Origin of the sequence: Pedobacter sp. PF22-3 (genome assembly GCF_026239555.1) — a bacterium.
Classification (GTDB): Bacteria; Bacteroidota; Bacteroidia; order Sphingobacteriales; family Sphingobacteriaceae; genus Pedobacter.
The window spans coordinates 173,015-230,685 of the sequence record NZ_JAPIVP010000002.1 but is presented as its reverse complement, the minus strand read 5'-3'; the positions used below and the strand labels follow the sequence as shown (position 1 = coordinate 230,685).

Sequence of the window (57,671 nt, the reverse complement as noted above, 5' to 3'; positions counted from 1 at the left end):
TTAAAAAGATATTTCTCTTAATCGGCATTTGTACCAGTTATTTTATAACAAGTGCGCAAACATTATTGGATACTACTGCACTTAATAATTTGAGAGATCAAGATAAACCGGCATTGCTAAGCCAGCTTGCAGAGCGAAGTAGAATTAATGGCGATTATAAAGCGGCAATTCTAAAGACTCAACAGAGCGTAGCTTTAGCTTTAAAATTTAAAAATTTAACAGAGGTTACAAAAGCCTATACCATACAGGCGAGCATACATGCCACAACGAAAGCATTTGTACTATCAAAAAAAGCCAGTGATAGTGCAATGTTTATTGCCCAACAATTACGGAAGCCTATTGCAATGGCCTATGCTTATTATGCGCAAGCTTTATTCTATAATGCGATTGATAATTCGGAGCAGATTACCAAATATTGTGGACTTGCACTGAAGTTGTTGGAAAAAATACCTGACCCTTACCTTAGCGCCAAAATATATTACCTGCTCTACACGCTCAACACCCATTGGGATGATGTTAAAAATGTAAATAAATATGCCAGGGCGGCTACCGAAAATGCGTTAAAAACCAACGATTATAACCTGTTAAGTAATTGTTATATCGCTTTATCTGTTGCTGCAGATTATAATTACGCCAGGACTAAAAACGAAGTGTTGCGCGATAGTATAATTTACTATTTAAATAAAGCCCAAAATCTTTATCAGCAATATCCTAAATACGTTGCCAGAAAAACTTATGGTATTGCCTGCATCAATAGTGCAGATTATTACTTGCGTTATTTTTCAGATACCGATCAAGCTGCAAAAGCCAGTGCCATTCGCTATGCCGATATGGCCAACGAAGTAATGAAGGGGGCTATCAACGGTGAGGAAATTAGGGCGAGCAGTTTGGGGATTTTAAGCGAATATGCCAAGAGAGATAAAAATTTTGTTATGGCTGAAGCCTATCTCCAAGAAGCCTATAGCATATTAAAGACTCAAAAAGTACCTTACTATTACACTTTAATTAATGTTACAACCGCTCTGACTAATTTTTATGAGCAACAGGGTAACTATGAAAAAGCATTGGGATTTCAGAAACGAGTAACCGAATACAACAGTAAATATTTTGATGAAAAACGGACTTTAAATGCTCAAAAATTAGAGGTGCAGTACGAAGCTGAAAAAAGAAACAATGAGGTTAAGTTATTAAAGCAACGCGAAAAATATGCGCGGCAACAAAAGTACCTTTACATTGGTATTGCCATTGCCTCCATTTTGGGCCTTATATTTATGTTCCGCTCTTACCACTTCAGGTTGAGGTACTCTTTACAACGCGAAAAGCAATTGCATTTAGAAAAACAAGATGCCGAACTACAGATGAAGTTCGAAAAAGAGGAGCAGGCCAGGTTAAAAGCAGAGCAACTTTTGCTGGAAAGTCAGCAGCAACAATTGCAGAAGGAAGTAATGGCCAGTCAGTTACAGCTTGAGCACAAAAAGGAAATTTTGTTTCAGCTTAAGGAACAACTTAATGATAACCAGCGGCTTAATATCAATAAAATCTGGAATGAAGAACTCCTGTTGGATAATGATTTCGAAGAAGCCAAATTCCAGATTCAGCAGGTGCATCCTGAGTTTTTTTCTTTGTTAAATCAGCGCGCGCAGCAGAAGCTTACTCCACTCGATTTAAAACTCTGTGCCTATCTTCATTTAAAAATGGATACCAAAAAAATTGCTCAGTTGATGCATATTGAAGCAAAAAGTGTACGCATGAGTCGTTACCGGATAAAGCAAAAATTGGGTTTGGGTAAGGATGAAGACCTGAAACTGTTTTTACAGGATATGGGGTAGGACGCTACAGGCATTAATTAAGGTGATTGACTGAGTTAAACTGTTTTTGTATTTCGGCCAACTTGCTTTCCTTTTTATTAATGAGCTTACGCATTTCCGATTTTTTGTTCATTAATTGTAGTTGTTTTGCCATCGCGCTATCGCGCACCTCTACCTTATTTGTTTTATCCTGGCTTAGTTGCTGTAAGGCGATTTCCTGCCGTTCGGAAATTTCCACTTGTTTAACAGTATCATAATAACTGATTGCTGCTTTCTTTAAGTCATTTCCGTATTCTATATCGTTTGTTTCCACCGTGTTTATCTCAGTAATTACCTTGTTAAAAGCCTGTTCCTTTTCGTCAATCGCTTGTAGGGCACATTTAAAATCGCCATTAATAATACATTCTAGTTTCTTTTCGTTTGGGCCGTTTTTACCTGCCATTATATTAAATACAGTCCTTTCCGCCTGTAGAAGAACTGTATTTAAATGAGCTGCCTTTTTCGACTGGCAAGAGGTTAAATCAAAGATGAGCAGTATAAAAAGAATATTTCGCATAGCCGTTTTTTATTTTCTATTCAAGTCGGTAATCAGTAAAGGGTTATCCTTTTTTAAGTTTTCGATCAGTGCTTCAACAGCTCCAACGGAGGGATTTTTTTTCAGTTCTTCTACCTCGGTATTGGTAATGCCCACCAACTGAAGAAAACTAAGTTCGCCATGAGGGGTTTCAATTTTTCCCAGTTCCGGATCCAATGCAAAAACAAAACCCGTGATCTGGGTATCGGTATCGAGCCTTATTGGTCCATTAGCCGGGATGAAGTGATTTTCCTCGAACCATTTACCGCTCGAAAATACATATCTGGCTAAATTATTCATCACTTGAATGGCCCAGATAGGATCTTTTTCATCGTCTTTAAATGGTGCTAACCTAAAGGTAAATTCAAAACCCCACTTGCTAAATTCTCCACCTGCTTTTTCTTCATTGTAATAAAGTTCGCTCATGCCGTAGCTTACAATGTGCCGATGAAAGCTTTGGTGGTTACTATCATAAATACTGGCCCCATCTATCGGGTCTGTTCCACCAGCTATATAATGGATTCCGCACAACGGTGGATAATGGCGGGCTTCGGTGGTGCCATAAATTTTTTCCAGTTGATCATCTATTGCTTGCCATCCGGGGCTATCATCTGGTTTAAACTGTTGTTTGTATTGCTCAGAGGTCATAATAAGATTAATTATGTTTAAAATACTTTCAAAGATTTTGCCATTTTATTGAAGGCTATGTCATTTCACTTTATACCAGTTTTTTAAATAGCTCTGCTATTGAAGTTGAATTTCCTCTCAAATACTTTTCCAATTAATGGAACAGGCTTCTCTAATCCATTATTGGCGGTTACGATGCCCAATAACATCAGGATAAAAGGAACCAGTAAAATGAGGTAAAAGACAAAACCTAAGGAAGGAATTACGGCCAGAATTATACTGCTTAGGATACTTAAAAGGATAGCGGTAATGATAATACCCAGCGACTGCCCCAAATGGTAATTGGCCAATGCACTTTTTTCTTTCGATTTTTTAAATTCGAGATAAGAAATAATCCATCCGATGAGCGTAATGTAGGCAACTACTGCAATTGTTTTCTGTTTCATAGGTTTAAAATTTAATAAATTGAACCATACAAAATTACCTATGCCTTTATGTACCACCAAGATAAGAGAACCTACACTACGACTACCGATTTATCAAATTCCGTCTACAAGGAGACTACAAAAGCCATTAAAAATGGGTTATTTTCAATTAATTATTGTAATTCTGTTTCTGTAAATGTTTCTTTTCTATTTTTGATTATGCAGCTACCACTGAAAAAATTATCCAGTATTTTACTTTGTCTTTTACTTTTTTTTAAAAATGCCGAAGCACAGAAGATCTATTTCGATTCGTTAAACCACTTGCTGGCGCAGAACAGCATTTCAAAGGAAGAAAAGGCAAATGTATACTGCAGACTAGCAAAGGCTAATTTTGAAAAAAACCTTCCGCTTTCCTTTCAGCAGGCTAACGAGGCCCTGAAAGTTGCAGAAGGGTTAAGAGATGGAAAAAGTAAAGCCATGGCCTATGCTACTCTCGTACATTTATACGTATGGAAAAAAGACCTTAAAAGTGCTTATGCAAGTTTAGATAGTGCACAATATTATGCTCAAAAAACAAAAAATCGTATTGCATTGGGCTTTGTTTGGTTTAGAAGCGGTTGGTTAGACCTGGTGAACGACGAGAATGATAAGTCGGTGCCCAAACTGCTTAAAGCCCTCGATTTTTTTAAAGATCAGCATGCTGATGATTATGAGAGTACCATATATCACTATCTGGCCAGTTTTTATGGTTATGGCAATGATCCATCAAAACAACAGAAATATGCCCGCTTATGTTACTCAAGCGCTTTGAAAAGTAAACAGGTTGACCTGTTAAATAATGCTTATTTTACCATAGGGCAAAGTTATTTCGACCGTTTTAAGCTGGATACATTAAAACGTAATCTACTCGACTCGGCTTTGTTTATGTATAAAAAGTCACTTCGACTCTCGAAAGAGCAGGCGGGCCGTATGCTTACCTACAGTAATACGGCTGCAGCAGCTTTAAATACCGCCAATACCTATTTTCAGTATTTTCCGGCATCGTATCGCGATAGTGCTGAAAAATATGTCGATATCGCAATGGGAATTGCGACAAAAACAAATTTACTGGAGGTTTTACTTAACTGCTATGGATTAAGGAGCGAATATGCATTGCGAGATGGAAATTACGACGAAGCAGAAAAAATACTCCTCACAGGATTGGATAAAATTTCTGGAGTGGTTGTCAAAATGCCGCTAACGCAGGCCAGAATATATCAGGGGCTTGCCAATATTGCCGAAAAAAAGGGTAATCAGCAGGCAGCCTTAAAATATTTTAAGCAGTATTTCAATTATTATAAAAAAGCTTTTGATGAAGAAAAAATAAATAGCACCGTTAGGATAGAGGCACAGTATCAATCCCAAAAAAAAGAGCAGGAGATTGCCTATTTACAGCAGCAAACCAAGTATACTAAAAAATTGAATGTTTTTTATATTATTTCGGGATTAACGGGCATTGCCGCATTGCTTTTATTGTTGATGTCTTATAATTATAAGCTCAAAGCATCGATCAGGAAGCAGGAACTGATTGATCAGGAAAAAAAAGCTATAGAATTGATGGCGCAGCTGAAAGAGGCAGAAGCTATGCAGCTTCAAACCGAGCAGGTTTTGCTTAAAGAGCGTCAGGAGCGGTTAGAGAAGGAAGTATTGGTGGGTAATTTACAGATTGAGGAAAAGAATGAACTGCTTGAGCTGATAACAGAAAAGGTAAATCCTGAAAGCCACCTTTCGCTTGATGAGCAGATTAAACGGATTGTGAATCAGCAGAAAAAGATGGATAAAGTATTTGAGGAACATAAGGTAGATTTTTTTGATGCCAATCCTGCTTTTTTTGAACGCCTGCAGGAAAAAGCAAACCATGCACTTACCCGGCTCGATTTAAAATATTGCTCTTATATGTTGATGGGGTTGAGCAATAAGGAGGTTTCTGTTCGTTTAGGTATCGAACCCAAAAGTGTTCGAATGAGCCGTTACCGCATTAAACAAAAGTTAGGTTTGGGCAAAGAAGAAGATTTGAATCTATTTCTGCAGCAATTGGGATAATTGCAGCTATATAACCTAAATATGTTCGCTTTTTTGTCGTAAAACGTAGTATGCTTAAAGCATTTTCCGGTAATTATTTTTTAACCTGTTTAAAAAAGCCTACACTTTTGCTGCTTGTAACAGACAATAATTATTTTTATTAAATCAGACTATAAAATTTGTAGAATCTATAGTTTTGCTCTATTAAACAATTATATCCTAAATAAATTTAAAATTTATCAAGGTTAATATGCTTTTAAATGATTACTCTATGTTTCTGAACTGTGGTGCCGATGAAGAAATCCTTACATTTTTATGTTCTTCGGGAGAGGAGAATTTATAAAACAAAAGCCAATAAGTGATGGCCATAATCAACATACCTAAGAGCGCACTGATTACATCATTCCTTTTCATACCGCCATTGTAACAAAAATGATGCCGACCAAAAGAACCTGATGAAATAAATCATTTTTTTATCGTGCTTAAATTGAGGAAGAGTCTTTTGGTATCTATTTACGAGCGGCATTATGCATTAAATTATGTTAGTCGGTTGCTGATGCAGGATGGGATACATTTCTGCATCAAATATTAAAAGCTTTAATTACGGTCAATAGCATCAATAATTCGACTTAACCGTTCTGCTACCGTGGTATCTCCTTCAATTTTGATAACCGGACAGTTTACACTTGCCAGCCAATTTTCATGAATGCCAATATTCCGACCTGTGAAAGAACGGTCATCATATTTTGATGCCCAATCTATAAACTCCAGAAACAAGTTGTGGCGCTGTGGATCATCATAAATATTGTTTCCATACCGTTCTATTTCCCTTTTCACCAGGCGTTCCAACCTGATTTCCTTTGGCAGGTAAAGAAAAACCACAAGGTCGAACATTTGTTTCCACTCCTCGCCCCAGCTTACCAGCGAGCCGCCCACAATATAGTTTTCTGATTTTCTTAATTCATCTTTAAGCAACCGGTTCCGTACTCGGGCTTCCCGCTTTACGGTATAGGGAACAGCAGATTTTTCCCAGAAAAAACGATCAGTATCAAAATAGGGGATATTTAACGCTGCAGATAAAGCTTCACCCAAAGTGGTAGAGCCTGCACAGGATGCACCAAGGATATGGATTTTCATGGCATAAAGATATTGCAAATTGTTTTATCGGTTTGTTAAATCTTGTAAATATGGTGAGATTAAAGGCATCTTCTTTTGGATAATTTCTCATTAAAGAGGGTATATTTAATGGATTGTAGATCATCGAGAGCACCTGTTTGCAAACCGCTTATCAGTACAAGTTTATCCTCACTGCTTTCCATAATCCTCAGCGTATTAATCAGAGATCCGGCTTCGGTTTTAAAAATAGGCCTATTGGTAGGCGCTTGGTCTACTATCGGATTAAGGAGCAGCCACTTTCACTGAAATACATAATAAATCACCAAAAGCAGGAAACAAACATTTTTAGTGACATTCCCAATAATTATGCTCCGCCAGAGTGTTTGTTTATTTAAGGGTGCTATAGATCCTGTTCTGAAACGGGTTTATCTTTTTATCTGAATAATAAGTTGCAGAGACAACGTGGCCAAGTACGGCATGTAATTCAAGTAAAATAGAGTTTTTCATTTTCGGATTAAAATAGATTACATAGTAGAATTCCGGTGGCTGTTCAGGATCCAGATAAATTCCCTTTAAGCTAAAACCCGAAATCTTTTTATCAAGTTTTTGTAGCTCTTTAGAGCTAAAATTGGTTTCCTTTAAGTACTTGGTTGGAGCCTCATTTCTATTGTATGAAACAAGAATATCGCCAGATTTTAGCCATTCTAAAGTGAAATTGCCAGCCGGCATTTTATGCATAGGCTGCCAACTGGCGCTATTGTCCTTAGTTTCCAAATTCATAGAGAGATATGGTGCCGAGACCTGGCCATATGTTCCCTGCCAAATCACAAAAAGAACGAATGTTGATAAGATATGTTTTATCATTTTAATTGGTTTGAAGGCCTGTACATGTGGCTGTAACGTTTAAACGGGTTCTTGGATCACCAGAATTGTTATTCTGCCAATAATCTATGTGAAATGTTAAAAACATTGAGATTAGAATTAAAATAGATTTTTCATATAATTGATTTTATAATACGTTATGTACTCTGGCGGAATACTTTGATAGCACTACTTATTATGACAAGTTTGTCAACCCTATGTTGTATATAGGCTACAAATAAATATTTTAACCACTGGTCTTAGCGCAAGTCTTAGTGTTTAGCCCTGGCAAGGCCTGACTTGTGCTTTCGTTAAACTCATTAATTGTTCAAATTAATAAAATCTAAAACACCTGGAGCCCTTTTGATCAGGCAAAGGAAATGACGATCCGAATATATCTTTCATCATAAGTCCTTTTTTTATTAAAACGGGTTCTGGGATCATGGTTATTCGCTTCATTTGGTTGAAAATCATTTAAATAGCTGATGCTGCTCACATTTTTAACATGGGTTTTTTACAAACTTTATGATTAATAAACAGAGCGCAATATGAAAAAGATCCTGGTACCTGTTGATTTCTCTCCAGCAGCAGAGAACGCAGCTAATTATGCAACTGATCTGGCCTATAACATTGGGGCAAGGATAGAACTATTCAATGTTTTTCAGGTTCCTATAGTGTCTCCAGTTGCAGCATCGATGGTGTGGCCTTATGAAGCGTGCAGCCAAATAGAAGACGACGCTAAAAAAGCATTGCAGAAATTACTTCATAAGGTCGAAAAGAAATATGAAGCTGCCTATCACGATTATAGCCTTAAACCAGAGGTGTATGCGAGATCTGTTCGTGGAGAGGTGGATGATGAGGTTTATAAATATTTTACCGAATGTAAAATGAACCTTGTTGTAATGGGATTAAACAGTGCAAGCAAGTTCTCCAAAATTTTAATCGGCAGTAATGCCAGAAAAATGATTGAGCGTGAAATACCGCTTTTATTGATCCCCAAAGGCTACCAGTTCAGGAAGCCTAAAAAAATTGCTTTCGCCACCGATTTTAGCCATAGTGACATCCCTGTTTTATGTGCGCTTGCCGAATTTGCAAAACCTTTTAATGCCGATATACTCATTATGCATACCGGTAATTCAACATCAGCTCCGGCAGCTTACAAAGAAACAATGGAAGATTTTTTGAACCGGGTTGCCGATAGGGTGAATTATAGAAATATCTACCATAGGCATGTAAATAGTGAGCGGGTTAAGGATGGTCTGGACTGGATCGTAGAAAATGGTCAAGTCGATATGCTGGCGATGGTACACCGGAAACACGGCTTTTTTTATCGCCTGTTTAATGGCAGCTATACGCTGAACATGTCTGATCATATTCAGATCCCGCTTCTGGTTTTGCCGCCTGAACATCGCATTCCGATGTAAAGCCAGCCGATCATGGCATAAAACTTAATTGTACAATTTATTCCTAAACAAAAAACATGTATCCTAAAACAATGAAAGCCGCTGTTATCCATGAATATGGAGGACCTCTGGCCATAGAAGAACTTCCGGTCAGACCGCTGAATCAATATGAGATCCTGGTGAAAGTAATTTCATGTGGTGTATGCCATACGGACCTGCACGCCTGTAATGGGGATTGGCCGGTAAAATCAAAAATGCCATTAGTGCCTGGTCATGAAGCTATTGGTTTGGTAGCCGCCATGGGGCATGATGTTAAAAGTGTTAAAGAAGGCGATGTAGTTGGCGTTCCATGGTTGTATAGTGCCTGTGGCTGTTGCGAATTTTGTTTAACAGGTTGGGAAACATTATGCTATGAGCAGCAAAATGGCGGTTATAGTGTTGATGGCGGTTTCGCAGAATATGTAATTGCCGATTCCAGGTATATTGCCCATTTTCCTTCGTATGTAAATTTTGCAGAAATGGCACCAATTATCTGTGCCGGGGTTACCGTTTACAAAGGTTTAAAAGAAACCGAAGTAAAAGCAGGCGAATGGGTTGCCATATCGGGCATTGGCGGATTAGGCCATCTGGCGGTTCAATACGCAAAAGCCATGGGTTTTCAGGTTGCCGCGATTGATGTTTCAAACGATAAATTGGAAATGGCCAGAAAATTGGGTGCCGACATTGTAGTTAATGCGCTTGAACAGGATCCTGGGGAATTTCTTAAAAAACAAACCGGGGGAATGCACGGTGTATTGGTAACCGCAGTATCGCCTATCGCTTTTAGTCAGGGGCTTTCCGCATTGCGCAGAAAAGGCACTTTATCGCTAAATGGATTACCTCCGGGCAGTTTCGACCTCCCTATATTTGATACTGTGCTGAACAGGATTACCATCAGGGGTTCGATTGTAGGTACGAGAAAAGACATGCAGGAGGCTATCGAATTCGCTGTAGATGGCAAGGTGAAGGCGCAGATTAAACCTGCAAAACTGGAAGACATTAACGAAGTATTTGAACAGATGAAAATGGGAGAGATTGAGGGAAGGGTTGTTTTAGATATTTCGGGAACAACATAGCAATAAATATTCAACATTAACTTTTTAAGAAATGTTAGGGAAATTAGAAGAAGAGGAAGTTGAAAAGCTTCTTAAAGAGCAATATATAGGTCGTTTAGGCTGCCACGCCCATGGAGTGAGTTACATTGTGCCCATTAATTATGTGTACCGCAACGGTACAGTTTATGCGCATTCTGCTCCAGGACAAAAAATCAGGATGATGAGAAGCAACCCACAGGTCTGCTTCCAGATTGACCAGATCCGTGACACCTTTAACTGGAAAAGTGTGGTGTGCTGGGGCAAATTTGAGGAAATCACCGATACTTCAGAAAAACAAAATGTTTTGCAGGGCATTATCCATCGGATGATGCCCTTAACCAATACACCATCAGAGCAGCCATCGCATGGTACAGGCAAAACAGATGCGCATGATGAAGAAATTATCGTGTTCAAAATGGTACTGCACCTCAAAACGGGCAGATTTGAGGTTAATGACAGGAGTAATTGATCCGTTTATAAGAATATCCTCCGCATTCGAATTTAGAACAGGATGTTTAAATAAAAAAAAGTCTGAAATCATGTGATTTCAGGCTTTAGTTTTTCAGGCGGGGAACCTGAATCTGTAATGCAACATCTACAGGAACTTTTCAGAATAATCAGGGAAATTTATAAGAATAAGAAGAGAATGGAAAATAATGAAAATATATAAATTAGCCATGAGTTCGAAAAATGTTCGGTCCTAAGTCGCTCAATAGAGATTTTAAGATATTTAATTGAACAGAACTACATAGTAGAGAAATTCAAGATTACTCTACTATGTAGTTACATATAAGATTAGATGCAAAACTGTGCAGCTAGATTCCCATATAAAAGCTAGTTGGTGACCTTTTGAACTTTTGTAGGTTTCATCCCACGTGTCTTCATTGTTGGCTGTTTCATGATGAACTGCGTATGATCCATTTCAACTCCAGGCTTTGGTAGACAGCATTTTTTATACTTTAGTTTTGAACCACATGGGCAAGGTTCATTTCTCGGGACTGAAAATTTGGAGTGCGGCTCAAATATTTTATAAGACTCGGTATTCCACTGATTGAAAGGATGATCGATCACCGATAACAAAAAATCAATATTCTGATACTTATAAGGATCATCCTCATCTTTGGTAACACCCATGACCGAATATTTGTTAAAAGGCTCATCAACTATGGACATGCCTATCATTTCCGATTTAGTAATGATATATGTGCACATTTCCCCCATGTATAATTCTCCTTTTTTATGCGGACATCGGTTCCTTAGTGTGATTATACTGTCACAGATGCTGCACCTGGTCTCTTTCTTTATATACTCACTGCTTCCAAAGACTTTATAGGGATAAAGACCCTGTAATTTTTTTACATACTCTTTAATAAACAGCACATAATATTCATCTTCGATAAAATTATAGTGCCATAAAACTCCCTTTATAGCAATCTCGATTCTTTCAAGCAAGCACCATGCTGAGTAATACTTTTGAACGGAAAAGAGCTCAAATACCTTGGTGTAATCGACCTGGATTTTGAAGATGCTTTGTAAAATAGCAGTTGAATTAGCCAGGAGCTCCTCATCACGTTCAACATGCCTTTTTATTTTTGCAACAAAATAATCAAAAATAGCCTTGTTGTCATGACTTTTTGTGTACAGTAGATGCGGATTTCGCAGTATCTGTTCTATGTTCATCTTTTTCCTTTGAGAGTTCTATAACTTTGTCGACAACTTTTTTAAAATCCTCGGCCGTTCCTTGGTATTTAATGGATTTCGAATGATCACTGTTATTATCCAAAATGATTTCGAGTTCGATTTCATCGGTTGGGTCCTCATGTTTTAGCTTGTCGGAAATATAGTTACCCAAAACAGTCACAAAAAGTGGTGCGACAACAAGCGTAACGGCATATATTCCGAACCTGTGCTTTTTGCTGTTTAGAGATAGTTCATGGTAATCTTTGTCATTGATTGCTGCTTCCACATTAAAATGTTCCTTCAATAAGTCATATATTTCCATCATATTGCTTGGAAATAATGGCGTTTTGAACTCCCGTAGATCCTCGTCGGGAACAATAAGCACGTCAACATCTGAGAGCAGATGTTTGGTTTCTTCGTTTAAATATGGCCGTTGCTTCCAATATTGGAGCGTTTTCGTACTGCTTGTTATTACTAATTCCATCTTGACAAATCTGATTAAATTTTAACGATTATAATAGAAATTTACAATTCGGGCAATTCAACTTATGCACATCAGTTTCTTCCGTGCTAATTGTCATTTTATTTCTGTTTTTAACCAAAGATACGGCTAACGTATTCTCAAATCCATAAAACTATCTCGTATGCTCGGGTTTTCGAATACAGAACGTTTTCTCCATATTTGTTAAAAACCAAATTATCGCTATGATCTTAAAACACAAAGACATTGAAATTCCAGCTGACGAGCCATTTAAAAACTGTAAACTAAGCCGGAAAACTTATGCAGAGGTGCTAACGAGCATGATCAGTTCCTACGCAGATGGCTTTGTTCTCTCGTTGAATAATCCCTGGGGTACAGGTAAAACTACCTTTGTCAAAATGTGGCGGGCACAGCTTGCTAATGCAAAATATACTACACTTTATTTCAACGCCTGGGAAAATGATTTCGATGCAGACCCTATGGTCGCACTGATGTCGGAACTGGGAACATTGACCGATAAAAAAAAGGATGACACATTTAATTCTTTAATAGAAAAAGCAGCTGTTATCAGTCATAGCATTATACCAGGGTTATTGAAAGCGCTCGCCGCAAAATATATCGATACGGAAGTACTTAGGGCTTTATTAACTGACGCTGGTAAGGGTGCCACCGATCTGTTGAAAGACGAGATTGTAGAGTACGCAAAAAAGAAAAAAGGACTGGTTGATTTCCGGAAAGACCTTGAAAAATACATCAAGGAAAATACCGATGGAAAACCTTTGGTACTCTTCATTGATGAGCTTGATCGGTGCCGTCCCAGCTACGCTGTTGAGGTTCTGGAACAGGTAAAACATTTCTTTAGTGTTCCTGGAATCGTCTTCGTCCTTTCAATTGACAAAACACAACTCGGAAATGCGATACGTGGATTCTATGGAAGTGAGCAAATTGATAGCAGGGAGTATTTAAGAAGGTTCATTGACTTAGAATTTGTTTTGCCAGCACCTCCGGCAAATGCTTTTGTAGAGTATCTTTATCAATATTTTGGTTTTGATGAATATTTCCGTCATGCTGAGAGAAACCATCGTGACCTTTCTTATGATAAGGAAGAATTTGTGAAATTTACAAACCTATTATTCACGTTCAACGGTCTGACTTTACGCCAGCAAGAGAAATTGTTCTCACATGCACGTGTGACATTGAGAACATTTCCTTACAAGAACTATTTATTCCCCAGTGTCTTTATACTATTGATCTACCTCAAGGATTTTCATGCAGGACTGTATAATCAACTTGTAGCAAGGTTAGTACCTCCGCAAACAATCCTGGATGAACTGTCAAAAATACTACCACCAGAGGTTTACGAAGATGAGCAAACCGCCTATATAATTACCGAAGCCACGTTGATAAAACTATATAACAACTACTATAAGGAAATCAATTATGGTGCTAAAATTTATAAGCAGGACGATGACAGGAATACCATATTACTCATCAAACCATATACAGATAAGACCGAAGGCCATAAAAAATTTATTAATATCATGGATCACCTCACATCCCGCAATGGTGGAGATGCAAAATTGAGCTATCTCTTGAATAAGATTGGTCTGTTGGATAATTTTCAAGATGTGTAAAAATCTTTATCAAATACCTAATGCCCGCCAGGGCCACGCGCGATTTTTGCGGCGGCTAACGGGCTAAAAATAAACCCTATTTTATCTGTCAGCAGTTATAAAATAGCTTTATAGCTGTTTTAAACTTCTCATCCTGGCTTTTCTTCTCTGCGTATTTAATGATCCGGTCATTGACAAATAATGAGGTCTGGCTGAAATACAGCTGATCGGCATACACTTTACTGCTTCTTTTCATGCTGTTCATGTGCCTGTTCAACAGGGCTTCAGTTTCAGCAGAAAGGTGTTGCCAGTAATCAAACGGCACCATTGCGGTAGTCCAGTTACTGGCAAATTCTTCTTTACGCTCCCTGAACTCTATGCAAAATGCCTTCAGGTGATCTAAGAATAAATTAATCTCATTGGGGAGCAAATCAGCTATAAGGCGGGCTTTTTCTGAATTATGGAGTGTCTCTAATGGTTTCATGTTTTTAGGATTAAAAGGGGAATTGATTCCCCGTTATTTAGTGTTTTAAATAATTTTTCTTTGATTGTTTATTGCCTTTGATCACCTCGCTACCGTATTTCTCCCGTATCTCCTCAAGGCTCTTTTTACTACCCTTAGTGCATTTATATTCTGCGGTGCGGAAGTACCAAGCCAATTTTTTAGATGCGAAAAAATACCCTGCATTTTTGAGCTCGGATTTTACAGCAATGGTGTTGCCCGTTGCCCAAATCCAGTAGCCGACCAGTTCAATGACAATGCCCTCCAAATGAATGATCTTTTCAATAGCCTGCCTGTATTCTTCGGAAAAACGGATTTCGTTTTCTGTCTCTTCCTCGCTCAGGTTTTCGCCTTTAATGGTCTTAGCCGATGCAAACGCATATTCTTTGTTAATGGCCTGCATTGTTTCGGTATCGCCGCCTAGATCAGGATGGTACTGTTTAGCCAGTTTCTTGTACAGGGCTTTAACCTCGTCCAGTGTCCTGCACTCGCTAAACCATTTCATGGTTTCTTTTGGTGGCTTTGGGTTTTGTACACCCTAGTGTTATGTATTCTTGAAACCAGTATTTCGGTTTCCAATACATTGATATTGGCCGTGTCTGTCATAGACAAGATAGATTCGTTTTTCAGCTTCCTGACGGTATCGGATACGCTGGCATGATCTGCATACACTTGTACACGTATCATTATAAATACGGTTTCATATTTCATAGCGGTAAACTGTGGTTAGTTTTAAATTCCCTGAACTGGCTGTAAAAGGCGCTGGGGTTATCGTCTTCCAGTTCATCTGCGTAACCTTCCCAATACATTTTGTCTAAATATTCTTTGAATGCGTCTAGAATGATCTTAAGTTTAAATGAATAATAAATAGCCTCCCGAACCGCTCGGGAGGCTTATAGGTTTAAGCAGGTAATACAATACCTGCTTCCACTTCCGCCAAACATTCGGCAAATCGGCCACTGATAAAAATTACTGTGCCTTTAATCACTGACGGGCTTTTGGTGCTGAATACATTACCCTTGTTATCGGTGATTTCCAGTTCACATCCTTGAAATGCGGTTTCATCTTCCAGTTCATCGATTGCGCAAACAGCCAAAATCAGCCCTAATCAATCGGATCAAACCTTGAGCAAATGTTAAGCAAGGGTAAGCAGTTCAAATGGACGTTGTTACCAGAAACACTTGCTCTTAATTTCCTTGAAAAAAATATTGGGGTTTATTTATTTTATGAATATTTTTAGATTACAGAGTTAAATACTGTTTACACAAGACCAAAAAAATATTCAACGTAGTTGTACAGAATACCCAAATTTTCGTTAAGATTGCATAACACCAACTATAAACTGTTAGGAGTCTAATTTTCGCTCTTCAGAAAATCTTCACCGGCAGTATCAATACGTAAAAAAAAATCTAGTAATCCTTGGATGAGTTGCTGGATATAATTTTGTAACTAATATTGCCAATGGAACTCGACGAACAGGTTCGAATGTATAAAGACAGGTTAAGGATTTTTTTGATCCTTTTCTACTTCAGTGATGAGTATACATCAACTGAGCATCCTGAATATAAAAAGATTTTTAAGAGTGAGGTACGTATCCAGAAGATAGATTTTCTCATCCGTAACCCAGACTACCTCGCTTACGAACTGTTACTTATTGCCGCAAATGACCCAACCAAAAAGCAGGAAATCAAACAGATTGTAAAATCCATATATGATACTGCGGAACCGCAATTAAGAAGGCTGGAAATGGAACGGTTCTTTTTTGGAGCGTATGAAGACATTGATGATGTTATAGGCTTTCTTAAAAGCATTGGCTTTATCGGTTTCACAAGTAAAAAGAGCACCGATCTAAAAACTATTGAAAAACAATACTTTGTCACCAAATATGCAATAACAAAGGCGAACGCTGGCATTAATAATCTCCCTGCTCTAGAATGGTATGCAAAAAGGTGTGAACTTATTAAAAAGTATTTTGGCGATCTTTCGGGTTCTCAGCTCAAGGTTTTGCAATATCAGATCGATGAGTACCGGAATACCTCATTCAAGAATTTTATTGGAGAGATCTCCGAAACGGTTAAAAATGATTTTTACAAAATGTTCAATGAACGATTATGAAATTTGACTACAACAATTTTATTGCTGGACTTCAAAAAGAATTTGATGAAGCCTTCAACCAGGCTGAAATCAGGGAGTTATTAAGCCTGGAAGAAGAAATAAATAAAGATACACCGTTATCTACAGGCAAACGCCTGGAGGTAAATTACATTTCATTTACAGGCAAAAAGATCACTGAAGAGCCGCAGGTATTTTCTAATGACATAATTGACTACAGTCAGGAAATGTACTCGGGTGTTAACATTTGGGTTGCAGACAATCTAAAAGGCAAATCAAGTATATTCAAAATTATTAAGTTTGCATTAACTGGTGATAATAGCCTGAAAACCAACATTTCAAAATGGATTCATCACATACTGGTTATCTTCAGTATCAACGATAAGAAGTATACTGTCTATATTAACAATTCAAAAAAGCAGATAAATGCTGCCCTATATAATAAGGAGATTAAATCCTATCCAACAGACGGCGAACATTTGGAAGAGCAGCTGTTTATTTCTACTTCCAAAGATGATTTCCAGTCCCAATTGCAAGACTTCTTTTTCCATCAATTTGATTATTATTCTCTGCGTTGGACGCAGAAGTCACCTATTAAGGACAGGGACGATTTATTAGAGGCCGGTGCGAGCTGGCTCACTTATTTCAAGTCTATATTTTTAGAGTCAAAGGATACCACCGAACTGATGTATGGTGCGCAGGGACCAAAGGTATTCCAAATGCTTTTGGGTCTTCACCTTACCTCACCCATCAATAAACTGACCATAGAAAAAGACAAAATGATGCACCAAAAAGGTAAGCAGCAATCTTATGATTCTAGGGAAATAACCGAAAACGTGGAAAAAAAAGCGGAATTACAAGAATCGCTTAACAAATTGACCGAGCAGTTAAATGAATTAACCAAGGCAGAAACACCATCTGTTGATATTGCCGCGATGGTAAAGCAATATGATGATCTGCTCAAGGAATTAGATGCAGAGAATGCTAAATCTTTCAAGATCACCAATGAGATCCAGGAGAATAGAAACCTAAAAAACAAAACGGCGGGGCGAAAACAGTTTGTTGATGAACAATTGAATAAGCTTCAAAAAGAGCTGCACAAAGCAGAAAAGCAGCAGATTGACATCAAAGAATATTTGGAGATCGGAGTATTCTTTTCTAACCTGGACCTTAAAGAATGTCCTAGCTGCAGCCATCCAGTGACCAGTAAAAAAAAGCAAAAAGCTGTCAATGCCCACACCTGTGCTTTATGTAGCGACGATGTGTCTAAAGACATTTCGGAGGTAAATACAGATAGCTTATCAGCCAAGTCCGAAGAACTTATTCAGCTACAGGAAGGATTGAAGTTGAGCATACAGACATTAACTAACGAACTGGAAGAGATCAGAAAAAACGCGAATGACCTGTATAGTGCAAACATCAAGCTTGAACAGCAGCAAAGTACAATTAAAGATACTGGAGCACTAAATGCCAAGCTTTTGGAACTCCAAAAATCAATCAGTGAAGAACGCCAAAAAGTTAGACCCCGTGATTCAGAAAAAAATGAATTGATTGAAAAAAAAGCGGTATTAAATTTCAGAATCAAGCAGCTTGATGAACAGCCCAAAAAAGCCGGAGATCAAAAAATTGAACAGAAAATCCAGCTTTTGGCCAGGGCTATAGAGGAGATGAACAAAATTCGGTTTGCTGAAGGCCAGTCCATACTCAAAAAATTGTCTGATCTGATGACCGAAGAAGTTAAGGCCTTGGGTCTAAGAATTTCGGAAATTACTATTAGTGATCGATTTGATATTAAATATAAACAGGACGGGGATTACCTTACATTCTCCCAAATTGCCGAGGGTGAGCAATTGCGTGCTAAACTTGCGTTTTACCTAAGTTTGATACAATTGGATATTGAGCATAATTATGGCCGTCATTCCAGGTTCTTAATAATCGATAGCCCAGGGAAAGAAGAAGCTGATAAAAATTATTTAGACGGATTAACAAAACTGATTAAGGAACTGGAAACACGTTTTGGAGATAAGCTGCAAATATTGATCGGGACCGCCGAACGTAGTTTGGAAAATACGGTGACGCATCAAAACGTCTTTGCGGCTGATACATATGTTTTCTAATGGCAGGAATAAATGATCATTTTATTGCGATGGACGTTCACGAAAGGATAACATTCCTTCAGGTTGACTTTTTTGAAGAAGCAGAAAAAGCTACTGAGAAGGAATTGAACACTCTGTTAAGTGGTATTGTCTCAGACTCCAATGAGAATACTTACATTCAAAAATTAGCTATCGAAAGGTTAATGGATCTGGTTTTTTTAAATAAAATAAAACCACGGCAGGCCTTAGCAGTCTTAATTGACAATTGGGATCATGAGGACGTGTCATTAAACATCACCAGAATAAAATCATTATACTATCTTTTCGAACATGAGAAAGGCGATATAGAGAAAATATTCAACCAATATCTTCTTTCGCAAGAAGCTGAACTAACTGCTGAAGCCCTGTTTCATCTTGGTCTTATCAACATGCAGCAGGGACTGCTGTCTCAGGACAAGCCTACTTCTGTCGCTGCTCTTGAAAAGAGCAGGTCTGAATTTTTATCTGCCAGTCAGATGATTGAAAATAGAACGGACGCGCACATACTTAGCAGGGTGATAGATTTGACCGTCAATATTTTAAATAATGTAACCCATTCTTTAAAGACAGGCCTGAAGGAGATTGCCGAGCTGCTATTCAAAATGAATGGGTTTTCGTTCAATTTTAAGGAAGGGTCATTTTACACTGGTTTTTACAGAATATTGGCAGGGCTGACAAAAATATCAGAACAAAACCCACTGTCGTGGTTAGATTTTAGGGCAGAACTATCCTCCTTGTTTCATCAATACTCTCTTATCAAAGATCAGGAAATTAAAGACAGGTTGTCTTTAAGCCAGTTGTCTTCAAGTTTTCTTGAGAAGTTGAACACTACATTCTTTGAGCCTTTTTTTGCATTAAATTTTTCAGCAGACCAGTCACGGATCGCTGTCAGGTTAAACGAGCTGCCCCAAGATGGTCAGGAAGCAGCTTTTCTAAGAAACCTTTTAGTATTTTTGGAAACTGATCCAAAAAAAAAAGCCTCTTCTGAATCTCTAAAAAGCCAGCTTAAACAATTGTTTTCATCAGCTTCAGATGCCACAATAGAAGCTCTTGAGGCAAAATATTCCGGCGAAAACGAGCAGATGCAAATGTTCAAAATTTACTGGGAACTTTCCAGACCTTCGGCGACACAGGTAGATGATGCCATTATAAAAAGTTGCCTTAACATCCAGACCAACCGCATCTACTATGGCAACTTCTCAGAGGATGACAGAAATACTTTTATTGCCAATATGATGGAAAGTGCAGGTTTTCTGGTAAAAGACCAAACCCGAAAAAGTACAACGGAAACTGGTAAGTCTGCTGGTGAAGTCGATATTTTTATTCAGGACATCAATCACCTCCCGATTTCGCTCATCGAAGCACTCAATTTAACCTATGTAGATAAAGGCTACATCGCAACCCATATAAATAAAATTTTCACCTATGATGCTAACGGGGTACCTGACAATTATATAATAGTCTACGCGAACGTGGCAAATTTTGGTTCATTTTATAAAACCTATCGCGATTATGTGAAATCCCATGACTTTAAATACCCACTTGTGAAACTGACAGAAGATAGTTCAGTTCAATTTTCAGAATTGAAGAAATTTACGGTTGTTCACGAGCGAAATGGTGTTGAAGTCAATATGCATCACATTGTTATTAATCTCTCTAAAAAATAATGACAATAGGTAAAAGTCATATCTGCCATATATTCGATCTCATAAAAAAGATAATCAATTTACACATTTAAACCTAAATACAATATTAATTACCATGACGCACTTAGAGAATTATGCAACTCTTATAAACAGTATTTTTGGGCCAGGCACAGCAACCTTTAGCACCGATTTAACTGAAGGAAATAATGTTATTGGGGCACTAAATAATCCTAATGACTTTAATGAGTTTAAACAGAATTTTACCGCACGATTAAAGCGTATACATCAGATTTATTCCGCTGATGCTGGCTTGTTAGAACCTATTTTAGTTCAGGTGAACGAAATTGCCAGTGAAAAAAACTGGCAGGGTGCATTTGCGGAGCTATCCGCTTTTGATCACTTGAACAAAGAAATACTTACTGGTAAAAATTACCTGTTTTCACCTATTCAGGCTGATGTCACTTTACCAAAAGAAAGTAGTTTTGCCAAAGAACTAGGTAAGCAAGAAACTAATCTTGATGGTTATATTGAATCAGTAGGTATCTATTTTGACATAAAAGTATTGAAAGATAACGTTAATGAAATTCTTGAGGGCATATATAAAGATCTGGAAGAGGAATTTCCAACACTTGTAAATATCATGGCTGAATATGATATGGGAATATCTTATTCTATTTTGCAGCAAAAAAGAAATAAGCTATTGAAGGAATTGAGTGATGCTGTAGTTGCGAAACCAGATATTTATAGCTTTCGATCCAAAGAAATACCAGAATTGTCCTTCGTGTTTTCTTGGAAACGCGGTGTGTCTTCTGCTTTAAGAACTTATGGCCCGTATCGGCATGCCGGAAATCACCACACAAATATCTTTATCTACGCTAACAAATTTTTAAAAGATCAACCAACTTTGATCATTCTGGTGAGTTTTCCGTGGTACAATCAAATATTGAATCAAAATCGAGAACTGGAGATTTTTCAAAGATCATATGCCAGGCGGGTATTTTGTCAATATAAAAACGATATTACTCCATTTGCAAATTATAATCCCAAGTTCTCTGGAACTGAAACAATATATGGTGTTTCTAATTACCTATCAGGGATCATCTTTTTGAATGACAAGACTATATTGAGTAATGATCCAGATAGTACAAATGTGGATTGTTCTGTATACCTAAACCCAAATGCCAAAAATAATCTAAGCCGTTCAATTGCCACCAATTATCTACACGAAATCTGTAATGAAGTCTATGACGACTTTGCTGATGATAATTATTGATCGAGTTAAAAATACAAAAACCTGCCCCGAAGCCTGGGCAGGTTCATAATTCTCAACGGCTTTTTAAACTATTTAGTTTCTTTGTTTTTTAGCTTGTCACCTCTGCACGTGCGGCTTGCCGTATTCCATCTCGAAACGAACCTTGCCAATGCGGAAACGGTAGAAAATTTAAGAAGTGCCATTGGATGGGATGATTTTGGCTAATTAATTAAGAGACAACTATGTTGGTTGTGAGCCACTATTCCCATCGCCAGTTTGAATCAATCCTAAATCATCCCATGATTTGACCTTTATTTTATCTATATCCTCAGTTTCATAAAGCATCGGCATTTCCCTGGTATATGGCAAAGCGCCGTGAAGCTCCTTTATGAGTGATTTCGCTGAGGAAATTACATTAAATATTTTAGGCTGAAGCAATTGGTAATCAAGCCTGTAGTCAATTTTGATATCTTTGGGTATTATGCTCCGGGTATGAATTACCTCATTTCTTACCGTTTCCAGTTTGCAAAATGTTGAATAGGATTTGAACTGGCCAGGGTCTTTCATATTGAGCGCTTTTGGCAATATTTGTCGTAACTTTTGGGTGGTAGATTTCCATCGCTGGATTTCTTTATAGTCCCATAGCCTGACACCATCCTTACCTTGTTCTGTATAAGAGTAGTTACGAGGGATTAACGCATTGCAGAGGCACTCTACAGCGGTATAAGCCATAATTATACTCATTTTAATATGCTCAAAATAATCATACAGTTTGGAAGAATCCTCATCTGAAAAGTCATAGGATTCCCTTGTCTGGAGTTTAGGCTCTAGCAATGACTTATGGAGTAATTTTGCTGATTTTAGTTCACGCTCAGAAGCGTTCAGATATAGTGCAGTAGAATTAGGTGTGTCAAATTTTATTTTTGCTTTCCCAATTTTAAATTGCACAATTTCTTGCATTGAAACATCTTCATTTACGTCTTGAATTTCGTAAATCACTAACTTAACTTTTCTCTTATCTGAAATGTGATGCGTTTTTCCTTCCATAGCAATATTTATTTGCAGCGTTTTGTTTAATAAAGTTACATGCTCTAGTCTAAAGTAAAATCCATAGGTTGATAGCCATAGGCAATAAATAAATATGGCGGTTTCATTGCATCTTCCTTTTCGTTTTCTACAATAAACCCCCTTCTGTATTTCGTCTGCTTTATCAGTTCACCTTCTTTATTAAATTGACGCTCAACTACTCCGCTTATTTTGAACATATCCTCATTGAAAGCGCCGTGTTGAAGTGCACCGCCAACAGCCTTATCTTTTTCAGATACAATAACTTTTTTAATGATCTGTAGTGGGGTTAAATCTTTTTCTGCTTCATTGATTTCAACACCATATTTACTTCCGGAACCAAAGAACATGACCCCGTCATCGGGTAAAATCTCTTGGAAATCGTAGGTTATATTTTCCTCGTTTATGGTTGGAAAGAATCTTAAAACCCTGATCTTTCGTGTGGCGAGGCAGTAACCACCAAATATAATTTCACAGAGTCCGCCTTTATGTAAAATTGGTGCAAGATCTTCAGATACCGCTTTGTATACTTTCAATATCAGGGAACCAATTGTTGGTATTGACACATCAGACAGGTTGGTAACTGCTGTAATATTGTTCAGTACCTCGCTGATCGCATCTTTGACAGAGTAGGCGTTTATAGAACTTCCGACTACTGCTATACCAAACTGACTTTGATAGGCCCATTTATCCAAGTCCTCTCGTTTACTGGCAGGTTCTTTAATCCTGAAAGGCACAGCAAATAATTTAATTCCTTTATCCATATGTCCGGCATCACCGAAAATAATCCGGGAGTCTGAAGAAAATGAAACTCTTTTGCCTTCTCTTTTAATTACAACTAATGTCATCTGATTTATGGTAAACAATTGATTAAAGATACATTATAAAATAGTTAGATAATGACATCAATCATTTAAGGTACTTTAAGTTTATAAAATGATTAATCTTGTAATATGGAAAATACACAGGAGCGTTTTGACCGCTTTATACAACTTTTCAATACAGTTGAAAACAGGGAGAAGTATGATTTTTTATTTGAAAGGTTCGAAAACGGAATGCCTAGCGGGGCTTTTGGCATCATCAGGCATGAAATACGCAACTGCTTAGTTTACGGCATGTTCCAGGCTGCCTTAACGCTCACCAATCATTACATGGAAAAGTTTTTAAAAGTTGCACTGATAAATTCTGAAGTAACCGTTATGATGACTGACTTCCAATTGTTCAATGAACAAAGAGCAGCCGCTATTCAAAAATTTGGGAAGAAGGTGTTATTTGAGAACATTAATAGTGCCTGCGAAAAAGAAATTATAACAGAAAATGAGAAAACTGCATTACTTGAATTTAAAAATTTATATCGCAATACCTTTTCCCATTTTGACCATCAGTCTTTAATTGCTGATAGCGATGTTCAACTCTATCAGTTTAGTTTCACAAAGCCTGGAGAAATTTCCCAAGGTTCAATTGACGCTAAGAATCTTTTTGTAGATATGGGGCACACTGACGCAGATTTTGCCAAAAAGAATGCGGTATTATACTTCATGGCCATTGATGATATCGCTATGAGATATGAATTAAAACAAAGTCCAGGAATGGTCAAAATTTTGCTGGATCATGGGTTTGATGCTATTAAGATATTCAACCAGATTAAATTTACAGGCGGCCAATGATGCTACTATAAAAGGGCTTATCCACTAGAGATTAAAAAAGTCCTACTCCAATCTGGAACAGGGTCATAATTCCCAAAACAGTCTTTGTACTGTTATTAACTCTCTTTGTTTTTCAGCTCAGTTACCTCAGTACGTCCAGCCTGCGCCAGAACTTTGATCTCCTGATAAGCTTTGCGCAATCTCGTGCCCGCAGCCTTATTAGATTTTTCGTGGAATGCTATTGCGTCAGCCTCTGCTGATGCTACTAAATCTTTTAATTTTTGAAATGTTGATATAATAAATTGGGGTTTAAAAAATGAATAAATGAATTGTTTTGTTTTAATAAGATATACATAAGCACTTACATGCTGATTTCCTGGCTTTGCTGTTTCGCTTTTGATTTATCCTTACCCACATCCTGACCAAGGTTCTGCTCTTTCTGGTATTCCTCGCGTTTAACTGGCTTCCCATCAGGTTCAGATAAATTGATATTGCCATAATGGGGAACTGCCTCAATGCGCAACGGCTTTTCCTGTCCGTCCTTTCCAACAAGCGTTACAACAGGGGTATGTCCGTTTTCCATACGTTCAACAATTTGTTTGGCCAAGTCGGGTTGCTGCATTTCCTTGATGTCGTAATTAGCCAGTTCTTTTTTCAGGTCAAAGCCATAACCTTCACCAAACTGCTTCAGGGTGTAGTTGCTGTACTTGTCCTTGGGTTCATTGAACTGGTAACTGTTCCAGGCTTTATATTGTACGCCCGCTCTACTCACCAGATCATCACGGAACACAGCACGGCCTTGCAACATATTGGCCGCCTGCTCCAGGCTGAATCCCTTACCTCGGTCAACATAATGTGAATTTTGCATGACCGGGCTGTAATAGGTTTGACTAAACTCCTTTTTCACGTAGTCCACTTTACCATCTTTCATGGTGGCAACGGTATCACGGAATTGCACAGTAAGCCACATAACAGGCAAGCGATTATGCTCTTCTTTTGGATCTTCTGGTCCTTTTTGCCTTTCAACCCAATTAGCGAAATAATCAGGCACACCAGTGCGGCCAGTTTGGGTTTGAGCAGGCCACTAAACAAGCCAGTCTTTGCAATATTGCCCATCAGGCGGTCGGTTAGGCTTGCGGTAAAGCCCCAATACTCAAAAGCCCTGTAACAGGCTAAATAAATATGCAGTACTAAAATGGTGATGCTGATTAGGCGGGTTAAGTCCATGATCTTTCTGAGTCCTTGTGTATCTTCTCCAGTATTCATTGGTATAATATTTTATAGGGTTAATTGTTGGTCCTGTTCGATGATCCTGCCTTTTTTGCATTTTTTACGGCGTTTAGGGATTTTAATGCCGCTTTCTTCATGCGCCTGGGCCAGTATGGTTTACAGGAAATTTGTCTGTTCAGGGAGTTTTAAATAAGTGAGTGGATGGATTTGCAGGGATTCTACCTGTTCCATCGGTCTTTGCTCTGTTTTATCTTGGGATGGGGAATGGTTATCCTGTGCTTTATCAAATCGCTGGACTAATGCCTTTGCGCTATAAACCTTACCCAGATCACTGCCGTTGAATACAGTATTATGCTCATGGTCGATATAATTAACACCATAGAGCTGTCCTTTTTCGTTTGATCTAAATACCACATCAACACGGTTTTTTAATAGTTCCTCCTGAAAGCGTACCTGGCTTAAATGCCCAAACTTGAAAAAAGGTGATCTATCAGCTCTTTCAACTCCGCCTTATGTGGTTCCCGCTTTTTCTTTCCAGCCTCAAAACGCTTTTCCAGGTTATCCAGTGTTGGTTTACAATAGATCTGGCTGGCTTTTACGGGGATACCGATCTGCTCGCCCTTACAATCCAGTATGGAATACAACAAACCTTTGTTCTCAAACATGCGGGTATCTTCTGCGCCACGGTCTGCTTTGATATTGAACTGTTCCAGTATTGCTTTATATTGCTCAAAGGAAGTATAATGGTACTGGCGCATAACTCCGGTAACAACATTACTGATCTGCTGCTTGGTCGGTTTATCTCCATAAATAGCAGGTCTTAATCTTTGGGTTTGTTTCATTTCCCGCCCTTCAGCTTTTACCAGCCATATTTGATTTCCATTTCTTTACGTGCTGGCTCGGATAAAACGGTAGCCGATACCATGAATGTCAATGCGTTCACCATCTTTCTGGATATTGGTTGTGACGATATGAATATGAGGATGAGCACTATCCGCGTGCCTGTAGACCAAAAAGGGCTGGTCACCAAACCCGATACGCTTCATATATTCCAAAGCGATCTGCTGTAATTTCTGGTTGTCCAGTTTGTCCGAGGCGTCAAAATTCAGGGAGATATGTAGGGCATTGGTCTTTACGGCAGCATTCAGGCCAGTAAGGTGTTTAAAGCGGTTAAGCTTTTGGGAGAAGTTCATTTTTTTTATGTCTGCTGCAAAACCACTGGCCATGATTAACCTGGCATCCAGACTGGCTACTTTGTCCTCGTTGTAATGCAGGATGCCCCTGATGCTTTTGCCGCTTTCTATTTTTGCAACCATAATTCTGCGAGTGGGGTTACTATACCGAGCAGGCGATCTGTCTTCTGATCGATGCTTTTGTATAATTCAGCAGTCTTATTCACGTAAAATGCCCGTTCTGCCGGAGTCTGACTGGTATGGAAATATTGGGTCTGCTGGTTGATGTTGATGCCGATGGCTTTTATCTCTTTACGGATCAGCGCCAGTTCTTCCATCGGGCCGTTCATTGAAGCGTCTTTCTGGAAAAGGTTGATCCGCTCACCAGACAGGATTTTCCTAGCGATCTCGCAGATGCTCCGGCAGTCACTTTGTTTCTGCATCGTGGTCAAACGCTGATATCCAGTCTGGTTTACCCGCATTCTTAGCAGGTGTTTGAGCTGCTGTTCTTCCGCTATTTTTGGTCTTGGCATTCCGGCGCTTTTTATCACCTGGTAAGGCATCACGAGTTTCGAGTGTATGCCCCGACCTCAAGGGCGGCAAGATGTTTTTGTCTACAAAAATCCATCTTGCTGCACGCACATGCGGGCCAGAAAGCTACCTCCAAAAGTGGTGTCGAAATTCGGTTAAATGATTAATGAATGTTTAATGTGATGGTGAAATCCGTTGGGTCTTTGTGATGGCGTTCAGATCTTCCAGAGGTATGGATGCCCGCAGGAGTTGCCGGATTTTCTGTCGTGGCTCGGTCTTGACCTTTTTGAATTTCATGTAAGGGTTGCCTTTGTATTTGCCACCCTTAACATTGGGTGTTTTGATTTTACGGGTATTGGCACTGCGCTCTTCCAGTGCTTCTAATTGTTGCTGTTTCATGGCTTTAATTTTTGTTGGGTCAAAAATGTGAAGCCTTGAAGTGAGCGGTACTCTAGTAGGGAGAAATAGGTTTTATATCGAACATCCCATATCTTTGAAAGATAATTATTTGCATAATGCCTGTTTACGTTTTCTTAGATACTAACAATTGGATTTATTTAGCCAATGGCTTCGATATTTATTCAAAAAAGCACGGAGATCTACATTTAAAAATTTTCGAAACAATCGAAGAAAAATCAAATGATGGAACCTATGTTTTTTTGGTCAATGAAATTGTATTAAAGGAATTTGAACGAAATAAGAACCAGACTGAGGCCAAAATAGATGATATTCAGAAAAAAGCGGCTCATCACGTTAGCAATCTTAAACCTATTAAAGAGCTTTTCGACGGAGACGATTTAACAAAACTTAATGAAATAGAAGAAAAGATTACATCTCAGGCAACACAAAGAATAGAGCAGCAGAGAGTACATATTGCAAAGGTTGAGCATTTTATCAAGAACTCCACTGTTGTTATACCTGTAACTGACCAGCACCGGATAGAGGCCGCAAAAATGGCCGAAGAAAAAAAGGCGCCATTTATCGGTGAGAAAAAGAACAGCATGGCCGATGCGTTGCTCATGCTTGGGTTTGTTGACTACATGAAAACTGTTGGGATTATAAAGGTCGATTTTAGCAAATGGGGTGATAGCGAAGTTTTTGAAGTTGAGAATTTTCCTTTGTCATATTTTGTTTCCAGCAATTCCGGTGACTTTTCTGATCCAAAAGACCGGGAAGCCTTACACCCCGATTTGATTCCATTGATGGCGCAAAGCAAATCCAAATTTTATTATGTTTTACATAAACTTTTAAAAGATGTAGAACAAGAGCTATTGACTCTTGAGGAAGAAGCCGCTATCGAAAATGCAGAAGACTGGTTAAACTGCGAAATCTGTGACCATGAATTTTCCCGTATTGACTTTTTTAACCCGATTTCGCTATTTGATCCACATCTAATAAAGGACGGAAGCAGAGATAAAAATCAACTTGGCCTTTTTGAAGAAATAAAAATACCTCTTGTAGAGCCGTACATCGAAGTGGTTACAGGAGAATGCAATATGTGTAGTGCATCGTATTTAATATGTCCAAATTGCCAGGATTTAGTTGCTGTTGGATCAGCCAATACAAAGGCAAGCTGTCCCGGTTGTCATTACAAATTTATTCTGCATGAAAAGAGGGATAAGAAAGGATTCCTCGAAAAATTAGAATACGAAATATTAATGAGCCAAAATTGCAGCCATTGTGGTGATGAGGTGGATGAAGTTAATACTAATGGCCTGTGCGAAACGTGCCAGGAGTACGAAGACAATGCAATAAACAACTAGCTAAGCATATTTCAAATCGTTACTTTCTTGAAATCAAAATCAAGCTCAATGCCGAAGTCAGTTGATAGACTTTTGTAAATCAAGTGTGCATACTCAAAAAGATATTGGGTAATTGCATGGGCTTGGTAAGGTGTGAGCTCAATCTTTTTAGTCAAATCGCTTTTTGAAATCGTAAAATGTTGATCAAATAATGCTTTTCGATGAGCTTCGTTGATGTATTCCTCAAATTGGGGGTTGATTACTAGCCTTGAATGTACGACCAGATTCCTTATCCAAGCGATCAGGTCAAACCAATGACTCATATTTTTGTTCCAGATATTCTTTGATTCATGTTGTTTGAAGAACGGAGAAATTTTTCTTAATGCTTTAATAAATCCTTTATTACCTGCGCCTTGAATGTAGGAGATCTCCTTTCTTACATCCTGAAAAGTATTATATGTATTTGGCAGTTTCAGAATCTGACTGAGGTTTGGATTTTGAGTGACAAGCTCTGATAGTATATTTTTTAGGAAAGATTCAAAAACTTCAAACACTTGAGTGGTAGTAAGGCAAGCGATATAACTTAACAACCTGGTTACCTCAGTAGGGAGATTATCGGTAGTTAGTGAATATCCAACTTTCGTGTCGTAAAGATTATCCCCACCTTCTAATTGTGATAGATCCCGGTAAGTGGTGATCATCCCAATCAGTTCATAATTTGGGAAAGAAAAATTCTCCTGCAATTGTTGACCTCTTGAAGACACAAAGCTGTCCAGAACCAGCAAGTTTGCATCCAGGCTTGTGCATTCGATAAACAGGGATTCAATATGTTTTTTTAGATAGTTCATTTTTAAATATATTATTCGTTATCAAATCGTTTCATAAAATCTATCATGCTTAGTTTATAACCATTTAAAAGGCTGTGTAATTCCTTACTCACAATAAACATGTTGAAAGCGTAATCTACCTTCTTGCCGATAGGAAACTCGGTGGTTTCTGCCAATCTTATATACATCATGAATTCATCGCCATCATCGATCCTGTCTGTATTTATTTTCATGTGCTCATTGGAGAAATGGATCAGACCGCTCGTATTTTCATACAATATTCTAAACCCCGGATATAGCTCATTCAATTTTGTAGACAAATATTGATCTGTCATTTCGTTACCTTCAGCATCCTTAATGTTTCGGATATGTTCCTCGTTTTGGATTCGATTATAAAAGTCTAACCTATCTTGCACCAGCGATAACGCAAATAATCTCATGCAATTATCTGCCTGCAGCCTGATCAGATTGATGGCAGTTATCCAATTGTTCGCTTCGGCGAGAGTCTTGAAACCTTTGTTTAACTCAATAGCTCTATGTACAATGGAGAAGGTAAAATGACTTGGTTTGGAAAGCAATTTACGGTTAGTCTCATTTGTGAAAATATCAATCGCTGTTTGATTCAGCTTCTTATTCATAGCATCTAAAGACTCGAATATTTTAACTAGATCTTTTTCTGAAACATAACTGTTCAAAGGTTGGTTTTCCATGTTGATGCTGATTTATTTCTAAATTTTGTATTTGCCAGATAACTGGCAGTGATAACTAATGACAAAGAAACATAGTTACTGCGCAGCATACTTGCGTAGATCAATAAAATTAAAAAAATAGTAAGAAAAGAGACGTTTTCTAAGGCGCATGGAATAGAAGTCAAACTACCCGACTAGAGAAGAGCTGAACAAAACCGGGATTGATCATTGTTTAGAAACTTCACCACTAGAGATAATGTGTTATTGGAGTTTTTCATCTTGCTTCATGAAACAAATAACAAGCAGAAGGCGACCAAAGCCACATCGTAAAAAACCACTTTCTGGGCCTAAAAAGGAAGAAAAATCTGTAAACAGCGATAAAATTTTCGTAAATTTTAATAGCAGGTATTGTATTTGAAAACTTATTAAACAAGTATAGAAAATGAACGCTATTGGATATATCAGGATCAGTAAAAAAGACCAGTCCACCCATTCACTGGATTACCAGGAGAAAAGTATTCGGGACTATTGCGACCGCAACGAGCTGGTTCTCGGTTCACTGTTTATCGACGACGGGGAGAGTAGTTACACTTTTGATAGACCCGATTACAGGGCATTGGAAGATTTTATTAAAAAACACAGGGGCAAAGTAAAATATTTAATTGTATTTGACCATAATCGTTTCAGCCGTAACCTGCCAGAGGCATTAAAAAAGATCGAATTTTTAGAGAAAAAGCACGATCTGAAAGTGATTGCCACCAGTGAACCATTGGATATTGCCACCAGTGACCATTCGGTATTTTTGCTCAGGGCCTTTAAATACCTGATCGCTAATCAGGAATTAATGACCATCAGGAAACGTGCTAAAGTAAGCGCAAGACACGCCCAGGAATCGGGCAGGTATATCAACAAAGCGCCTTTTGCCTACATTAATGCAAAAGATAGCACAGGAAAGATGGTTATTCAGGTAAATGAGCCGGACAGATTTATTGTCGAAAAGATTTACCGTGACTATTTAAACGACCTACCGCACTACGTCATATATCAGGAAGTTAGGAAACTAGGTTTCCCTCATTCAGCAAGCAGTGCTGTTTTTCGCATCTTGAACAATCCTTTGTATTGCGGACTGGTAAGAGTATGTGCACATGGAAAACAGGCTGAAAAGCTGGTCAAAGGTATTCACGAAGTCATTATTCCAGAACATCTTTACTACAGGGCGCAGGAAAAGCTAAAACGGAGTAAGCGTAAAATGGTGGCCAAGCCAAAAGAAGAATACCCGCTGAAGGGAGTAATTAAATCGCCGTGCTGTGGTAGGGATTTAACAGCTGGTTGGAGTACCGGAAAAATGAAAAAGTACCTCTATTACCGCTGTCTTGACCATTCTAATGTTAATATATCCGGCATAGAACTGCACGATAAATTTGATGAACTTTTAAGCTATTTAAGCTTCACTAAGGAATTTGTTGATGAAGTAGTGCAAATTGGTGTCAGAAAAGGTCAAAACGAGCCTTAAATCAAGCGATCAGCGACATAAGGAGATTCAAATGCAACTCCATGCGGTCGATGCCAAAATTGAGAGTGTCGAAAACAAGCTGTTTACAGATGTGATTACCGATCATACCTACAAAAGAAGTATGATTAAATTCAACGCAGAAAGGGCAGAATTACAGCAGGAACTGGAAAATCTTAACAATTTTGATGACAATATTCAACAGGATTTATTGGTGTTGCCGTATATGATTAACCTGCATCAGGTTTACAATGATGCGCCATTGGGTCAAAAACATGCTATCGTTAGGGAGGTGTTCAAAGATGGTTTGACTTATTTTAAAGGGGTGTTTAGAACACCTTCAATTAATGCTGGGTTGTGTTGTAATCCGCTGTTATTAAAGCAAATAGGGTTGCTCGATATCGAGCAACCCTATGAGTTTGAGAAATCATTCTCCTTATGCGGAGAGCGAGGGATTCGAACCCCCGGACCTGTTACAGTCAACAGTTTTCAAGACTGCCGCATTCGACCACTCTGCCAGCTCTCCGCTGCAAAAGTAGGAATTTGGAGCTAATCTGCAAACCTTTTCCGATCAAATATTTTAATTAATATTTTAAGTCTTGCTAATCATTTAGTTAGGATGAATAAAAAAATGAAAAAGCATCAATATACGACCAGTTTATGCTGTTAACAGTCAAAATAGGTTGGTGTAATTCAACCTAAATCGCTTCGTTAGGATGGATTTTCTGCCGTTCAACCGATAAATATCCATTGCCTTCAATCGCAAAACAGATTAGTCCGGCCAGTACCGAAATCGAAAACCAAAATTCTGCGTAGGGTTTAAAAATACCTCCCGAAATATTGATAAGGAATACGGCACCGATCAGAATCGGTAAATTAATCAGGCAAAATGTGCGTGTATATGTCCCTAACGCAATAGCCAAACCACCAATAATATGTAAAACGATAATAAAATGTGCCAGCAAACTAATGCTAATTGCTGTACCCAGGAAAGCACCTCGCATTAAATTACTAAAGGCTTGCATATTGATATAAAAATCAATGCCTTTCCACATTAAAACGAGCCCCAATAAGATTCTGAAAAAATCCAGCCATTTTGGGTGGTGGTGATCGCCCCAGTTTTCGATTTTCTTAAGCATGTTCATAACCTCTATATTTAGTTATAACAATTTACATATAATAAAGAATAATAACAAGGTATAGCTAATTATTTGAAATTGAGGAGACTTTTGCCCATTTCAGGGGGCATTTAACAAAGTAATCCTTCTCATGATGCTGATATAATATTGAGTAAAGACCTGTTTCAAGGCAGACTTTTCCGTTTCGCTTTGCTTCAGTCGAAAGGACGGAATTTATGCCTTTCTATTCTCTGCTATTTTACTGTTCACATATTCAGTAGGTGACATGCCAAACTGCTTGGCAAAGTTTCGTCCGAAGTGTGATTGCGAGCTATAACCGACCATTTCTGAGATTTCATAAATTTTTAATAATCCTTCATTTAAAAATTCAGCCGCTTTTTTTAACCTTGCTAAATTAATCAGTTCATTCGGACTCAGATTAGAAATGGATTTGATTTTTCGGTATAGGGTTGGCCGGCTCATGTTCATCTTTTCGGCCAGGTGTTCTACATCAAGATCCTGATTGCTGATGTTTTGGTTAATGGTATCCTGTAATTTTTCCAAAAACAACTCATCTGCTTTAGAATAGGCCATGCTTTTTAGGTGCAGGAGCGGTGAACTGGAGAAATATTCTTTGATCTTATTCCTGTTTTTAAGCAGACTGGAAATCTGAACCTGTAAAAACTCGGGTGAAAAAGGTTTTTCTACATAGGCATCGGCGCCAAGTTCTAAACCTTCAATTTTAGATTGTAATGAATTTTTTGCAGTAAGCAGTATCACCGGGATATGGCTAAACTCCAGGGTTGATTTTACTTTTGCACAAAACTCAAAACCGTCCATTTCGGGCATCATCACGTCACTAATAATGAGCTGAACGGCTTCGCATTTTAATATGGCAAAGGCTTCTATACCATTCCTGGCCTGCAACACATGATATTTTTCTTCCAGATCATCCGAAATGAAATCAAGAATATCTTCATTGTCATCAACCAGCAATACAACAGCTTTTTCTATATCTTCTGGGGTAAACTTGCCTACAATTTCTTCCATTTTCCGTTCAGGTTAAATTCTATAAGTTGGTGCACAGGCAGTTCTAATACAAAGATATTAAAATCACCATCATCGAAACTTAAATAAAGCTCCCCGCGATGCAGCTGTGCAAGCGATTTCGAAATCGATAAACCTATTCCTGTTCCCGCTTTTATCTCTGTTTCCTTCGCCCTAAAAAAAGGCTCAAATATCTTATCCTTGATTTCTTTAGGGATTCTATTTCCATCATTTTTAACCTTCACTACAAACCGATCACCTTCCTGCAATGATAAGTGAATCTGTAGGCTAGCCTTTCCATATTTAATTGCATTGTCTACCAAATTGCTGATTATTTTATAAAAAGCTTCTACATCAATATAGGCATAGAGTTTTTGTTCGGGTAAATGAAGATTGTAATTGATATTTTGCTGTTCTGCAGCTGGCTGGAACTGTATAAATATATCTTTTAAGATTTCAGAAATATCAGCTTTTACAAAGTTTAGCGAAAATTCGCTGGTTTCGGTTTTTCTGAAATCCAATAATTGGTTGGTTAATTTAAGCAAACGATCAGTGTTTCGCCCCATAATCCGTAAATTTTTTTCTATTGCAGGAACGGCATCCGCCTGTTTTATCAGTTTCTCCATCGGTCCTATAATTAAGGTGAGCGGTGTTCTGATTTCGTGGGCAACATTGGTGAAAAATTCGATCTTCGCCTGATACACTTCCTTCTGTTTCTCATGCTCAAAAACTTCCATCCGCCTGCTGTTCTTTAGCGCAATTTTTCGGTGGTACCTTCGTACCAGGAAGAAAATAATTCCGCCAGTCGCGATCAGGTAAAACAGATAAGCCAGGGGGCTGAGATAAAAAGGTGGACGAATTTTGATCAGCAGTTTAACATTTTTGGTGGTCCATATGTTGCTTCCTTCAACCAAAGCTTTCACTTCAAAAATGTAATTGCCCGGGGCAAGTTTGGTAAAATAAACCTTCCGGTTGGTTTTTAAATACTCCCAATCTTTATAAAGTCCAGTCATTTTATAAGCATACTCGGTCATTTCGGGCGATAGGTAGCTTAAGGCCGCAAAGTCGATACTAAATGATGATTGGTTATAGTTAAGTTCGATGGTATCGGCATAAACGATCGATATGTTGGTAACTGAATCCTTTCCGTTTAGACCTATTTCGGAACCGTTGACCTGAAACCCGGTTAAATACACTGGTGGCGTATATTTTGTTGCCTTTAAATTAGCTGGGTTAAAGCTTACCAGGCCTTTTACGCTTCCAAAATAGGTTTGGCCATTTTCATCCTGATAGGCAGAACTGTAGTTGAACTGGTCGGTAAGTAACCCGTTGGCTTTAGAATAAGTTTTACTTATACCCGTAGCCGGATCAAAATGGATAAGCCCTCTGGTACTGCTAATCCAAAATTTATTCAAGGCATCTTCTTCAATGCGGAACAGGTAATTGCTAGGAAAACCATCTTTTATTCCATAGTGCTTAAATTGATGTGTCTTTTGATCAAACCTGCAAAGCCCTCCGCCATCGGTAGTTACCCAAATGTGCTGTTTACTATCTTCAAAAATGCTATTTACGGAGTTATGGCTTAAACTCTTTGCATCCTTTGGGATATTCCGGTAGTTTACATAACCTGGTTTGGATAAGTTAAATTGGAATACGCCATCGTTAAAGCTGCCTGCCCAGATATTGCCCTTGCTATCTTCCATCAACGAATCGTAAAAAATAAAAGGGAGGCCTGCAATAGGGTCGAAATCATCTCTTTTGCGATTATAAAGATAAATCCCATTAATGGTTCCAACTAAAATTTCACCCGACCGCGTTTTACAAAAAGTAACAATAAAATTGGTGCGTAACGCATTTCCAACACCTGCCTGGTAATGTTTAATTACCTTTTCTGTTTTCAGGTTTAAAACATCCAGGCCATGTTCAAAAGTGCCAATCCAGAGTTTATCGCCATCAACCAGTAAGCCGTGAATATTGGAATAGGCAATGCTCCCGGGTTTTCCATCTGGTAAAAAGTGTTTAAATGCGCCTGTTTTTACGTCGAGTTTGTTCAGGCCGGCATCTTCCGTACCGATCCATAAATTACCAGCCCGGTCTTTCGTAATTTCCCGTACATCGCTTCCGCTGATTGAATTTGAACCATTTTGTGGAAAGTATTTGGTAAACAATGAAGTGTGGGTTGAGTAATAATTTACCCCACCAAAGTAGGTGCCGGCCCAAACTCCACCCTCACGGTCTACACAAATGGTGTAAACCGCATTATCGCTTAAAGAATAATCGTTGTTGTATTGCTTTTTGAGGTGGATAATAGCGCCACTTTCGTCATTATAAATGTAAATGCCCGATTCTGTGGCAATCCAAAACTCGTGTGGCCCTGTTTTTTTGATATCCCGAACAAATATTGGCGTTTGGTCATCATTTAACCTCAGTATATTTTTTGAGGTTAAGGTAACAGGGTTGAAAAGTTTAACGCCTTGATTTGTCGTGCCGACCAATAAATTTCCATCTTCAGTTTCTGCAATTCTGGATACCCAGCCATATTCGGTTTTGGCATTTTTTCCATTAATATTAAACTGCTGAAAATTATTCGTTTTGGGATTATACTTTTCTAACGTTCCCTTTCCGGTACTGATCCATACGCTACCATCTTTTAAAATCGTTACCAGGGAGGCATCGAATGGTGCGTTATGGACAAATGCCTGTATTTTCTTGCTACGCTTCTGATATAAGTATATTTTGAATGCAGAGAGGATCCATAAATTCCCTTGCAAATCGCTGGCCAGGTCTGTAATCCGCATCCCTTTAGTCTCTTTAATAATGGCGAAACTTTCTTTTGTTGGATTGTATTGATACACGCCGTTGTTTGTACCAACCCAAAGTGTTTGTTCGTGATCATGGTGAAGTGCAGAAATCAGATCATTGCCCAAACTGCCAGCTTTTTCAGTATCGTAGCGGTAGGTTTTAAAAGTATAACCGTCAAACCGGTTTAAGCCATCTTTTGTGCCAAACCACATAAAACCGTTTCCATCCTGTACACTGCAAAAGGCCGTATTATTAGAAAGTCCGTTCTCTACCTGGTAATGCCTGAAATAGTAAGGCTGCGCCCAAAGCAGGTTGGCCGAAAATAACAGATATAAAAGGATGATGAGTTTTTTCAAGATATCTTGGTCAGTAGCTCAAATATATTAAAGAAATGTTTGGCTTTCAGTCTAATTTAAATTTGAGCAGATATGTAGAAAAATTGAGATAGATTCTATTTTATGTGGGAAAGCCTTAAAGATAGTGAGAAACTTAATTTTTATAGACCTGAAAACTGCCAATTGCCAATTGCCAATTAATTTTGGCGTTACCTAAGCTGCGCAAAGGTCGGGCTTTTCAGGGCTTCGCTTTGCTCCGGTACCGATGAAAGATCGGTACTGAACCCTTACAATCCCTAACGCAAAACCCAGAGTAGAGTAAAACCTCGCTGGTTTGTTAAACCTGCGAGGTGTTCACACAGTTTTTCTCCTAAAATATATATCTTTTTTAAGGATAGTTTAGGCATTTTGCTAACTGACTTTAATAAAGCAGAGGTTTTAGCGAAGGACGACGTCAATCCCAAGTGGCAGAAGGATCAAAAAAACAGGTGCACAATGGCCCAAATAGCATTGCCAAACCTGAAACGCAGTGGTTTTGTGTTCATTAGCGTTGAATTCAAAATTTAATATAAATCGAACACAAAACGAAGTGCCACTGTTTTTTTGATCAGCATGGGCGGTGAGAAGCCACATTGCTGGATTGACAAAGCGCTTTGGGTACTTTGGCGCTCCAAAATGCGCAGCATTCTTGAACACCAATAAAAAACAGCATAAACTGTGAAAAACTACCATGCCCTTGCGGCATAGAGCAGTAGAAGAATATTATGAATTGTATCAACTGGTAGGATTTTCATCGGTGAAAGGACTTGAAGAGATAGCAGAGCTTCCCTAACCGAAATGTGCCAGTCCCATCATTTCCAAAAAACTGTTGCTATAAAGATCCTGAGCTGAACTCAGGATGACGCATTGAGCGGCATTTTCCGTGTTTCTGAGCCTCCGTGGCTAAACAGACTCCTTAAACACAAATCGAGACAAAATGGAGAAATATTGATACAAATACGTATCCCGCGCTAATGCTAAAAACTGAATCTTTGGAAAGAATTAAATCGAACTAAAACCATTTACTTCTAGTATTTAACCAAATTCCTAACCAAATATGAAAAGAAGTTTACTCTACTATGGCGGCTTTGTACGCATGGATTGGTATTTGCTTCAAAAGATGTTTTTGAAAAGCAAAATCCGCTCCGTTATTTTTACCTCAATTACCTTACTCTTATTTTCATTTCAGCTTATAGCACAGGAACAAAGTACGGTTACTGGTACCGTGACCGACGAAAAAGGCGAAACAGTTGTGGGTGCCAGCATTAAAATTAAGGGCACCAGCACAGGTGCAACTACTGATGCTGACGGAAAATTTAAAATCCAGGTGGCCGATAAAAATGCGACCCTGATTTTTATTTACGTAGGTTATGCCAATCAGGAAATTTCACTGGCAGGGCGTTCGCAGGTTAATGTTAAACTTAAGCCATCCAACAACGATCTTAGCGAAGTGGTGGTAGTTGGGTATAACACACAGAAAAAGGAAGCCATAACAGGGGCTATCTCTTCCATCAGCAGTAAAGACCTGGAAAAAGTACATGGCGGTTCAACCGTGAGTACGGGCCTTGCTGGTAAACTGCCGGGCGTATCATTCAGGATGCCTGATGGCAGACCGGGATCGAGTGCCAACATCCAGATCCGTAACATGGGCAATCCGTTGTATGTTATAGACGGGATTCAGCAGGATGCCGGTCAGTTTAATAACATTTCTCCCAATGATATCGAAACCATTAGCGTGCTAAAAGATGCTTCGGCTGCTATTTATGGTAGCAGGGCGGCTAACGGGGTAATTTTGGTGACGACTAAAAGAGGTAAAAACAGTACGCGCAATACCTTTAGTGTTGATGCTTATACCGGATGGCAAAACTGGGTACGTTTCCCGGAAACAACTGATGCTTACCAATGGATGTTAGGAAAGGCTACCGCAGAATTAAACCAGAACGGCAAAACTGATATTACCCAAGCCGAACTTGAAAAATGGAAAGCGGGAACAGAATATGGTTATCAGAGCCAGAACTGGAAAGATATCATCATTGCGCCGAATGCACCACAATCTTCTATTAATTTAAGTGCTTCTGGTGGCAGCGATAAGGTAAATTATTACTTTTCAGGCACACACTTAGATCAGAAAGGGGTATATGGAAAGGATAGAGAGTTTGATTTTAAAAGAACCAATATCCAGAGTAATATCGAGGCTAAAATAACTGACCGTTTTAAAGTAGGGATGTTGATCAACGGCCGTATAGAAAGCCGCGATCAGCCAGGGGTACCGGGCGGTGACGATTATTTTGCCGCACGTTTTGCGCTTTTGAGAAACAGGCCGACTGAACAGGCTTATGCCAATGGAAATCCCAATTACCCAAATGATATCGGGCACAATACCGAACAGTTTGCCGTACAGAGTAAAGCCTTAACCGGTTACTGGAAATCAGACTGGAGGGTTTTACAGACCAATTTATCAGCAAGTTATGATACGCCAATTAAAGGGTTGGAAATTAAAGGTTTGTACTCTTATTATATCGCCGATAATGTGATTAATGGCCATGAGTATACCTACAATGTGTATACCTACCACCCTGAAACTGGCATATACGAGGAAAAAGTAGGAAGCTCTAATCCTTACAGAGAACGCAGGAATGAGAAAATATACACCAATACCTATCAGGTACAGGCCAACTACAATCGTACTTTTGGCAAACACACTATAGGTGGTGTTTTGGTAGCAGAACGTTTGGATCGTTTTAGAACCTATACTTTCCAGCATGCCGTACCACAAACCAATATTTTGCCTGTTCTGCAGTTCGCTGATATGGACGGTCAGGATTTTGCAGACATTCAGGAAGAAGAGGCCCGTATTGGTTACGTAGCCAGGCTAAACTATAATTATGACAACAAATATTACCTGGAACTTTCTGGTCGTAGAGATGCCTCATGGAAATTCGCACCTGATAGACGTGTAGGTTATTTCCCTTCCGCATCCATCGGTTGGAGAATTACCCAGGAGAAATTTATGAAATCGCTTTTAGGTGAAAGTACAATCTTAAATGATCTGAAACTTCGGGCTTCGTATGGCGTACTTGGGGATGATGATCTGGGTATCGATCCTTTTGCTTACATTCCGGGATACCGCTACAATCAGGGTACTGTGATCTTGGATGGAAAAAATATTACTACTTCAAGAGATAAGGGCCCCGTTATCAATAATCTTACCTGGTTTAAGAGCAAAATTACCGATATAGGTCTGGATTTTTCATTATTCAATACTAAACTTAGCGGAACTGCCGATTATTTCTACAGAAAACGTACCGGTTTAAAACAGGTTAAAAATGATGTATTGGTACCAATTGAACTGGGGTATCCACTGGCCGCAGAAAACCTGGAAAGCGACGCGCAGTTCGGAGCCGAATTCGCGTTAAATTACAGGGATAAGATCGGAGAATTCAACTATAACGTTGGTGGAAATATCTCCATCAGCCGCAGGAAATTTTTAGATCAGTACAAGCCACGTTATGGCAACTCATGGGACAATTACAGAAATAGCTATAATCAGCGTTATACCGATATTTTTTGGGGATATGAAGTAACCGGACAGTTCCAGAACATTGATGAAATCAATAATTATAAAGTAAACATCGATGGACAGGGAAACCGCTCTTTATTGCCGGGAGATTTAATTTATAAGGATCAAAACGGCGACGGTGTGATTAACGATCTTGATCAAAGACCAATTGGGTATACCACAACAGGTCAGCCAAATATCGGCTTTGGTTTTACCATTGGTGGTTCTTACAAAAACTTCGATTTTACAGCAGATTTTTCAGGCGGTGCAATGTACTCGTGGAATCAAAACTGGGAACAGCGCTGGGCATTCCAGAATACGGGAGCTTTATTGCAGAACTTTGCAGATGACAGCTGGCACCGCACTAATCCATACGACCTGAATAGCGCATGGATCCCTGGTAAATATCCTGCATTGCGCTTTAATGATGGCGGGCATAGTAATTATAACAAAAACTCTACTTTCTGGCTGCACAATGTAAGGTATCTGCGTGCCCGTACGCTCGAAGTAGGTTATACCCTGCCAAAAAGATGGGCCGAAAAAATTAAGATCCAGAATGCCAGGGTTTATGTAAATGGATACAACCTGTTTTCTATCGATAACCTGAGCGATTATGGTGTAGATCCGGAAATTGCAGATGATAATGGATTGCAATACCCACAGAACAAGTTTTTTAACATCGGAATTAAATTAACGCTGTAACATGAAAAAGACTAATCAGATGAAAAAAATTATATATGCATTTGCTGCCATCGCCTTTTTGAGTTTTGCGCAGTCGTGTAAAAAAGATTCAGCATTTTTAGATAAACAACCTACCAGTACCCTGCCCATTGATGCAGTATGGAAAGATCCTAATCTGGTGTTAACTGTTGTTGGCGATCTTTACGATCGTTATCCGGATTACCAGACCATTGAAGCCTGGTATACTTTTACTGATTTTGACGAAGGTTTTGCCTCGGCCAGCGGCGACTATTTCCGTCACCAGAATTTAGAATATGGTTATGATGCCTGGAGATATTGGGATATGGGTGCTTATGGTTATATCCGCGACTTGAATATGTTTATTAAACGTGGTCAGGAATCTACCGCTTTAAAAGCAGAAGACCGCGACCGTTTCCTGGCCGAAGCACGTTTTATCAGAGCGGGGGTTTATTTCGAAATGGTAAAAAGAATGGGTGGTGTACCGTTGATTACGACCGTTTTAGATTACGATTATAGCGGCGACCCAAGCTACCTTCAGTTCCCTAGGGCAAAAGAAACCGAAATTTATGATTTTGTGATTGCTGAATTAGAAGCGGTTAAAAACATACTGCCCGATAATCCGACTGTACAGAGTAGGGCTACAAAAGCTGCGGCACTAGCCATGGAATCAAGAGCAGCATTGTATGCCGGTTCAATTGCCAAATACAGCAATTCGCAATTAACTTTGCCAGGTGGAGAGGTTGGCATATCATCAAGCCTGGCCAATGCTTATTTTACCAAATCTTTAGCAGCCGCAAAAGAGATTATTGACGGTGGTAAATATTCACTATACAAAAAGAACCCGAATTTATCTGAAAATTTTGCGGCGCTTTTTACTGATAAAGGCAGTAATCCGGAAGTGATTTTTGCAAAAGATTTTAAGTTGAAAACAAATAAGGCTCATGGTTTTACCATTGATAATCAACCACGGTCTTCTGCTGAAGAAGCACAGGGCGGACGTTTAAATCCATCATTAAACCTGGTTCAGTCATTCGAAAAACTGGATAATACCTACGCATCTATGGCTTCGGTTGATGGAAGTGGTAACCCGGTCTATTATACCAATATCACCGATATTTTTGCAGGCAGGGATGCACGTTTGGCTGGAACAGTAATTCTTCCGGGAACACAGTTTAAGGGCAAAACCGTTGATATCTGGGCGGGTTATCAATTGGCTAATGGTACCATTATTACCGGAGATAATTTCGGGCAGAGCAAAAGTGAAGTACTGCCAGATAATCCGGCATCCGTACAGGTAGTTGGAAGAGATGGCCCGGTAGATGGACTCGAATTCAGTGCACAATCAGGCTTTTATGTCCGCAAATATTTAGATCCGGCAACAGGTTCAGGACAAATTGGTACCCGTAGTGATGTTTGGTGGATCCGCTACCGTTACGCCGAGGTATTGTTAAATGCAGCCGAAGCAGCTTTCGAACTGGGCGATGCGGCTACAGCAGCCAACTACATCAAACAGGTTAGAGACCGTGCAGGATTAACGGTTGCACTAACCCCGGCACAAATTACTTTCGACCGTATTGTGCACGAGCGTAAAGTAGAATTCGCTTTTGAAGGACATGAACTTTGGGATATGAAACGCTGGAGACTGGCCGATAAAGTTTGGAATGGCAGTAACATGTCGGCAGCCGATTTTATTAATGCAAACAACATTGGTAGTGCAACACGTACCAGCACACAAGTATTTGGTTTGTGGCCTTACAAATATTATAATCCGGGCAATGCCAACCATTTAAAATATATTTTTAAAGTAATCAAACCAAGCCGTGTAACCGCTGCACACCGTTTCCGCATCGGAAATTACTACTCTTCAATTGGGCAGGATGTGCTTAACGGAAACCCTAAAATTGTAAGAAACCCTAACCAATAAGCAGATATAGATATGAAAATTAGATTTTATTTCATGATAGGGGCACTTATTGCCGTACTTTTTGCTTCCTGTAAAAAAGATAATTATGATGCACCCGAAGCCGACTTTAGCGGACGGATCGTGTACAAGGGAGAACCCATTAGCGTTCAATATGGTCAGGTGAATTTCGAACTCTGGCAGTCGGGTTTTGGTAACTATTCAGCACTAAATGTGAATGTGAGCCAGGATGGAACCTATTCTGCCAAATTATTCAATGGAGATTATAAACTGGTTTTTTCACCAAACCAGGGACCTTTTTTATGGAAAAAGAATGCTGCTGGTAAACAAGATACCATTGCGGTAAATATCAACGGCAGTAAAACCATGGATATTGAGGTAATGCCTTATTACATGATTCGCGGCGCCACAATTGCCGCTGCAGCGGGCAAAGTAAATGCTTTCTGCAAACTTGAGAAAATCATTACCAATGCAGACGGCAAGGATGTTGAAAATGTATCGCTTTACATTAACAAAACACAGTTTGTAGATGGCAGCAATAACGTTGCTACCCAGCAGATCAATGGAGCGGCCATTGCCGACCTCAATAACCTGAACATGAGTGTAACGATCCCGAGCATTACACCTACTCAAAATTATGTTTTTGCGAGGATAGGCGTTAAAATTGCCGGTGTTGACGATTTGATTTTTACACCGGTAACTAAAATAGTTTTTTAAAGGCTGGATGATGATTTAGAATTGACAGACTCCAATAGAGTAATCGTCATTGCGAGGAGGAACGACGAGGCAATCTTTCATGCTAGCGATTCCGCAACAAAGATTGCTTCGTCGGCTGAAAAAGCCTTCTCGCAATGACGAGAACCTGGGAACGATATCATATTTTTTAATTTAATTTTTATCAGCAACCTATCTTTAGTTAAACATTGCCAATGAAATATATTTACGCCCTTTTTTTCTGTTTTTCACTATGTTTCATAAGTGAAAAAATAGTTGCAAAACAGCTAAATGATACCCTTTACCTTGCCGATCCTACGGTTTTCGTAGATAAAGGCACTTATTATTTATATGGTACCAGTAGTGATCAAGGGTTTTTGGTTTATGTTTCAAAAGATCTTAAAAACTGGAAGAGAAAGTCAGAAAATAATGGTTTTGCTTTAAAAAAGGGCGATGCTTTTGGAAGCAAAGGTTTTTGGGCCCCGCAGGTATTTAAAAGGAGAAATACTTATTACATGGCGTATACCGCTGATGAACAGATTGCCATTGCACAGAGTAAAAGTCCATTGGGTCCATTTAAACAGGAAGCATTAAAGGCCATTTCAGGCACTGGAAAACAGATCGATCCTTTTGTTTTTACCGATACCAATGGGAAAAATTATCTATATCATGTGAAGCTTGATCATGGCAACCGGATTTTTGTAACAGAACTAAAGGCTGATTTTTCGGATGTCATCCCAAACACTTCAAAGCTATGTTTATCCGGTATCGATAATTGGGAAAATACGGCTAAAACCGATTGGCCGGTAACCGAAGGTCCGACTGTAATTAAAAAAAATAAACACTATTACCTTTTTTATTCAGCTAACGATTTCAGAAATACTGACTACGCGGTGGGTTATGCCACTTCAAGCTCACCAACAGGACCATGGAAAAAATATGCAGGCAACCCGATCATCAGTAAAAAATTATTAAAAATAAACGGTACTGGTCATGGTGATTTTTTTACCGATAAAAACGGGAATTTGGAGTATGTATTCCATACCCATCATAACAATCAAAAAGTGTCGCCAAGAGCTACAGCCATTATAAAAGCGGCTTTTGTGAAAGATAAAGACGGTATTGATGAGATGCAGATAAATCCGGAAAGTTTCCGCTTTTTAATGCAGGGCGCAAATTGATTGTTTTTGTAGAAATACTGAAACAAAAGAAGGCGGGTTTCAGAAAAGAAATCACTTTTTTTAAAGCTGGAAAAAGTGCAGCAGCCTGGAAAGAAAATTTCGGTTCTAAAACTTTAATAATGAATAAATTGAAAATAAAATTATTGTTTGTATTATGCTTTTTCTTGATTGAAGGGTTAAATGCACAAACATTTACTAACCCCTTGTTGCCGTCGGGCGCTGATCCATATAGTTATTATAAAGATGGTTATTACTATTATACCCATAGCACAGGTAACCGGGTAGACCTTTGGAAAACCAAAACCTTATATGGTTTAAAAGATGCAGAGCGAAAAACCATTTGGAAAGCACCAACCGAAGCGATGTACAGTAAAGAAATCTGGGCACCTGAGGTGATGTTTTTAAGAGGGAAATGGTATGCCTATTTTGCTGCCGATGATGGAAGAAACGAAAACCATCGGATGTACGTATTAGAAAATGCTTCAGCCGATCCAATGAAAGGGGAGTGGATATTTAAAGGCAAGATTGCTGACCCTACCGATAAATGGGCCATTGATGGCGATGTGATTGATTTTAAAGGTCAGTTGTACATGATCTGGTCGGGATGGGAGGGAGATAAAAACGGTAAACAGGAAATTTTCATTGCCAAGCTTAAAAATCCCTGGACAGTAGACGGGCAACGTGTAAAAATATCATCGCCAAAATTTGATTGGGAAAAAAACGGGGATTTAGGCGGAGGAGAACATGTTGACGTAAACGAAGGACCCCAGTTTTTGGTGCATGGCGATAAAATCTTCATCATTTATTCCGCTAGTGGCTGCTGGACAGATTTTTATGCGCTAGGTATGCTTTCAGCTTCAGTAAAAAGCAACCTGCTAGATCCTAAATCCTGGACGAAAGCCGATCAACCTGTTTTTCAACAGTCGCCAAAAAATAGTGTTTATGCACCAGGTCATAATTCATTTTTTAAATCGCCAGATGGCAAAGAAGATTGGATCCTATATCACGCCAATGATAAACCGGGCCAGGGCTGCGGAGGTTTCCGCTCGCCCCGGGCTCAAAAGTTCTCCTGGAATAGCGATGGAACACCAAATTTCGGAACTCCGGTAAAAGTAGGGAAGAGCTTAACATCACCATCAAACCGAAACAAAAAATAATCAGATAAATACCGATATGAATTTAAAAAACTATGCGCTATTTGCTATCCTGAGCCTAAGCATCAGCAACGGCTTTGCGCAAAAAACGAAAAAAAGTACCGAGCCTGCAAAGGTTTGGTCAGTAGAAAAAGCCAATGCCTGGTACAAAGAACATAAATGGTTAACAGGGGCAAACTACATTCCTGCTAATGCCATTAACCAGTTAGAAATGTGGCAGGCAGATACCTTTTCGCCCGATCTAATTGATAAAGAGCTCGGTTGGGCCGAAGGAATCGGGTTTAATACGTTACGTGTATTCTTGTTCAGTAAGGCCTGGAGCCAGGATCCAGCGGGTTTTAAAAAGAGAGTGGATCAATTTTTAACCATTACCCAAAAACATGGTATTAAACCAATGTTTGTTTTTTTTGACGATTGCTGGAATAAAACTTCAGCCATTGGCAAACAACCTGAACCAAAAACAGGTATCCATAATTCGGGCTGGTTACAGGATCCTGGTGATCCGGCATTTAAAGAAGAAGCCAATTTCCCTGAACTCGAAAAATATGTAAAGGACGTGCTTACCCATTTTGCCCACGATAAAAGGATATTGCTTTGGGACTTGTATAATGAACCTGGAAATAGCGGAAAGTTGGAAGCCTCCATACCTTTATTAACCAAAACCATTGGCTGGGCGCGTTCCGTTAATCCCGATCAACCGATTTCAATCGGCTTGTGGAGCTGGGGTTTCGAAAAATTGAATGCCATACAACTGGCCAATTCGGATATTGTAACGTACCATAATTATGAAGCACCAGAATGGCACCAGAGAACCATTGATCTGTTAAAAGCCAGTGGCCGGCCATTGATCTGTACTGAATATATGGCGAGATCGCGAAACAGCCGTTTTGCTAATATTTTGCCAATGTTAAAAGAAGAAAATGTTGGCGCGATAAACTGGGGTTTCGCCGCAGGTAAAACCAATACTAAATACGCCTGGGACACCCCGCTGGCCGATGGATCTGAGCCGATTGAGTGGTTCCACGAAATTTTTCAGCCCGATGGTACACCATATCGCCAGGATGAGGTTAACCTGATCAAAAAACTCAATAATAAATAGTATCAGTAGGGTGATCAGAAGAGGAACTTTATAAAAATTATTGTCAGTCTGAGCGGATTCGAAGAACCTTAGTTGAAAAAAGTCCTTCTACAGACTGCCATAGACAGGTTTCACTAAACGGTTCGTCATTCTCGCGTAGGCGGGAATCTTACAACTTATTGCATTAAGATTCCCAATCGGGTTGGGAATGACGACTCCTCGCAGCCTATCAATTCAAAAAAAGTAATTTATATTAATTTTTACGAAACAAATGAACGCTCAGGAAACTATTCCCTACTTAAACAACAACATTGCCAAACCCAATCTCAACACTCAAATTTAAACCAATGAATAAAAAAGTATCTATTATCTTATCACTGCTGGGGCTCTCACTTTCCCTTTCTGCACAGCAGCAAAACAAATCATGGTCGATGGTAAAAGGGAAAATTTCCTCACCGTGGGCGCAGGAAGTTAACCCGAATAATGTATTGCCTGAGTATCCACGCCCACAGTTAGCACGTACGGGCAACTGGAAAAACCTGAACGGCCTTTGGGATTATGCCATTTCTGAAAAATCGCAACGTCCGGCCATTAACCAGGGTAAAATTTTAGTTCCTTTTGCTGTAGAATCTGCACTTTCAGGTGTGGGCAAAACGGTCGGTAAAGATAGCCTCTTGTGGTATAAAACTGTATTTACGGTGCCTTCGAATATGAAAGGCAAAGAAATTTTGCTTCATTTCGGGGCTGTGGACTGGAGATCGACGGTTAGCATCAACGGCAAAGAAGTGGGGAAACATGAAGGCGGTTTTGATCCTTTTAGTTTTAACATCACTCCATTTTTAAATAAAAGCGGGAACCAGACCTTAACTGTAGAAGTTTGGGATCCTACGGATGAAGGACCTCAACCAAGAGGTAAACAGGTTAAAAAACCTGAAGGTATCTGGTATACGCCGGTAACCGGCATCTGGCAAACAGTATGGATCGAAGCGGTAAACAAATCACATATCGGTCACATTAAGGTAACTCCTGACATCGATCAGCAATCATTGGCTGTTACACCAGTTTTAACAGGAGCTGCTTCAGGAGATCAGGTAAAAGTTTCGGCTTGGGATGGGACTACAAAAGTTGCGGAACAAACCGGTGATGGCAGTGGTGTAATTACCTTAAAAATCGCCAATCCAAAGCTTTGGAGTCCTAAAAGCCCGTTTTTATACGATTTAAAAGTAGAGTTGTTAGCAAAAAACAAAAAGGTAGATGAGGTGAAAAGTTATTTCGCCATGCGTAAAAGCTCAATGGGTAAAGACCAGAATGGCATCCAGCGCATGTTATTGAATAACGAATTTGTTTTTCAGTATGGTCCGCTAGATCAGGGTTGGTGGCCGGATGGTTTGTACACCGCTCCGACCGATGCCGCATTGAAATTCGATGTAGATAAAACAAAAGAAATGGGCTTCAACATGATCAGGAAGCACATTAAGGTAGAACCTGCCCGTTGGTATTACTATTGTGATAAAGCCGGAATGCTGGTTTGGCAGGATATGCCAAGTGGCGATTTAGGTAACGGCTGGGAAAACCGTCCGGGTGTTTTAGACCATGGTTCGGATCAAAAGCGAACTGCAGAATCAGAAGGTTATTACAAAAAAGAATGGAACGCCATTATCGATGCACTTTATAATGTACCTTCTATAGTCGTGTGGACACCTTTCAATGAGGCTTGGGGCCAGTTTAAAACCGTAGAAATTGCCAAATGGACCAAAGAAAAAGATCCATCAAGATTAGTCAATACAGCCAGTGGCGGTAACTTCCACCCGGTAGGCGATATTATCGATCTGCATAACTATCCACATCCTGCCATGCCAAGTCCTGACTATTTTGGAAAAGACTATGCCCTTGTGTTGGGTGAATTTGGTGGACTCGGCCTGCCTATTGATGGCCATGTTTGGCAACAGAAGAATAACTGGGGTTATCAGAGCTTTAAAAACAAAACCGACCTGTTTAACAAATATGCCGAGTTTACCAAGCGTTTGGAGCAACTGATTCCATTAGGACTTTCTGCCGGAGTTTACACTCAGACTACCGATGTGGAAGTAGAAACCAACGGACTGATGACCTACGATAGAAAAGACATCAAATTCTCGGAAGAACAGATGAAATCCTTGCACGATAAATTATATCAAATTAACGTGCCGGTGCAGAAATAAAATGCTGTAAAATCGTCATCTCGACTGTGCTGCTCTTCTCTATCAATGACAGAATTTACTAGTGTGGTCGTCATTCTCGCGCATGCGGGAATCTTAAAGCGCTTGCATTACGATTATTCATAAGTTTCCCTTGTTTCACAAAGGCATTCATGAGCACTCCGTGGTTCCCAATCGAGTTGAGAATGACGATTTTTTTTACAAAGATCTATTAATAATAATGATGAGGAAAAAAATGAAGTTTTCGCGGTATGTATCCTTAGCAGTAATCGCTAAACTGCTCTTGATTATGAATATTTCATTGGCACAAACAGTAATCGAACCGGTAATTGCTGGAGATTTTGCCGATCCATCTATTATCCGGACCAATAACCAGTATTATGCTGTGGGTACATCTTCGGAGTGGGCACCTCATTTCCCGATATACAGCTCAAAAGATCTGCTGAACTGGAAACAGACAGGTTATGTTTTTGAGAAGGCACCAGCATGGACTTCGGGTTCTTTCTGGGCACCGGAGTATGATTATCATGATAAAACTTATTTCATATATTACACTGCAAGAAGGAAAAAGGACAATATCTCTTGCATTGGAGTAGCCACCTCAAAATATCCCGATAGGGGCTTTGTTGATCAGGGTATTATTATTGATTATGGAAAAGAAGCCATTGATGCCTTTATTTACCTCGACGGCAACACGCGTTACATTACCTTTAAAGCTTATGGTTTGGATAAGCGTCCAATTGAGATTTTAGCCTATAAACTAACCAAAAATGGGCTCAAAGTAGAAAGAGAGCCTTTTTCTTTGCTTAAAGACGATCAAAAGATTGGTTTGGAAGGTCAGAGCATCCTGAAAAAAGATGGTTATTATTATCTGTTTTATTCGGCTGGAAACTGTTGTGGTGTACAGTGTGATTATAATGTAAGGGTGGCCAGATCAACATCTTTTGCCGGACCATACGAACTTTATGCTGCCAACCCGCTGTTAATGGAAAATGAATACTGGAAATGTTCAGGTCATGGTACATTCGTAAAAGCAGCAGATGGTAAAGATTATTATCTTTATCATGCTTATAATAAAAAGACCAATGTTTTCTCCGGCAGACAGGGTATGTTGGCCCAATTGAGCTGGTCATCGAAAGGCGGATGGCCTGTTTTAAAGGAGCAATCAGGACCAACCCTTAACCGGGATTTGAAACTGAAGTTCACGAAGCCTCAAATAGATAAAAATTGGCAATGGGATTTTAGAAACTCAACGCCCAAAATTTCGCAACAAAACGGGCAGCTTCATTTATCTGGGAGTATTAATAAAGATAACCTTTCAGGTATTGCATTGACAATAAGGCCTGTATCCGGAATTTTTGAAGCAACTACAACCGTAACCAATACCAATAATGCGCTAAAAGGTTTAGTGTATTATGGGGATTCAGGCTCGGCTGTTGGCATTGGCATATCTGGAAATGAAATAGAATTTTGGAAAGTAGAAAATAAAGCCAGAACAGTGCTTTCAAAACTGAAAGTATCAGTAACACTTCCGCTTGAGCTTAAAATGAAAACCACTGATGATTTAAGCCTAATGGTATTTTTTAAGCAGGGAAACCAGGAATGGCAAAATATGCCGGCTAAAGAAAAAATTGCAGTCAATTTTTTACCACAATGGGATAGAAGCCCACGTATTGGTCTTCATTTTAATGGGAGTGCCGGTCAGGGTGCTCATTTTTCTTCTTTTGCATTAAAGTATTGATTTTTGTGTCGTCAGATTTTACTATCTGACGAATATTTGAGTTTTTGTTTATGGCGCAGTCAGATGTTGCCGTCTGGCTGGTAATTCAATTTTTATAGTAAAACAACCTGGTGTCAGGTGGTAACATCAGATACCAATAAGAAATCCGATGAAAAACTGAACTCACATTTGCATAACAAAAAAACGAAGGTTATTATGCCCTTGCCAGCCTGAATTCATTATAAAACATTATAATATTAAATCCGAGGAAAATGATGGTTTCCGAACTTACTTTCAATCTATTGATATCAACGCCTAAAATCGAAGAAATAAATAGGGTTGAAAATACCAGTATCGCACTTAAAAAGATACTGATAAAGGCCGACTGCAACAACATGGTGATTCTGAAAAGATTTTTTTGAAAAAAATATTCGGGGCTACGAATCATCTGTGCCAGATTGACTATGATGAAAAAGCCAATAAGCAACACATAAACATTCATATATGGCGTGGCATTATCCCAGGCCAATAGTTTAAAATAGCCTTTAGAAATGAAGTAAACAATAATGGCGAGGCAAATAAGGGTTTTGAAAATTATCCAGAATTTTTTACCCGCAAGCAGGAGATACAATTTAGGATATTTTATGCTGTCTACACGGTCAGCAATTGCTAATAACTTAGCAGATGGGGATACGAAAGGATTAAATATACCTAACAGTATCAGCATAATGGTACTTGTAAACTGGAAGATAGCGTCACTAATTAACCGATCCATTTTTTCCTGATTAAGGATTGTGTCATTCGAATAGGTAAATATGGATAACGAGATCAGTATGATAACCATAAGATGAAATAATACACCAACATAATTGCTTAAACCAGGTTTGTTTAATTGCAGCCCATCGGTATTCTGTGGTTTGCTACCTGAAGAGAATTTGGCAGATAGCGCTTTAAGCGAATCAGCAGTGCCCCTTGCCATCAAGGCAATGGCAAGCACAAAAATCCCGATGCCGATAATAAAACAGGCAATACCTGCGGCCTCAAAGCTGTATAGCCCGAGGAGAAAGATAACTGTCCCAATGCCAATCGCTACGTGTTTGTACTTGATTTTGGTAAAGCCATGCATGTTGAGCAAGAGCGTGTAAAATAGTCCGAATGCGGCGCCAATTGCCACTGCCATTAATAGTTTGCCTGTGATGTTTTCGAGCATGATGTAGATAAAAATCAGTGGTAGCAATTATTAATTTTTACGCTGTAATGCCATCGAAAGTATGGGGAAAGGTTTTCCTGCTGCATCTATTTCACTCCGTTCGACGGTTACGAAACCAAGTTTTTCATAAAAACCTACTGCTTGTTCATTTTGCTCATTTACATCTACCATATAGGCATCATGTTCTTTTTTTGCAAAATCAATCAATCTTTTGCCTAGTCCTTTTCCCCTTACATGTGGATGGATAAAAAGCATTTGTATTGTTTTCTTGTTAATGCCTAAAAAACCCATCACCTCTTCTTCAACCTTAACAGCGTACAACCGTACCTGATCAAAATATTCGTTTAAAATCAAAGAGCGGTACTTGATAACGTCTTTTTCAGAAAGAAAATGGTGTGTGGCCCTAACCGAGCTTTCCCAAACCGCAATCAGATTTTCATAATCTTTTCTACCTGCAGCTACAATTATTGATTTTTTCATTAATAAATATTAAATCATTTAGTTTCCAATAATTAAGTTGGAAGGTAATTTTTAAACGTTAAATGTGGTGAATAGTTTGCAGAAGAATAAAGCAGTTTGGTTCAGGCCCAGGGCTCAACTAATGTCGGGGTAGTTAAAGGCGATCAGAAAATATTAAATAATTAAAGCTTTAGGATTTAACCGTTAAGAAATTAATATAGTTAAATTTTATGGTGATATCAGCCCCATTACCCATATTCCATTTTACATTTTCCAGCTCATCACCTTCAGTTCATCACCTACACTGATTACCCCAGTTTGTTGATGCAGCAAATTCTGTCCGAACATGATTTTTTTACCTGCTGTGCGATAGCTGGCCAGTGTTCTTAAAGGTTCTTGCCCTTTCTCCCCGGTTTGCTGATCTATCGTAATGAGTACGCACCGCGCGCATGGTTTTACAGCCGAAAATAAAACCTCTCCGATGTAAAAGTCCTTAAAACTGTCTTCAACATGAGGCTCACCTCCGGTAAAAACAAAGTTTGGGCGGAAACGGTCCATAAGAATTGGATTCGAGAGCCTTTCATTCAGCCCATCAAGCGAAGACTGGCCAATGAGCAGACAAGGGTAACCATCAGCAAAACTCACTACTTCATCATTTAAAGCATATCTGGGATCAACCAGTCTCTTTTCTGTTAAAGGCATTTTTACCAGTTTTACTTTAAACTTTAAAAAATCAGAAAACCAGTCGCTTACCTGTACATTTACTTCAAGTGCGGTAGCCGTATCGTTCCAGATTACAACAGAAATTTGTTCTCCGGTATCCTCATCCAAAGAAAAAGATATACTTTGCTCTGGTGATTTTTTATGAAAAACCTTTAGTTTAACATCCGCAATACTTACCTGTAACAGTGCCAGTTCGAAATGCTTCCGCTGGGTAATAGATATACCTTCCTCATCCACAAGCATCCATCTTCTGTCGTATTGTAAACCTCTTTCTTCGAGTTTTGCCTCCTGTAAACTTATGCCGCCCAATGATTTGATGGGATAAATATTGATCTCAGAAAGGACAAATTTGCTCATGTGATCTACAGTTATAAAATTTCAATCCCTTTTTGTTCAAATGCTTCAAAAATCTGTGCATTGATCATGCTTTTAGTTAGGTCGGCTTTTGAGATATCCTTACACCAGAAATAAATATTAATCTTACTGTTCAGTTTACTCACCGGACTGATCATAATTACCGGCTCTTTGCTGATAAATACATTGTTATTTTCGACAATGATTTCCCTGATCAGGTTAACCACATCTGTGGTATTAAATGGCTTGGCAATGGATAAGGAAATATTTACCCGCATCTGGTTGTTGCTCAATGTCCAATTAATAATGTTATTAGACAGAATAGCACCATTTGGAATGATGATTTCGGCACCCTCATCGCTCAGTAAGGTACTCGCACGCACACCAATCTCTTTAACACGTCCTTTTTTATCACTTATTTCCACAATATCTCCAATGCGGATCGTTTTGTCAAAAATAAGGATGATTCCCGATACAAAATTGCTTACAATATTCTGTAAACCCAATCCAATTCCAACACCTAGTGCACCCAGGATAACGGTGATTTTATCAATTGGCAATCCGGAAGCGGCAATAGCAATGAGAAAACCTCCAATCAATAACAATAAACGGGTAACCAGTAATTTAGAACGTTCTCCTTTATTATCATCAAAACTGTCATCACCGGTATCACCAAAGAAATAAGCAATGTATTTTTGCAAAAAGTTGGCAATCCAGATAATGCCTAAAAATAATACAATGCCCCCAAGGGTAAAAGAGAAACTGCCTATGGTTCTTTTTTCAGTTAAAACCTCCATTACCGATTCGTAAAGACCATTAAATATATTCAGGTTAGTGGTAAATATTACAAACCATATGATGGTTGCACCAATACCTGTAAGCCTTTTGAGGCCTGCAATTACAGGTTGCCAATCAAAATATTCCGGAAATCCTTTACGGATTCTGCTACTTTTCATCTGCAGTAAAAAGGCTTCTACCAATACTTTGGCCAGGATGGTTAATGATATGGCGTTTAAAAGTGAACTTACACCAGTTGAGTAAAAAATTTGCGTGAGGGTAAAGCGGCCAAATAGATTACAAAACGTGGCAATAATAGCAAAGCCAACGTAAATAAAGCCCGTGATAACGATCATTCTGAATCTTTTGGTTTTTTCATCGAGTATTTTCCATACCATCATACCATAGGCAACTGAACTGGTGGTAAGGAATAGCAGAAGCCAACGTTGGTATCTGGGCGGCATACCCAAAAGGCGTAAGAATACCGGGGCAAGAAGCAGTATAACAAATATGCACCAATAGTAAAATAACTTTGAGTTTAATCTTTTGCGGAAATATATGCTGAGCAGGATAGCAAGGACAATCTCTACGGCTTCTATATATAGTGCGGGCGCCCTCAGATCGAAGATAGGTGCCAGTGCAAAGAGCATGATAAAGGTGATTAGATAGGGCTGCGGACTGATCAGCGAAAAACCATCAAGTGTTTCTAAACGACCCAGCTGTTTTATACTTCTGAAGTTGAAGAATACCCAAAAGAAAAATATGGTACAGGTAAAAAGTAATAATAGTCGGCTGCTTCTGGTGTATACAAAATAGTAGCCAGATATTTCTTGCTCTCCCTTAATAAACTTACGGAAGCCCATGCTTTTATTGGCCTGTTTATTAATCGATTCCCATAAATAACGGCGCTCTTTACCAAAAGCTTTAATGCTTACCGCATCAAGCTGGCTATCAGTAATATATGTTAACTCTTTAATGTTGATGAGGTTAGAAGAAGTTCTGGCCTGTAGGTTATTGATGGATAAAGTTGCTGTTTTCAGCAGGCTATCCATCACTATACGTTTCTTTTTTAGCTCTGCAAATTCACTTTTAAACATCACCTGTACAGCAGGTACTGTAAACACTTTAATCAGTACGGAATCTTTGCGCAGATTAAGAATTTCGGTTTTTAAAGCCCGCAATTCCTTTTCATAATCATCGAGGTCTGATAAACAATCCTTGTTATTGCTTTGTAGTTCCGCCAACAAGGTTTGATCCATTTGCAAGTTTTGAAGATTTGGAGACCTGTCATGCTGTGTTAAGCGGCTTTTAAGTAGTGCCAGTGCAGCCTCGTCCTGGGTTAAATGCGCTGCGATAGGCTTAAGTTTTTTAAATGAACCAACAGTTACCGGAACTTTGTTAATGGTTTCAAATACTTTTTCCAGGTGTGCAAGATAATCGCTCTTTGTCAATATTGCAGAATCCGAAAGAATAGAAGCATCCGCCCCCTTATATGTTGGTTTATCTTTCTGTGCAAACACCTGGAAAGAAAAAAATAAGAGAAAGGTTAACGATATGGTATTCCGGATGGTTGAGTTAAAAGAATTTCTTGTAATCATCTAGCTTAGGCAGTATTGAATATTATCTTTTATGAGGCATTTAGTTTTTCAAAAATAGGGATTAGAATTGATTTTCTGTATGGGTAATATAATAGTCGAATGCGTGCAGATGGCGAATGTCTAATTTACATTCAACAGGTTATATTTTAACTGGTTAAGGTACTTTAAAAAGCTGGTATATTGAGGCAAAGCTCAGAAAACATATAAATTTTGAATTTTGCGATTGCATTGAACAAAAAAAGGCGGCCAAAATATTTTGGCCGCCTTTTCAATTTTTATTAAGAAACTATTTTGCTAATGAAGCAGTTTGTGTTGTTTCGGCTACTGGTGAGCTCATTTGTGTTTTTAGTGCAGCAAACCTGTCTAAATTTAGTTTTGGTGTGCTCCCCATTACCAGGATATGTTCCTGAGTAGCACCACTTAATTTTAAATCTGCACGCCCTTCAATTACAGTATATAAACTTTCTGTATTGGAATTGATCTCTGCAACAGCATCTCCTTTTAAGAATAATTGAAGATATTTTGTATCCAATTTGCCTGTAGTTTTTACTACTGCATTTTCGGAAGCCTGCACTCTATAGATATTCTTTACATACACGGTAATCTTTGCGATATTCCCATCAACTGAATTGATTTTTAGTGCATGTCCATCCTGGATCACTTTTACGGTACCATTGTTATCATCATTATAGCTTACACTTTCTTTTTGTCCTTGTATTAATGTAATTTCTACATTTCCACTAACAATAACCTGGCTGATATTTTTAGGTGCCGACATTTTGACTGGCTGTTTCTCGCCTGCCATTACATTTGTTGAAAAAATAGCAGAAGTTAAAATGATAGCTGCTAATACTGATTTTGTTAAGGTTTTGATGGAGGTTTTCATAATGCTGTTATTTATATTTTTTATATATTTTGTTGTTGTTTTGTATATAAGACGTCAGTATGCACAAAACGTTGCAGCAGAAAATCCTCCATTATACCAACACGGCTTAATTCTCGACGAACGGGTTTAAAAAACGGGCCAACGATGATCTTTTTTTGGAAGGTGTGTTATGATCACGATTAGCCCTGGTTAAATAATTAAACTTTATTATAGAAAGAGGGGAGTGAATAATTTTAAAAAAAACGGGAGCTTCCT

At 38.9% G+C, this 57,671-nt stretch carries 53 protein-coding genes and 1 tRNA gene (1 of these 54 cut by a window edge); 22 read left to right on the top strand and 32 right to left on the bottom strand.

Going from position 1 to position 57,671, the window contains the following annotated elements; genetic code table 11:
- Positions 1-1,829, top strand: the 3' portion of a protein-coding gene (locus OQX63_RS04170) for a helix-turn-helix transcriptional regulator (protein WP_265849626.1). The gene continues 16 nt to the left of window position 1, outside the view; the window shows 1,829 of its 1,845 coding nt (coding positions 17-1,845); the start codon falls outside the window, past its left edge; the stop codon is at positions 1,827-1,829.
- Between the two features lie 13 nt (positions 1,830-1,842).
- Here the strand turns inward: OQX63_RS04170 and OQX63_RS04165 are convergent, their stop codons facing one another.
- From OQX63_RS04165 to OQX63_RS04155, 3 genes are all read right to left on the bottom strand, one after another.
- A complete protein-coding gene (locus OQX63_RS04165) occupies positions 1,843-2,364 on the bottom strand; it encodes a hypothetical protein (protein WP_265849625.1) in 522 nt (173 codons plus the stop codon).
- A gap of 9 nt (positions 2,365-2,373) precedes the next feature.
- On the bottom strand, positions 2,374-3,030 hold the full coding sequence (locus OQX63_RS04160; protein WP_265849624.1) for a suppressor of fused domain protein: 657 nt from the start codon (positions 3,028-3,030) through the stop codon (positions 2,374-2,376).
- A gap of 83 nt (positions 3,031-3,113) precedes the next feature.
- Entirely contained in the window at positions 3,114-3,455 is a 342-nt protein-coding gene (locus OQX63_RS04155) for a DUF4870 domain-containing protein (RefSeq protein WP_265849623.1), read from the bottom strand.
- A gap of 48 nt (positions 3,456-3,503) precedes the next feature.
- Here OQX63_RS04155 and OQX63_RS04150 point away from each other — a divergent pair, with 48 nt between their 5' ends.
- The gene (locus OQX63_RS04150) at positions 3,504-5,516 is read left to right on the top strand and encodes a helix-turn-helix transcriptional regulator (protein WP_265849622.1); all 2,013 of its coding nucleotides are present in this window, start codon (positions 3,504-3,506) and stop codon (positions 5,514-5,516) included.
- A gap of 243 nt (positions 5,517-5,759) precedes the next feature.
- Here OQX63_RS04150 and OQX63_RS04145 read toward each other — a convergent pair whose 3' ends face one another.
- The 3 genes from OQX63_RS04145 to OQX63_RS04135 all read right to left on the bottom strand — a co-directional run bounded on the left by OQX63_RS04145 (position 5,760) and on the right by OQX63_RS04135 (position 7,475).
- Positions 5,760-5,909, bottom strand: a complete 150-nt coding sequence (locus OQX63_RS04145) for a hypothetical protein (RefSeq protein WP_265849621.1) — start codon at positions 5,907-5,909, stop codon at positions 5,760-5,762.
- A gap of 183 nt (positions 5,910-6,092) precedes the next feature.
- The gene (locus OQX63_RS04140; protein ID WP_265849620.1) at positions 6,093-6,632 is read right to left on the bottom strand and encodes an AAA family ATPase; all 540 of its coding nucleotides are present in this window, start codon (positions 6,630-6,632) and stop codon (positions 6,093-6,095) included.
- 366 nt (positions 6,633-6,998) lie between these two features.
- The gene (locus OQX63_RS04135) at positions 6,999-7,475 is read right to left on the bottom strand and encodes a hypothetical protein (protein WP_265849619.1); all 477 of its coding nucleotides are present in this window, start codon (positions 7,473-7,475) and stop codon (positions 6,999-7,001) included.
- 545 nt (positions 7,476-8,020) lie between these two features.
- Here OQX63_RS04135 and OQX63_RS04130 point away from each other — a divergent pair.
- The 3 genes from OQX63_RS04130 (at position 8,021) to OQX63_RS04120 (ending at position 10,477) form a co-directional block, all read left to right on the top strand.
- Positions 8,021-8,896 carry a universal stress protein gene (locus OQX63_RS04130; protein WP_265849618.1) on the top strand — a complete coding sequence of 292 codons (876 nt, stop codon included), beginning with the start codon at positions 8,021-8,023 and terminating at the stop codon, positions 8,894-8,896.
- A gap of 71 nt (positions 8,897-8,967) precedes the next feature.
- A complete protein-coding gene (adhP, locus tag OQX63_RS04125) occupies positions 8,968-9,990 on the top strand; it encodes an alcohol dehydrogenase AdhP (protein ID WP_265849617.1) in 1,023 nt (340 codons plus the stop codon).
- A 31-nt stretch (positions 9,991-10,021) separates the two neighbouring features.
- Positions 10,022-10,477 carry a pyridoxamine 5'-phosphate oxidase family protein gene (locus OQX63_RS04120; RefSeq protein WP_265849616.1) on the top strand — a complete coding sequence of 152 codons (456 nt, stop codon included), beginning with the start codon at positions 10,022-10,024 and terminating at the stop codon, positions 10,475-10,477.
- A gap of 365 nt (positions 10,478-10,842) precedes the next feature.
- On the opposite strand, the gene OQX63_RS04115 is transcribed toward OQX63_RS04120, so the two are convergent.
- Together OQX63_RS04115 and OQX63_RS04110 are read right to left on the bottom strand one after the other, a co-directional pair.
- Positions 10,843-11,688, bottom strand: coding sequence for an SEC-C domain-containing protein (locus OQX63_RS04115; RefSeq protein ID WP_265849615.1), 846 nt, complete (start codon positions 11,686-11,688; stop codon positions 10,843-10,845).
- Entirely contained in the window at positions 11,633-12,172 is a 540-nt protein-coding gene (locus OQX63_RS04110; protein WP_265849614.1) for a hypothetical protein, read from the bottom strand. The genes OQX63_RS04115 and OQX63_RS04110 overlap by 56 nt, the downstream gene beginning before the upstream one ends.
- Positions 12,173-12,393: 221 nt before the next feature.
- Between OQX63_RS04110 and OQX63_RS04105 the strand changes: the two genes are divergently transcribed.
- The gene (locus OQX63_RS04105) at positions 12,394-13,803 is read left to right on the top strand and encodes a KAP family P-loop NTPase fold protein (RefSeq protein WP_265849613.1); all 1,410 of its coding nucleotides are present in this window, start codon (positions 12,394-12,396) and stop codon (positions 13,801-13,803) included.
- Between the two features lie 88 nt (positions 13,804-13,891).
- On the opposite strand, the gene OQX63_RS04100 is transcribed toward OQX63_RS04105, so the two are convergent.
- The 3 genes from OQX63_RS04100 to OQX63_RS04090 all read right to left on the bottom strand — a co-directional run bounded on the left by OQX63_RS04100 (position 13,892) and on the right by OQX63_RS04090 (position 15,380).
- Positions 13,892-14,266 (bottom strand): hypothetical protein, encoded by a 375-nt coding sequence (locus OQX63_RS04100; RefSeq protein WP_265849612.1) that lies wholly within the window; start codon positions 14,264-14,266, stop codon positions 13,892-13,894.
- A 37-nt stretch (positions 14,267-14,303) separates the two neighbouring features.
- Positions 14,304-14,789: a J domain-containing protein gene (locus OQX63_RS04095; RefSeq protein ID WP_265849611.1), complete on the bottom strand. Its 486-nt coding sequence runs from the start codon at positions 14,787-14,789 to the stop codon at positions 14,304-14,306.
- Positions 14,790-15,185: 396 nt separating this feature from the next.
- On the bottom strand, positions 15,186-15,380 hold the full coding sequence (locus OQX63_RS04090) for a hypothetical protein (RefSeq protein WP_265849610.1): 195 nt from the start codon (positions 15,378-15,380) through the stop codon (positions 15,186-15,188).
- 365 nt (positions 15,381-15,745) lie between these two features.
- On the opposite strand from OQX63_RS04090, the gene OQX63_RS04085 reads away from it, so the two are divergent.
- From OQX63_RS04085 to OQX63_RS23450, 5 genes are all read left to right on the top strand, one after another.
- Positions 15,746-16,399 (top strand): hypothetical protein, encoded by a 654-nt coding sequence (locus tag OQX63_RS04085; RefSeq protein WP_265849609.1) that lies wholly within the window; start codon positions 15,746-15,748, stop codon positions 16,397-16,399.
- A gap of 476 nt (positions 16,400-16,875) precedes the next feature.
- A complete protein-coding gene (locus OQX63_RS04080) occupies positions 16,876-18,513 on the top strand; it encodes a hypothetical protein (protein WP_265849608.1) in 1,638 nt (545 codons plus the stop codon).
- Positions 18,513-20,198 carry a hypothetical protein gene (locus tag OQX63_RS04075; RefSeq protein ID WP_265849607.1) on the top strand — a complete coding sequence of 562 codons (1,686 nt, stop codon included), beginning with the start codon at positions 18,513-18,515 and terminating at the stop codon, positions 20,196-20,198. The genes OQX63_RS04080 and OQX63_RS04075 overlap by 1 nt, the downstream gene beginning before the upstream one ends.
- Positions 20,199-20,292: 94 nt before the next feature.
- Positions 20,293-21,450 carry a hypothetical protein gene (locus tag OQX63_RS04070; RefSeq protein ID WP_265849606.1) on the top strand — a complete coding sequence of 386 codons (1,158 nt, stop codon included), beginning with the start codon at positions 20,293-20,295 and terminating at the stop codon, positions 21,448-21,450.
- A 122-nt stretch (positions 21,451-21,572) separates the two neighbouring features.
- Positions 21,573-21,644 carry an SEC-C metal-binding domain-containing protein gene (locus tag OQX63_RS23450; protein WP_416276525.1) on the top strand — a complete coding sequence of 24 codons (72 nt, stop codon included), beginning with the start codon at positions 21,573-21,575 and terminating at the stop codon, positions 21,642-21,644.
- A 25-nt stretch (positions 21,645-21,669) separates the two neighbouring features.
- Here the strand turns inward: OQX63_RS23450 and OQX63_RS04065 are convergent, their stop codons facing one another.
- Entirely contained in the window at positions 21,670-22,476 is an 807-nt protein-coding gene (locus OQX63_RS04065; protein WP_265849605.1) for a hypothetical protein, read from the bottom strand.
- 44 nt (positions 22,477-22,520) lie between these two features.
- On the bottom strand, positions 22,521-23,342 hold the full coding sequence (locus tag OQX63_RS04060) for a hypothetical protein (RefSeq protein ID WP_265849604.1): 822 nt from the start codon (positions 23,340-23,342) through the stop codon (positions 22,521-22,523).
- Between the two features lie 105 nt (positions 23,343-23,447).
- Between OQX63_RS04060 and OQX63_RS04055 the strand changes: the two genes are divergently transcribed.
- Complete coding sequence (locus OQX63_RS04055) at positions 23,448-24,161, top strand: hypothetical protein (RefSeq protein WP_265849603.1); 714 nt, start codon at positions 23,448-23,450, stop codon at positions 24,159-24,161.
- Between the two features lie 95 nt (positions 24,162-24,256).
- Here the strand turns inward: OQX63_RS04055 and OQX63_RS23360 are convergent, their stop codons facing one another.
- The 8 genes from OQX63_RS23360 to OQX63_RS04015 form a co-directional block, all read right to left on the bottom strand.
- Positions 24,257-24,436 (bottom strand): histone H1, encoded by a 180-nt coding sequence (locus tag OQX63_RS23360; RefSeq protein ID WP_265849805.1) that lies wholly within the window; start codon positions 24,434-24,436, stop codon positions 24,257-24,259.
- Positions 24,437-24,501: 65 nt separating this feature from the next.
- Positions 24,502-25,110, bottom strand: coding sequence for a hypothetical protein (locus tag OQX63_RS04045; protein WP_265849602.1), 609 nt, complete (start codon positions 25,108-25,110; stop codon positions 24,502-24,504).
- On the bottom strand, positions 25,068-25,406 hold the full coding sequence (locus OQX63_RS04040; protein ID WP_265849601.1) for a YWFCY domain-containing protein: 339 nt from the start codon (positions 25,404-25,406) through the stop codon (positions 25,068-25,070). Before OQX63_RS04040 ends, OQX63_RS04045 begins: the two co-directional genes overlap by 43 nt.
- A 120-nt stretch (positions 25,407-25,526) precedes the next feature.
- The gene (locus OQX63_RS04035) at positions 25,527-25,784 is read right to left on the bottom strand and encodes a hypothetical protein (RefSeq protein WP_265849600.1); all 258 of its coding nucleotides are present in this window, start codon (positions 25,782-25,784) and stop codon (positions 25,527-25,529) included.
- Positions 25,785-25,828: 44 nt separating this feature from the next.
- Entirely contained in the window at positions 25,829-26,212 is a 384-nt protein-coding gene (locus tag OQX63_RS04030) for a hypothetical protein (protein WP_265849599.1), read from the bottom strand.
- 45 nt (positions 26,213-26,257) lie between these two features.
- Positions 26,258-26,686, bottom strand: coding sequence for a relaxase/mobilization nuclease domain-containing protein (locus tag OQX63_RS04025; protein WP_265849598.1), 429 nt, complete (start codon positions 26,684-26,686; stop codon positions 26,258-26,260).
- On the bottom strand, positions 26,671-27,075 hold the full coding sequence (locus tag OQX63_RS04020) for a mobilization protein (protein ID WP_265849597.1): 405 nt from the start codon (positions 27,073-27,075) through the stop codon (positions 26,671-26,673). Before OQX63_RS04020 ends, OQX63_RS04025 begins: the two co-directional genes overlap by 16 nt.
- 172 nt (positions 27,076-27,247) lie before the next feature.
- Complete coding sequence (locus OQX63_RS04015) at positions 27,248-27,472, bottom strand: hypothetical protein (RefSeq protein WP_265849596.1); 225 nt, start codon at positions 27,470-27,472, stop codon at positions 27,248-27,250.
- 116 nt (positions 27,473-27,588) lie between these two features.
- On the opposite strand from OQX63_RS04015, the gene OQX63_RS04010 reads away from it, so the two are divergent.
- Positions 27,589-28,836 (top strand): PIN domain-containing protein, encoded by a 1,248-nt coding sequence (locus OQX63_RS04010; RefSeq protein WP_265849595.1) that lies wholly within the window; start codon positions 27,589-27,591, stop codon positions 28,834-28,836.
- A gap of 11 nt (positions 28,837-28,847) precedes the next feature.
- On the opposite strand, the gene OQX63_RS04005 is transcribed toward OQX63_RS04010, so the two are convergent.
- Both OQX63_RS04005 and OQX63_RS04000 read right to left on the bottom strand, forming a co-directional pair.
- Positions 28,848-29,663: a hypothetical protein gene (locus OQX63_RS04005; RefSeq protein WP_265849594.1), complete on the bottom strand. Its 816-nt coding sequence runs from the start codon at positions 29,661-29,663 to the stop codon at positions 28,848-28,850.
- An 11-nt stretch (positions 29,664-29,674) separates the two neighbouring features.
- Positions 29,675-30,352 carry a hypothetical protein gene (locus OQX63_RS04000; protein ID WP_265849593.1) on the bottom strand — a complete coding sequence of 226 codons (678 nt, stop codon included), beginning with the start codon at positions 30,350-30,352 and terminating at the stop codon, positions 29,675-29,677.
- A 421-nt stretch (positions 30,353-30,773) separates the two neighbouring features.
- Between OQX63_RS04000 and OQX63_RS03995 the strand changes: the two genes are divergently transcribed.
- The gene (locus tag OQX63_RS03995; protein WP_265849592.1) at positions 30,774-31,844 is read left to right on the top strand and encodes a recombinase family protein; all 1,071 of its coding nucleotides are present in this window, start codon (positions 30,774-30,776) and stop codon (positions 31,842-31,844) included.
- Positions 31,845-32,282: 438 nt separating this feature from the next.
- On the opposite strand, the gene OQX63_RS03990 is transcribed toward OQX63_RS03995, so the two are convergent.
- The 4 genes from OQX63_RS03990 to OQX63_RS03975 form a co-directional block, all read right to left on the bottom strand.
- Positions 32,283-32,367: transfer RNA gene (locus tag OQX63_RS03990), tRNA-Ser, on the bottom strand.
- 172 nt (positions 32,368-32,539) lie between these two features.
- Entirely contained in the window at positions 32,540-32,980 is a 441-nt protein-coding gene (locus tag OQX63_RS03985) for a DoxX family protein (RefSeq protein WP_265849591.1), read from the bottom strand.
- 213 nt (positions 32,981-33,193) lie between these two features.
- Complete coding sequence (locus OQX63_RS03980; protein ID WP_265849590.1) at positions 33,194-34,009, bottom strand: response regulator; 816 nt, start codon at positions 34,007-34,009, stop codon at positions 33,194-33,196.
- Positions 33,994-37,164, bottom strand: coding sequence for a ligand-binding sensor domain-containing protein (locus OQX63_RS03975; protein WP_265849589.1), 3,171 nt, complete (start codon positions 37,162-37,164; stop codon positions 33,994-33,996). The genes OQX63_RS03980 and OQX63_RS03975 overlap by 16 nt, the downstream gene beginning before the upstream one ends.
- 1,075 nt (positions 37,165-38,239) lie before the next feature.
- Between OQX63_RS03975 and OQX63_RS03970 the strand changes: the two genes are divergently transcribed.
- The 8 genes from OQX63_RS03970 (at position 38,240) to OQX63_RS03935 (ending at position 51,430) form a co-directional block, all read left to right on the top strand.
- Positions 38,240-41,443 carry a SusC/RagA family TonB-linked outer membrane protein gene (locus tag OQX63_RS03970; RefSeq protein WP_265849588.1) on the top strand — a complete coding sequence of 1,068 codons (3,204 nt, stop codon included), beginning with the start codon at positions 38,240-38,242 and terminating at the stop codon, positions 41,441-41,443.
- Between the two features lie 19 nt (positions 41,444-41,462).
- Positions 41,463-43,367, top strand: coding sequence for a RagB/SusD family nutrient uptake outer membrane protein (locus OQX63_RS03965; protein ID WP_265849587.1), 1,905 nt, complete (start codon positions 41,463-41,465; stop codon positions 43,365-43,367).
- A 12-nt stretch (positions 43,368-43,379) separates the two neighbouring features.
- A complete protein-coding gene (locus OQX63_RS03960) occupies positions 43,380-44,081 on the top strand; it encodes a DUF3823 domain-containing protein (RefSeq protein ID WP_265849586.1) in 702 nt (233 codons plus the stop codon).
- A 212-nt stretch (positions 44,082-44,293) separates the two neighbouring features.
- Positions 44,294-45,259: a glycoside hydrolase family 43 protein gene (locus OQX63_RS03955; RefSeq protein WP_265849585.1), complete on the top strand. Its 966-nt coding sequence runs from the start codon at positions 44,294-44,296 to the stop codon at positions 45,257-45,259.
- 119 nt (positions 45,260-45,378) lie between these two features.
- Positions 45,379-46,416, top strand: coding sequence for a glycoside hydrolase family 43 protein (locus tag OQX63_RS03950; protein ID WP_265849584.1), 1,038 nt, complete (start codon positions 45,379-45,381; stop codon positions 46,414-46,416).
- A gap of 16 nt (positions 46,417-46,432) precedes the next feature.
- The gene (locus tag OQX63_RS03945; RefSeq protein ID WP_265849583.1) at positions 46,433-47,512 is read left to right on the top strand and encodes a cellulase family glycosylhydrolase; all 1,080 of its coding nucleotides are present in this window, start codon (positions 46,433-46,435) and stop codon (positions 47,510-47,512) included.
- 326 nt (positions 47,513-47,838) lie between these two features.
- The gene (locus tag OQX63_RS03940) at positions 47,839-49,692 is read left to right on the top strand and encodes a glycoside hydrolase family 2 protein (RefSeq protein WP_265849582.1); all 1,854 of its coding nucleotides are present in this window, start codon (positions 47,839-47,841) and stop codon (positions 49,690-49,692) included.
- 217 nt (positions 49,693-49,909) lie between these two features.
- Complete coding sequence (locus OQX63_RS03935; protein ID WP_265849581.1) at positions 49,910-51,430, top strand: glycoside hydrolase family 43 protein; 1,521 nt, start codon at positions 49,910-49,912, stop codon at positions 51,428-51,430.
- Positions 51,431-51,623: 193 nt separating this feature from the next.
- Here the strand turns inward: OQX63_RS03935 and OQX63_RS03930 are convergent, their stop codons facing one another.
- The 5 genes from OQX63_RS03930 to OQX63_RS03910 all read right to left on the bottom strand — a co-directional run bounded on the left by OQX63_RS03930 (position 51,624) and on the right by OQX63_RS03910 (position 57,416).
- On the bottom strand, positions 51,624-52,646 hold the full coding sequence (locus OQX63_RS03930) for a hypothetical protein (protein ID WP_265849580.1): 1,023 nt from the start codon (positions 52,644-52,646) through the stop codon (positions 51,624-51,626).
- A gap of 3 nt (positions 52,647-52,649) precedes the next feature.
- Positions 52,650-53,099, bottom strand: a complete 450-nt coding sequence (locus OQX63_RS03925; protein WP_265849579.1) for a GNAT family N-acetyltransferase — start codon at positions 53,097-53,099, stop codon at positions 52,650-52,652.
- A 243-nt stretch (positions 53,100-53,342) separates the two neighbouring features.
- Complete coding sequence (locus OQX63_RS03920) at positions 53,343-54,158, bottom strand: MOSC domain-containing protein (RefSeq protein ID WP_265849578.1); 816 nt, start codon at positions 54,156-54,158, stop codon at positions 53,343-53,345.
- A gap of 11 nt (positions 54,159-54,169) precedes the next feature.
- Positions 54,170-56,530 carry a mechanosensitive ion channel family protein gene (locus OQX63_RS03915; RefSeq protein ID WP_265849577.1) on the bottom strand — a complete coding sequence of 787 codons (2,361 nt, stop codon included), beginning with the start codon at positions 56,528-56,530 and terminating at the stop codon, positions 54,170-54,172.
- 286 nt (positions 56,531-56,816) lie between these two features.
- Positions 56,817-57,416 (bottom strand): GIN domain-containing protein, encoded by a 600-nt coding sequence (locus OQX63_RS03910; RefSeq protein ID WP_265849576.1) that lies wholly within the window; start codon positions 57,414-57,416, stop codon positions 56,817-56,819.
- Between the last annotated feature and the right edge of the window lie 255 nt (positions 57,417-57,671).

Bases quoted from the DNA above. Each gene is read 5' to 3' on its own strand.
- OQX63_RS04165 (WP_265849625.1), bottom strand. From the start codon at position 2,364: ATGCGAAATATTCTTTTTATACTGCTCATCTTTGATTTAACCTCTTGC.
- OQX63_RS04160 (WP_265849624.1), bottom strand. From the start codon at position 3,030: ATGACCTCTGAGCAATACAAACAACAGTTTAAACCAGATGATAGCCCC.
- OQX63_RS04155 (WP_265849623.1), bottom strand. From the start codon at position 3,455: ATGAAACAGAAAACAATTGCAGTAGTTGCCTACATTACGCTCATCGGA.
- OQX63_RS04150 (WP_265849622.1), top strand. From the start codon at position 3,504: ATGTACCACCAAGATAAGAGAACCTACACTACGACTACCGATTTATCA.
- OQX63_RS04145 (WP_265849621.1), bottom strand. From the start codon at position 5,909: ATGAAAAGGAATGATGTAATCAGTGCGCTCTTAGGTATGTTGATTATG.
- OQX63_RS04140 (WP_265849620.1), bottom strand. From the start codon at position 6,632: ATGAAAATCCATATCCTTGGTGCATCCTGTGCAGGCTCTACCACTTTG.
- OQX63_RS04135 (WP_265849619.1), bottom strand. From the start codon at position 7,475: ATGATAAAACATATCTTATCAACATTCGTTCTTTTTGTGATTTGGCAG.
- OQX63_RS04130 (WP_265849618.1), top strand. From the start codon at position 8,021: ATGAAAAAGATCCTGGTACCTGTTGATTTCTCTCCAGCAGCAGAGAAC.
- adhP (WP_265849617.1), top strand. From the start codon at position 8,968: ATGAAAGCCGCTGTTATCCATGAATATGGAGGACCTCTGGCCATAGAA.
- OQX63_RS04120 (WP_265849616.1), top strand. From the start codon at position 10,022: ATGTTAGGGAAATTAGAAGAAGAGGAAGTTGAAAAGCTTCTTAAAGAG.
- OQX63_RS04115 (WP_265849615.1), bottom strand. From the start codon at position 11,688: ATGAACATAGAACAGATACTGCGAAATCCGCATCTACTGTACACAAAA.
- OQX63_RS04110 (WP_265849614.1), bottom strand. From the start codon at position 12,172: ATGGAATTAGTAATAACAAGCAGTACGAAAACGCTCCAATATTGGAAG.
- OQX63_RS04105 (WP_265849613.1), top strand. From the start codon at position 12,394: ATGATCTTAAAACACAAAGACATTGAAATTCCAGCTGACGAGCCATTT.
- OQX63_RS04100 (WP_265849612.1), bottom strand. From the start codon at position 14,266: ATGAAACCATTAGAGACACTCCATAATTCAGAAAAAGCCCGCCTTATA.
- OQX63_RS04095 (WP_265849611.1), bottom strand. From the start codon at position 14,789: ATGAAATGGTTTAGCGAGTGCAGGACACTGGACGAGGTTAAAGCCCTG.
- OQX63_RS04085 (WP_265849609.1), top strand. From the start codon at position 15,746: ATGGAACTCGACGAACAGGTTCGAATGTATAAAGACAGGTTAAGGATT.
- OQX63_RS04075 (WP_265849607.1), top strand. From the start codon at position 18,513: ATGGCAGGAATAAATGATCATTTTATTGCGATGGACGTTCACGAAAGG.
- OQX63_RS04070 (WP_265849606.1), top strand. From the start codon at position 20,293: ATGACGCACTTAGAGAATTATGCAACTCTTATAAACAGTATTTTTGGG.
- OQX63_RS04065 (WP_265849605.1), bottom strand. From the start codon at position 22,476: ATGGAAGGAAAAACGCATCACATTTCAGATAAGAGAAAAGTTAAGTTA.
- OQX63_RS04060 (WP_265849604.1), bottom strand. From the start codon at position 23,342: ATGACATTAGTTGTAATTAAAAGAGAAGGCAAAAGAGTTTCATTTTCT.
- OQX63_RS04055 (WP_265849603.1), top strand. From the start codon at position 23,448: ATGGAAAATACACAGGAGCGTTTTGACCGCTTTATACAACTTTTCAAT.
- OQX63_RS04045 (WP_265849602.1), bottom strand. From the start codon at position 25,110: ATGTGGCTTACTGTGCAATTCCGTGATACCGTTGCCACCATGAAAGAT.
- OQX63_RS04040 (WP_265849601.1), bottom strand. From the start codon at position 25,406: ATGAATACTGGAGAAGATACACAAGGACTCAGAAAGATCATGGACTTA.
- OQX63_RS04030 (WP_265849599.1), bottom strand. From the start codon at position 26,212: ATGAAACAAACCCAAAGATTAAGACCTGCTATTTATGGAGATAAACCG.
- OQX63_RS04025 (WP_265849598.1), bottom strand. From the start codon at position 26,686: ATGGTTGCAAAAATAGAAAGCGGCAAAAGCATCAGGGGCATCCTGCAT.
- OQX63_RS04020 (WP_265849597.1), bottom strand. From the start codon at position 27,075: ATGCCAAGACCAAAAATAGCGGAAGAACAGCAGCTCAAACACCTGCTA.
- OQX63_RS04015 (WP_265849596.1), bottom strand. From the start codon at position 27,472: ATGAAACAGCAACAATTAGAAGCACTGGAAGAGCGCAGTGCCAATACC.
- OQX63_RS04010 (WP_265849595.1), top strand. From the start codon at position 27,589: ATGCCTGTTTACGTTTTCTTAGATACTAACAATTGGATTTATTTAGCC.
- OQX63_RS04005 (WP_265849594.1), bottom strand. From the start codon at position 29,663: ATGAACTATCTAAAAAAACATATTGAATCCCTGTTTATCGAATGCACA.
- OQX63_RS04000 (WP_265849593.1), bottom strand. From the start codon at position 30,352: ATGGAAAACCAACCTTTGAACAGTTATGTTTCAGAAAAAGATCTAGTT.
- OQX63_RS03995 (WP_265849592.1), top strand. From the start codon at position 30,774: ATGAACGCTATTGGATATATCAGGATCAGTAAAAAAGACCAGTCCACC.
- OQX63_RS03985 (WP_265849591.1), bottom strand. From the start codon at position 32,980: ATGCTTAAGAAAATCGAAAACTGGGGCGATCACCACCACCCAAAATGG.
- OQX63_RS03980 (WP_265849590.1), bottom strand. From the start codon at position 34,009: ATGGAAGAAATTGTAGGCAAGTTTACCCCAGAAGATATAGAAAAAGCT.
- OQX63_RS03970 (WP_265849588.1), top strand. From the start codon at position 38,240: ATGAAAAGAAGTTTACTCTACTATGGCGGCTTTGTACGCATGGATTGG.
- OQX63_RS03965 (WP_265849587.1), top strand. From the start codon at position 41,463: ATGAAAAAAATTATATATGCATTTGCTGCCATCGCCTTTTTGAGTTTT.
- OQX63_RS03960 (WP_265849586.1), top strand. From the start codon at position 43,380: ATGAAAATTAGATTTTATTTCATGATAGGGGCACTTATTGCCGTACTT.
- OQX63_RS03955 (WP_265849585.1), top strand. From the start codon at position 44,294: ATGAAATATATTTACGCCCTTTTTTTCTGTTTTTCACTATGTTTCATA.
- OQX63_RS03950 (WP_265849584.1), top strand. From the start codon at position 45,379: ATGAATAAATTGAAAATAAAATTATTGTTTGTATTATGCTTTTTCTTG.
- OQX63_RS03945 (WP_265849583.1), top strand. From the start codon at position 46,433: ATGAATTTAAAAAACTATGCGCTATTTGCTATCCTGAGCCTAAGCATC.
- OQX63_RS03940 (WP_265849582.1), top strand. From the start codon at position 47,839: ATGAATAAAAAAGTATCTATTATCTTATCACTGCTGGGGCTCTCACTT.
- OQX63_RS03935 (WP_265849581.1), top strand. From the start codon at position 49,910: ATGATGAGGAAAAAAATGAAGTTTTCGCGGTATGTATCCTTAGCAGTA.
- OQX63_RS03925 (WP_265849579.1), bottom strand. From the start codon at position 53,099: ATGAAAAAATCAATAATTGTAGCTGCAGGTAGAAAAGATTATGAAAAT.
- OQX63_RS03920 (WP_265849578.1), bottom strand. From the start codon at position 54,158: ATGAGCAAATTTGTCCTTTCTGAGATCAATATTTATCCCATCAAATCA.
- OQX63_RS03915 (WP_265849577.1), bottom strand. From the start codon at position 56,530: ATGATTACAAGAAATTCTTTTAACTCAACCATCCGGAATACCATATCG.
- OQX63_RS03910 (WP_265849576.1), bottom strand. From the start codon at position 57,416: ATGAAAACCTCCATCAAAACCTTAACAAAATCAGTATTAGCAGCTATC.